The sequence below is a fragment of the Ruegeria sp. EL01 genome (assembly GCF_900313035.1).
GTDB lineage: Bacteria > Pseudomonadota > Alphaproteobacteria > Rhodobacterales > Rhodobacteraceae > Ruegeria.
The window spans coordinates 230686-285116 of the sequence record NZ_OMPS01000041.1 but is presented as its reverse complement, the minus strand read 5'-3'; the positions used below and the strand labels follow the sequence as shown (position 1 = coordinate 285116).

At 57.1% G+C, this 54431-nt stretch carries 65 protein-coding genes (2 of these 65 only partly in view); 43 read left to right on the top strand and 22 right to left on the bottom strand.

What is annotated here, in order from left to right:
• Positions 1 to 177 carry the 5' end (the start) of an NYN domain-containing protein gene (locus D9K61_RS17300; RefSeq protein WP_120634425.1) on the bottom strand. It extends 399 nt beyond the left edge of the window, so the window shows 177 of its 576 coding nt (coding positions 1-177); the start codon lies at positions 175 to 177; its stop codon lies beyond the left edge, outside the window.
• A gap of 136 nt (positions 178 to 313) precedes the next feature.
• On the opposite strand from D9K61_RS17300, the gene folK reads away from it, so the two are divergent.
• From folK to D9K61_RS17245, 11 genes are all read left to right on the top strand, one after another.
• Positions 314 to 883: a 2-amino-4-hydroxy-6-hydroxymethyldihydropteridine diphosphokinase gene (gene folK, locus D9K61_RS17295; RefSeq protein WP_120634424.1), complete on the top strand. Its 570-nt coding sequence runs from the start codon at positions 314 to 316 to the stop codon at positions 881 to 883.
• 94 nt (positions 884 to 977) lie between these two features.
• On the top strand, positions 978 to 1331 hold the full coding sequence (rpoZ, locus tag D9K61_RS17290; RefSeq protein ID WP_085824454.1) for a DNA-directed RNA polymerase subunit omega: 354 nt from the start codon (positions 978 to 980) through the stop codon (positions 1329 to 1331).
• 25 nt (positions 1332 to 1356) lie between these two features.
• Positions 1357 to 3489, top strand: coding sequence for a bifunctional (p)ppGpp synthetase/guanosine-3',5'-bis(diphosphate) 3'-pyrophosphohydrolase (locus tag D9K61_RS17285; protein ID WP_120634423.1), 2133 nt, complete (start codon positions 1357 to 1359; stop codon positions 3487 to 3489).
• Positions 3490 to 3505: 16 nt separating this feature from the next.
• The gene (locus tag D9K61_RS17280) at positions 3506 to 4204 is read left to right on the top strand and encodes a DUF2062 domain-containing protein (protein ID WP_120634422.1); all 699 of its coding nucleotides are present in this window, start codon (positions 3506 to 3508) and stop codon (positions 4202 to 4204) included.
• Positions 4197 to 4943, top strand: a complete 747-nt coding sequence (locus D9K61_RS17275) for a pyridoxine 5'-phosphate synthase (RefSeq protein ID WP_120634421.1) — start codon at positions 4197 to 4199, stop codon at positions 4941 to 4943. The genes D9K61_RS17280 and D9K61_RS17275 overlap by 8 nt, the downstream gene beginning before the upstream one ends.
• Positions 4940 to 5563, top strand: a complete 624-nt coding sequence (locus D9K61_RS17270; RefSeq protein WP_120634420.1) for a LysE family translocator — start codon at positions 4940 to 4942, stop codon at positions 5561 to 5563. Before D9K61_RS17275 ends, D9K61_RS17270 begins: the two co-directional genes overlap by 4 nt.
• A complete protein-coding gene (locus D9K61_RS17265) occupies positions 5563 to 6021 on the top strand; it encodes a hypothetical protein (RefSeq protein ID WP_120634419.1) in 459 nt (152 codons plus the stop codon). The genes D9K61_RS17270 and D9K61_RS17265 overlap by 1 nt, the downstream gene beginning before the upstream one ends.
• A gap of 12 nt (positions 6022 to 6033) precedes the next feature.
• Complete coding sequence (gene acpS / locus D9K61_RS17260) at positions 6034 to 6453, top strand: holo-ACP synthase (RefSeq protein ID WP_120634418.1); 420 nt, start codon at positions 6034 to 6036, stop codon at positions 6451 to 6453.
• 59 nt (positions 6454 to 6512) lie between these two features.
• Entirely contained in the window at positions 6513 to 7352 is an 840-nt protein-coding gene (lepB, locus tag D9K61_RS17255; RefSeq protein ID WP_120634417.1) for a signal peptidase I, read from the top strand.
• Entirely contained in the window at positions 7349 to 8026 is a 678-nt protein-coding gene (gene rnc, locus D9K61_RS17250) for a ribonuclease III (RefSeq protein ID WP_120634416.1), read from the top strand. Before lepB ends, rnc begins: the two co-directional genes overlap by 4 nt.
• A gap of 51 nt (positions 8027 to 8077) precedes the next feature.
• Complete coding sequence (locus D9K61_RS17245) at positions 8078 to 8587, top strand: GNAT family N-acetyltransferase (protein ID WP_120634415.1); 510 nt, start codon at positions 8078 to 8080, stop codon at positions 8585 to 8587.
• 18 nt (positions 8588 to 8605) lie between these two features.
• Here the strand turns inward: D9K61_RS17245 and D9K61_RS17240 are convergent, their stop codons facing one another.
• Positions 8606 to 9982: a multicopper oxidase family protein gene (locus D9K61_RS17240; protein WP_120634414.1), complete on the bottom strand. Its 1377-nt coding sequence runs from the start codon at positions 9980 to 9982 to the stop codon at positions 8606 to 8608.
• Positions 9983 to 10140: 158 nt separating this feature from the next.
• On the opposite strand from D9K61_RS17240, the gene era reads away from it, so the two are divergent.
• Positions 10141 to 11049 (top strand): GTPase Era, encoded by a 909-nt coding sequence (gene era, locus D9K61_RS17235; RefSeq protein WP_120634413.1) that lies wholly within the window; start codon positions 10141 to 10143, stop codon positions 11047 to 11049.
• Positions 11046 to 11375, top strand: a complete 330-nt coding sequence (locus D9K61_RS17230; RefSeq protein WP_120634412.1) for a DUF1491 family protein — start codon at positions 11046 to 11048, stop codon at positions 11373 to 11375. Before era ends, D9K61_RS17230 begins: the two co-directional genes overlap by 4 nt.
• A gap of 34 nt (positions 11376 to 11409) precedes the next feature.
• Here D9K61_RS17230 and D9K61_RS17225 read toward each other — a convergent pair whose 3' ends face one another.
• Both D9K61_RS17225 and D9K61_RS17220 read right to left on the bottom strand, forming a co-directional pair.
• The gene (locus tag D9K61_RS17225; RefSeq protein WP_120634411.1) at positions 11410 to 11799 is read right to left on the bottom strand and encodes a VOC family protein; all 390 of its coding nucleotides are present in this window, start codon (positions 11797 to 11799) and stop codon (positions 11410 to 11412) included.
• 210 nt (positions 11800 to 12009) lie between these two features.
• Positions 12010 to 12315 carry a hypothetical protein gene (locus D9K61_RS17220; protein ID WP_120634410.1) on the bottom strand — a complete coding sequence of 102 codons (306 nt, stop codon included), beginning with the start codon at positions 12313 to 12315 and terminating at the stop codon, positions 12010 to 12012.
• 193 nt (positions 12316 to 12508) lie between these two features.
• Between D9K61_RS17220 and D9K61_RS17215 the strand changes: the two genes are divergently transcribed.
• A complete protein-coding gene (locus tag D9K61_RS17215) occupies positions 12509 to 12832 on the top strand; it encodes a SemiSWEET transporter (RefSeq protein WP_120634409.1) in 324 nt (107 codons plus the stop codon).
• A gap of 86 nt (positions 12833 to 12918) precedes the next feature.
• Positions 12919 to 13644 (top strand): DNA repair protein RecO, encoded by a 726-nt coding sequence (recO, locus tag D9K61_RS17210; protein WP_120634408.1) that lies wholly within the window; start codon positions 12919 to 12921, stop codon positions 13642 to 13644.
• Here recO and D9K61_RS17205 read toward each other — a convergent pair.
• The gene (locus D9K61_RS17205) at positions 13628 to 14020 is read right to left on the bottom strand and encodes an META domain-containing protein (protein ID WP_120634407.1); all 393 of its coding nucleotides are present in this window, start codon (positions 14018 to 14020) and stop codon (positions 13628 to 13630) included. The genes recO and D9K61_RS17205 overlap by 17 nt on opposite strands.
• Positions 14021 to 14286: 266 nt before the next feature.
• On the opposite strand from D9K61_RS17205, the gene D9K61_RS17200 reads away from it, so the two are divergent.
• Positions 14287 to 15513, top strand: coding sequence for an SGNH/GDSL hydrolase family protein (locus tag D9K61_RS17200; RefSeq protein WP_162946944.1), 1227 nt, complete (start codon positions 14287 to 14289; stop codon positions 15511 to 15513).
• Between the two features lie 246 nt (positions 15514 to 15759).
• Here the strand turns inward: D9K61_RS17200 and D9K61_RS17195 are convergent, their stop codons facing one another.
• Positions 15760 to 17451 carry an acyl-CoA dehydrogenase family protein gene (locus D9K61_RS17195; protein WP_120634405.1) on the bottom strand — a complete coding sequence of 564 codons (1692 nt, stop codon included), beginning with the start codon at positions 17449 to 17451 and terminating at the stop codon, positions 15760 to 15762.
• Positions 17452 to 17594: 143 nt separating this feature from the next.
• Here D9K61_RS17195 and D9K61_RS17190 point away from each other — a divergent pair, with 143 nt between their 5' ends.
• Entirely contained in the window at positions 17595 to 18359 is a 765-nt protein-coding gene (locus tag D9K61_RS17190) for a sulfite exporter TauE/SafE family protein (protein WP_120634404.1), read from the top strand.
• Between the two features lie 4 nt (positions 18360 to 18363).
• On the opposite strand, the gene D9K61_RS17185 is transcribed toward D9K61_RS17190, so the two are convergent.
• From D9K61_RS17185 to D9K61_RS17175, 3 genes are all read right to left on the bottom strand, one after another.
• Positions 18364 to 18855: a hypothetical protein gene (locus tag D9K61_RS17185; RefSeq protein WP_254055809.1), complete on the bottom strand. Its 492-nt coding sequence runs from the start codon at positions 18853 to 18855 to the stop codon at positions 18364 to 18366.
• 84 nt (positions 18856 to 18939) lie between these two features.
• Positions 18940 to 19182 carry a hypothetical protein gene (locus D9K61_RS17180; RefSeq protein WP_254055808.1) on the bottom strand — a complete coding sequence of 81 codons (243 nt, stop codon included), beginning with the start codon at positions 19180 to 19182 and terminating at the stop codon, positions 18940 to 18942.
• Between the two features lie 413 nt (positions 19183 to 19595).
• Positions 19596 to 21194, bottom strand: a complete 1599-nt coding sequence (locus D9K61_RS17175; protein ID WP_120634526.1) for a phosphoenolpyruvate carboxykinase — start codon at positions 21192 to 21194, stop codon at positions 19596 to 19598.
• A gap of 50 nt (positions 21195 to 21244) precedes the next feature.
• On the opposite strand from D9K61_RS17175, the gene D9K61_RS27020 reads away from it, so the two are divergent.
• The 8 genes from D9K61_RS27020 to D9K61_RS17140 are packed head-to-tail and all read left to right on the top strand — an operon-like array spanning position 21245 to position 26964.
• Positions 21245 to 21520, top strand: coding sequence for a hypothetical protein (locus tag D9K61_RS27020; protein WP_162946943.1), 276 nt, complete (start codon positions 21245 to 21247; stop codon positions 21518 to 21520).
• A 21-nt stretch (positions 21521 to 21541) separates the two neighbouring features.
• Entirely contained in the window at positions 21542 to 22246 is a 705-nt protein-coding gene (locus D9K61_RS17170) for a response regulator transcription factor (protein WP_120634403.1), read from the top strand.
• A 32-nt stretch (positions 22247 to 22278) separates the two neighbouring features.
• Positions 22279 to 23997, top strand: a complete 1719-nt coding sequence (locus D9K61_RS17165) for a sensor histidine kinase (RefSeq protein ID WP_120634402.1) — start codon at positions 22279 to 22281, stop codon at positions 23995 to 23997.
• A gap of 4 nt (positions 23998 to 24001) precedes the next feature.
• Positions 24002 to 24472, top strand: coding sequence for an HPr kinase/phosphorylase (locus D9K61_RS17160; RefSeq protein WP_254055807.1), 471 nt, complete (start codon positions 24002 to 24004; stop codon positions 24470 to 24472).
• Positions 24469 to 25350, top strand: a complete 882-nt coding sequence (gene rapZ / locus D9K61_RS17155) for an RNase adapter RapZ (protein WP_120634525.1) — start codon at positions 24469 to 24471, stop codon at positions 25348 to 25350. Before D9K61_RS17160 ends, rapZ begins: the two co-directional genes overlap by 4 nt.
• Entirely contained in the window at positions 25347 to 25739 is a 393-nt protein-coding gene (locus D9K61_RS17150; RefSeq protein WP_120634400.1) for a PTS sugar transporter subunit IIA, read from the top strand. Before rapZ ends, D9K61_RS17150 begins: the two co-directional genes overlap by 4 nt.
• A gap of 16 nt (positions 25740 to 25755) precedes the next feature.
• Positions 25756 to 26025 carry an HPr family phosphocarrier protein gene (locus D9K61_RS17145; RefSeq protein WP_120634399.1) on the top strand — a complete coding sequence of 90 codons (270 nt, stop codon included), beginning with the start codon at positions 25756 to 25758 and terminating at the stop codon, positions 26023 to 26025.
• Between the two features lie 39 nt (positions 26026 to 26064).
• Entirely contained in the window at positions 26065 to 26964 is a 900-nt protein-coding gene (locus D9K61_RS17140) for a lysophospholipid acyltransferase family protein (RefSeq protein ID WP_120634524.1), read from the top strand.
• 51 nt (positions 26965 to 27015) lie between these two features.
• Here the strand turns inward: D9K61_RS17140 and D9K61_RS17135 are convergent, their stop codons facing one another.
• Complete coding sequence (locus tag D9K61_RS17135; protein WP_120634398.1) at positions 27016 to 27891, bottom strand: 3-hydroxybutyryl-CoA dehydrogenase; 876 nt, start codon at positions 27889 to 27891, stop codon at positions 27016 to 27018.
• Between the two features lie 163 nt (positions 27892 to 28054).
• Between D9K61_RS17135 and D9K61_RS17130 the strand changes: the two genes are divergently transcribed.
• Entirely contained in the window at positions 28055 to 28858 is an 804-nt protein-coding gene (locus D9K61_RS17130; protein ID WP_254055806.1) for a DUF6473 family protein, read from the top strand.
• Positions 28859 to 28908: 50 nt separating this feature from the next.
• Here D9K61_RS17130 and D9K61_RS17125 read toward each other — a convergent pair whose 3' ends face one another.
• The 6 genes from D9K61_RS17125 to D9K61_RS17100 form a co-directional block, all read right to left on the bottom strand.
• On the bottom strand, positions 28909 to 29838 hold the full coding sequence (locus tag D9K61_RS17125) for an electron transfer flavoprotein subunit alpha/FixB family protein (protein WP_120634397.1): 930 nt from the start codon (positions 29836 to 29838) through the stop codon (positions 28909 to 28911).
• Entirely contained in the window at positions 29838 to 30596 is a 759-nt protein-coding gene (locus tag D9K61_RS17120; protein WP_120634396.1) for an electron transfer flavoprotein subunit beta/FixA family protein, read from the bottom strand. The genes D9K61_RS17125 and D9K61_RS17120 overlap by 1 nt, the downstream gene beginning before the upstream one ends.
• A 200-nt stretch (positions 30597 to 30796) precedes the next feature.
• Positions 30797 to 31369: a cob(I)yrinic acid a,c-diamide adenosyltransferase gene (locus D9K61_RS17115; RefSeq protein ID WP_120634395.1), complete on the bottom strand. Its 573-nt coding sequence runs from the start codon at positions 31367 to 31369 to the stop codon at positions 30797 to 30799.
• 3 nt (positions 31370 to 31372) lie between these two features.
• Positions 31373 to 31573, bottom strand: coding sequence for a twin transmembrane helix small protein (locus D9K61_RS17110; protein ID WP_120634394.1), 201 nt, complete (start codon positions 31571 to 31573; stop codon positions 31373 to 31375).
• Between the two features lie 79 nt (positions 31574 to 31652).
• On the bottom strand, positions 31653 to 32480 hold the full coding sequence (locus tag D9K61_RS17105; RefSeq protein WP_120634522.1) for an SDR family NAD(P)-dependent oxidoreductase: 828 nt from the start codon (positions 32478 to 32480) through the stop codon (positions 31653 to 31655).
• A 69-nt stretch (positions 32481 to 32549) separates the two neighbouring features.
• A complete protein-coding gene (locus tag D9K61_RS17100; protein WP_254055805.1) occupies positions 32550 to 33179 on the bottom strand; it encodes an SH3 domain-containing protein in 630 nt (209 codons plus the stop codon).
• 203 nt (positions 33180 to 33382) lie between these two features.
• Here D9K61_RS17100 and parC point away from each other — a divergent pair, with 203 nt between their 5' ends.
• From parC to tuf, 3 genes are all read left to right on the top strand, one after another.
• Entirely contained in the window at positions 33383 to 35731 is a 2349-nt protein-coding gene (gene parC, locus D9K61_RS17095) for a DNA topoisomerase IV subunit A (protein ID WP_120634393.1), read from the top strand.
• 97 nt (positions 35732 to 35828) lie between these two features.
• On the top strand, positions 35829 to 36419 hold the full coding sequence (locus tag D9K61_RS17090; protein ID WP_120634392.1) for a hypothetical protein: 591 nt from the start codon (positions 35829 to 35831) through the stop codon (positions 36417 to 36419).
• A 117-nt stretch (positions 36420 to 36536) separates the two neighbouring features.
• On the top strand, positions 36537 to 37712 hold the full coding sequence (gene tuf / locus D9K61_RS17085) for an elongation factor Tu (protein ID WP_120634391.1): 1176 nt from the start codon (positions 36537 to 36539) through the stop codon (positions 37710 to 37712).
• A 1573-nt stretch (positions 37713 to 39285) separates the two neighbouring features.
• Here tuf and rpe read toward each other — a convergent pair.
• Positions 39286 to 39972: a ribulose-phosphate 3-epimerase gene (gene rpe / locus D9K61_RS17070; protein ID WP_120634520.1), complete on the bottom strand. Its 687-nt coding sequence runs from the start codon at positions 39970 to 39972 to the stop codon at positions 39286 to 39288.
• A gap of 197 nt (positions 39973 to 40169) precedes the next feature.
• Here rpe and phnC point away from each other — a divergent pair, with 197 nt between their 5' ends.
• The 5 genes from phnC to D9K61_RS17045 all read left to right on the top strand — a co-directional run bounded on the left by phnC (position 40170) and on the right by D9K61_RS17045 (position 44909).
• A complete protein-coding gene (gene phnC / locus D9K61_RS17065; RefSeq protein WP_120634519.1) occupies positions 40170 to 40991 on the top strand; it encodes a phosphonate ABC transporter ATP-binding protein in 822 nt (273 codons plus the stop codon).
• Positions 40992 to 41058: 67 nt separating this feature from the next.
• Positions 41059 to 41961, top strand: coding sequence for a phosphonate ABC transporter substrate-binding protein (gene phnD, locus D9K61_RS17060; RefSeq protein ID WP_120634388.1), 903 nt, complete (start codon positions 41059 to 41061; stop codon positions 41959 to 41961).
• Between the two features lie 66 nt (positions 41962 to 42027).
• Positions 42028 to 42909: a phosphonate ABC transporter, permease protein PhnE gene (gene phnE, locus D9K61_RS17055; RefSeq protein ID WP_120634387.1), complete on the top strand. Its 882-nt coding sequence runs from the start codon at positions 42028 to 42030 to the stop codon at positions 42907 to 42909.
• On the top strand, positions 42906 to 44273 hold the full coding sequence (gene phnE, locus D9K61_RS17050; RefSeq protein WP_120634386.1) for a phosphonate ABC transporter, permease protein PhnE: 1368 nt from the start codon (positions 42906 to 42908) through the stop codon (positions 44271 to 44273). The genes phnE (D9K61_RS17055) and phnE (D9K61_RS17050) overlap by 4 nt, the downstream gene beginning before the upstream one ends.
• Before the next feature lie 21 nt (positions 44274 to 44294).
• The gene (locus D9K61_RS17045; protein WP_120634385.1) at positions 44295 to 44909 is read left to right on the top strand and encodes a chloramphenicol acetyltransferase; all 615 of its coding nucleotides are present in this window, start codon (positions 44295 to 44297) and stop codon (positions 44907 to 44909) included.
• A 42-nt stretch (positions 44910 to 44951) separates the two neighbouring features.
• Here D9K61_RS17045 and phnF read toward each other — a convergent pair whose 3' ends face one another.
• Positions 44952 to 45668 (bottom strand): phosphonate metabolism transcriptional regulator PhnF, encoded by a 717-nt coding sequence (phnF, locus tag D9K61_RS17040; protein ID WP_120634384.1) that lies wholly within the window; start codon positions 45666 to 45668, stop codon positions 44952 to 44954.
• 103 nt (positions 45669 to 45771) lie between these two features.
• Here phnF and phnG point away from each other — a divergent pair, with 103 nt between their 5' ends.
• Genes phnG through D9K61_RS17000 form a run of 8 tightly spaced genes read left to right on the top strand, consistent with a single transcriptional unit; the run spans position 45772 to position 51091 of the window.
• Entirely contained in the window at positions 45772 to 46230 is a 459-nt protein-coding gene (phnG, locus tag D9K61_RS17035; RefSeq protein ID WP_120634383.1) for a phosphonate C-P lyase system protein PhnG, read from the top strand.
• Complete coding sequence (phnH, locus tag D9K61_RS17030) at positions 46230 to 46805, top strand: phosphonate C-P lyase system protein PhnH (RefSeq protein ID WP_120634382.1); 576 nt, start codon at positions 46230 to 46232, stop codon at positions 46803 to 46805. The genes phnG and phnH overlap by 1 nt, the downstream gene beginning before the upstream one ends.
• Before the next feature lie 3 nt (positions 46806 to 46808).
• Positions 46809 to 47900, top strand: a complete 1092-nt coding sequence (locus D9K61_RS17025) for a carbon-phosphorus lyase complex subunit PhnI (protein ID WP_120634381.1) — start codon at positions 46809 to 46811, stop codon at positions 47898 to 47900.
• A complete protein-coding gene (locus D9K61_RS27015) occupies positions 47897 to 48220 on the top strand; it encodes a hypothetical protein (protein ID WP_162946942.1) in 324 nt (107 codons plus the stop codon). Before D9K61_RS17025 ends, D9K61_RS27015 begins: the two co-directional genes overlap by 4 nt.
• Positions 48213 to 49073 carry an alpha-D-ribose 1-methylphosphonate 5-phosphate C-P-lyase PhnJ gene (locus D9K61_RS17015; protein ID WP_120634379.1) on the top strand — a complete coding sequence of 287 codons (861 nt, stop codon included), beginning with the start codon at positions 48213 to 48215 and terminating at the stop codon, positions 49071 to 49073. Before D9K61_RS27015 ends, D9K61_RS17015 begins: the two co-directional genes overlap by 8 nt.
• Positions 49070 to 49840: a phosphonate C-P lyase system protein PhnK gene (phnK, locus tag D9K61_RS17010; protein WP_120634378.1), complete on the top strand. Its 771-nt coding sequence runs from the start codon at positions 49070 to 49072 to the stop codon at positions 49838 to 49840. Before D9K61_RS17015 ends, phnK begins: the two co-directional genes overlap by 4 nt.
• Before the next feature lie 22 nt (positions 49841 to 49862).
• On the top strand, positions 49863 to 50546 hold the full coding sequence (gene phnL / locus D9K61_RS17005) for a phosphonate C-P lyase system protein PhnL (protein ID WP_120634518.1): 684 nt from the start codon (positions 49863 to 49865) through the stop codon (positions 50544 to 50546).
• Entirely contained in the window at positions 50543 to 51091 is a 549-nt protein-coding gene (locus tag D9K61_RS17000; RefSeq protein WP_120634377.1) for an AAA family ATPase, read from the top strand. The genes phnL and D9K61_RS17000 overlap by 4 nt, the downstream gene beginning before the upstream one ends.
• Here D9K61_RS17000 and D9K61_RS16995 read toward each other — a convergent pair.
• Positions 51073 to 51756, bottom strand: coding sequence for a DUF1045 domain-containing protein (locus tag D9K61_RS16995; RefSeq protein ID WP_120634517.1), 684 nt, complete (start codon positions 51754 to 51756; stop codon positions 51073 to 51075). The two genes, D9K61_RS17000 and D9K61_RS16995, sit on opposite strands and share 19 nt — an antisense overlap.
• 53 nt (positions 51757 to 51809) lie before the next feature.
• Here D9K61_RS16995 and D9K61_RS16990 point away from each other — a divergent pair, with 53 nt between their 5' ends.
• A complete protein-coding gene (locus tag D9K61_RS16990; protein ID WP_120634376.1) occupies positions 51810 to 52952 on the top strand; it encodes an alpha-D-ribose 1-methylphosphonate 5-triphosphate diphosphatase in 1143 nt (380 codons plus the stop codon).
• Between the two features lie 22 nt (positions 52953 to 52974).
• On the opposite strand, the gene D9K61_RS16985 is transcribed toward D9K61_RS16990, so the two are convergent.
• The 3 genes in view from D9K61_RS16985 to D9K61_RS16975 are tightly spaced (at most 15 nt apart) and all read right to left on the bottom strand, a layout consistent with a single transcriptional unit that may run on beyond the window.
• The gene (locus tag D9K61_RS16985; RefSeq protein WP_120634375.1) at positions 52975 to 53451 is read right to left on the bottom strand and encodes a class I SAM-dependent methyltransferase; all 477 of its coding nucleotides are present in this window, start codon (positions 53449 to 53451) and stop codon (positions 52975 to 52977) included.
• A gap of 15 nt (positions 53452 to 53466) precedes the next feature.
• A complete protein-coding gene (locus D9K61_RS16980; RefSeq protein WP_120634374.1) occupies positions 53467 to 54219 on the bottom strand; it encodes a polysaccharide deacetylase family protein in 753 nt (250 codons plus the stop codon).
• Positions 54216 to 54431, bottom strand: the end of a protein-coding gene (locus tag D9K61_RS16975; RefSeq protein ID WP_120634373.1) for a glycosyltransferase family protein. 927 nt of this gene lie beyond the right edge of the window; 216 of the gene's 1143 nt are visible here — the last part of the coding sequence; the start codon falls outside the window, past its right edge — the gene reads right to left on this strand; the stop codon is at positions 54216 to 54218. The genes D9K61_RS16980 and D9K61_RS16975 overlap by 4 nt, the downstream gene beginning before the upstream one ends.

Below are 54431 nucleotides of genomic sequence, written 5' to 3'. Positions count from 1 at the left end.
AGAATACTCGTCATTTTCTAGTAGCGCAGTATAGTAGAAGGCCCTCAACAACTTGCCGCGGCGCATGAATTCCTGCCGCAGAAGTTTGTAGTCTATATCAAAACCGAGTGCTTTTGCCGCAGCGTAAAGATTCGAGCCATCAATGAACAGCGCTAGCCGTTCGTCCTTATAAAACATAAATAGTCCCTTCCGGTATAATCCACCGCGCCGCGACTTTGGTGAGTGAGTGAAATTCCGGGCGCACTGGTAAGCCTATAATTAGGGCATTTGTTGTGTATCGCAAGTGTCCAATTCGGTTAACAAAGGAGGTTTAATGAGCGATTCGTTGCCCAACGCCGTGCTCGCTCTGGGAGCAAATCTCAATCTGAGTGGAAACGGGCCCAAAGTGACACTTCAGAAGGCTCTGGACGCGTTGCACACCAAAGGTGTGCTGATTCGAGCAATCAGCCGGTTTTATGCGACCCCATGCTTTCCGGCCGGTGCCGGGCCGGACTATGTCAATGCAGCGGCTCTGATCGCCTCGGACAAGACGCCTGTGGACCTGCTGCAGGTATTACATGAGATCGAACACCAATTCGGGCGCGAGCGGGTACAGCGATGGGGCATGCGCACGCTTGATCTGGACCTGGTCGCTTGGGGCGACACGGTGTTGCCCGATCATGCCGGATTTGATCGATGGTTGACCCTTTCACCGCAGGATCAGCGACAACAAGCGCCTGATCAGTTGGTCCTGCCGCATCCGCGCCTGCAGGATCGGGCTTTCGTTCTGGTTCCGATGGCTGACGTCGCGCCCGATTGGCACCATCCGGTGCTGGGTCGCACGGTGACCGAGATGATCGCTAAGCTGCCTGCCGAAGATGTTGCTGCAGTCACGCCTTTGTGATCCGCGCATTTGCAGCATTTCTTGCTTGTCAAGGCGCGCAATCGGCCTTAGATAAACCTCTTCCTGACATGGATTCAGTAACGGAGAGCGCCCGATGGCCCGCGTAACGGTTGAAGATTGCGTAGACAAGGTTCCAAACCGGTTCGAACTGGTGATGCTTGCCGCCCATCGCGCGCGCGAGATTTCGGCCGGTGGCCCGATCACCGTGGACCGTGACAACGACAAGAACCCCGTCGTGTCGCTGCGTGAAATCGCCGATGAGACCCAAAGCGCGGATGATCTGCGCGAACGCCTGATCGAGGCCAACCAGACTCAGATCGAGGTTGATGAGCCTGAAGAAGATCAGATGGCGCTGCTGATGGGTGCGGAATCGGACAAGCCTGCCGATGACGACATGTCCGAAGAAAAGCTCCTGCGCGCATTGATGGAGGCCCAGGGCCAGGGGTAAGCCCCAAGACGAAGGTGCGGACCGGATGATTTCTGCTGAAGACCTGATTGCGCTGGTCCGCAACTACAACCCCAAGACCAATGCTGATCGCATCGCCAAGGCCTATGAGTTTGGCCAGCAGATGCATGACGGGCAGTTCCGCCATTCAGGCGAGCCCTATTTTACCCATCCCGTTGCCGTTGCCGCAATCCTGACCGAACAGCGTCTGGATGATGCGACAATTATCACAGCGCTGCTGCACGACACGATCGAAGACACCAAGGCCAACTATGGCAAAGTGTCAGAACTGTTCGGCGAAGAGGTCGCCAAACTGGTCGATGGCGTTACCAAGTTGACCAACCTGCAACTTTCCAGCCGCGAAACCAAGCAAGCCGAAAACTTTCGCAAATTGTTCATGGCCATGTCCAAGGATTTGCGGGTCATTCTGGTCAAGCTGGCCGACCGTTTGCACAACATGCGAACGATCAAGGCGATGCGGCCGGAAAAGCAGGTAATCAAGGCGCGTGAAACCATGGATATCTATGCACCTCTTGCGGGTCGTATGGGTATGCAATGGATGCGGGAAGAGCTTGAGGATCTCGCTTTCCGCGTTCTTAACCCGGAAGGTCGGCAGTCGATCATCCGCCGTTTTATCACGCTGCAACGGGAAACCGGCGATGTGATCCATCGCATCACCGGCGACATGCGACATGAACTTGAAAAGGTCGGGATCGAAGCCGAGGTGTTCGGGCGTGCCAAAAAGCCCTATTCGATCTGGCGCAAGATGCAGGAAAAAGATCAGGGCTTCTCGCGCCTGTCCGACATCTACGGGTTCCGCATCATCACCCAGACTGAGGAAGACTGCTATCGTACTCTTGGCGCAATCCACCAACGCTGGCGCGCGGTACCGGGGCGGTTCAAGGATTACATCAGCCAACCGAAATCGAACGGATACCGCTCGATCCACACAACGGTCTCGGGGCGTGACGGTAAACGGGTCGAGGTTCAGATCCGCACTCGTCAGATGCATGACGTGGCCGAAACCGGGGTCGCGGCGCATTGGTCGTACCGCGACGGTGTGCGCTCGGAAAACCCGTTTGCCGTGGATCCGGCCAAGTGGATTTCCAACCTGACCGAGCAGTTTGACAACGAAGAAGATCACGAAGATTTCCTCGAGGCCGTCAAGCTTGAGATGTATTCGGATCAGGTGTTCTGCTTCACGCCCAAAGGGGACGTGGTCAAGCAGCCGCGTGGCGCTACACCCATTGACTTTGCCTATGCCATTCACACGCGCATCGGCCATGCCTGTGTCGGCGCCAAAGTCGACGGCATCCGCGTGCCCCTGTGGACCCGGCTCAAGAATGGTCAATCGGTTGATATCATTACCGCAGACGGGCAAACGCCGCAGGTCAGTTGGCTTGAGATTGCCGTGACCGGCAAGGCACGCACCGCTATCCGGCGCGCTCTGCGCGAAGTTGATCGCGAACGCTTTATCAAACTGGGTAAGGAACTGGCCCGCGCCGGGTTCGAAAACGTCGGACGCAAGGCAACCGACAAGGCGCTGGATACTGCCGCAAAACACCTGCGCCTTACGGATCGTCAGGAATTGCTGGCCCGGCTGGGCAGTGCCGAACTGACCGCCCATGAGGTGGTCGAGGCGGTGTATCCAGAGCTTGCCAAAGATGAAGGCGATGCCATACCGTTGCGCCGCGCCGTGATTGGTCTGGAGCCGGGGCAAAGCTTTGATCGCGCGCCCTGTTGTCAACCGGTGCCGGGCGAACGCATTGTAGGGATTACCTACCGTGGCAAAGGCGTGGTGGTGCACGCCATCGACTGCGACCGCCTGTCGGAATTCGAAAACGAACCTGAACGCTGGGTCGACCTGCACTGGCACTCAGGAACGCACCCAGCGGTCTACGGTGCCACGCTGGACCTGACCATTGGCAACGATGCCGGTGTATTGGGGCGAATTTGCACATTGATCGGCGAGAAAAAGGCCAATATCTCAAACCTCGAATTCGTGGACCGGAAACCGGATTTTTACCGACTGATGATCAACGTCGAACTGCGCGATCTGGAACAGCTGCATTCACTGATGCTGATGCTCGAGGCCGAAAGCGACGTTGCCGCGGTCGAACGGTATCGGGACCGCGCAAAAACCGCAGTTGCGGCTGGCTGAGAAGGGGTGATCAGGAGTGGTTTTCAAGCGCCGAGATCGACGCTCACCCGTCCAGGTCGCATCAGAATTTGTCTATCCGCGCGGTGGTTGGACCCGCGCCTTTCACTATGTCAAACACCGCGTTCGCCGATTGCCGGATTCACCTGACCGTATCGCACGTGGAATCGGGGCAGGGGTCTTTGCTGCGTTTACCCCGTTTTACGGGATTCATTTTGTGGTCGCCGTCGTGCTGGCGCGCCTGCTGAACGGCAATATTCTGGCGGCGCTCAGCGGTACGTTCTTCGGCAATCCGCTGACCTATGTCCCCATCGGCGTCGTCAGCCTGCAGACCGGGCATTTCCTTCTGGGCACCCGGTTTCGCAAGGGCGACACGCATGGGCTGATGGGAAAATTTGCCGATGCGATGGGCGATCTCAAAGACAATTGCATCGCCATGTTCACTGGACGCGAAGCGGATTGGCATGGACTCAGCCGGTTTTATGACGATGTATTTTTTCCCTATTTGGTGGGCGGCGTCATCCCGGGGATCATAGTGGGTTTAATCTGCGGCTACCTCAGCCTGCCGTTGATCCGCACGTATCAGAAACGCCGCCGCGCAAAGATCAAGGCAAAGTTCGAACAAATCAAACGCTTGGCCGAAGCTAAGACTGCCGTTCCCGACACAAACGCTCTAGGTTCGGGACAGAACCGGAAAAAGGAATCGCGTGATGTCTGACACTCAACTGCGTCTGGGCGTGAACATCGATCACGTGGCAACGGTGCGCAATGCGCGCGGTGGGGCTTACCCCGATCCGTTACGCGCGGCAAAACTGGCCGAAGAAGCAGGGGCAGACGGCATCACCGCCCATCTGCGCGAAGACCGCCGCCATATCTCGGACGCCGATATCGACGGGCTGATGGAGGTTTTGTCGGTGCCCCTGAACTTTGAAATGGCTGCAACGGACGAGATGCAGAAGATCGCCCTGCGCCACAAACCGCACGCCGTCTGTATCGTTCCCGAAAAGCGCGAGGAACGCACAACCGAGGGCGGGCTGGAGGTCGCGCGCGAGGAAAATAAGCTGGCGCATTTCATCGCCCCTCTGCGCGAGGTCGGTTGCCGCGTCTCGATCTTCATTGCCGCCGACAAGCGTCAAATCGAAGCCGCCCATCGCATTGGGGCAGAGGTGATCGAGCTGCACACCGGCGCCTATTGCGACGCTCATGCCGAGGGCCGCATGGAAGATGCCGCGCGCGAGCTCGAGTCGCTGCGCGAAATGTCGACATTTGGTCACGCGCTGGGGCTGGAGGTGCACGCAGGCCATGGCCTGACCTATGACACAGTCAAGCCCGTGGCGGCCTTTCCCGAAGTGCGAGAGTTGAATATCGGCCACTTCCTGATTGGCGAGGCGATCTTTCTGGGCCTCACCCCGGCCATGGCCGAAATGCGCCGCCTGATGGATGAGGCGCGGGCATGATCACCTCTGGGTTTGTCGCGATCTGGATCGCTTGGCTTTTGGCAGGCGGCTCCCCAGGTCCTGCAACCATGGGTATCGCCGGAACAGCCATGAACGAAGGCCGTACTGCTGGTTTGGCCTTTGCTCTGGGCATCTGTGCCGGGTCCGCCGCGTGGGGCATCGCCGCAGCTTTGGGCCTGTCGGCGATCATGTTGGCCAATGTCTGGGTGTTCGAAGTGATCCGTTACGTCGGCGTCGCCTATCTGGGCTGGCTGGCCCTCAAGGCGCTGCGCCGCGCTCTGACCTCGGATGAGGTGGCGCTGGGCAACCCTGTCACCGGGTCGCTGCCAACCATCTTTGCCAAAGGGGCGGCCATCCACCTGACCAACCCCAAGGCGATCCTCAGCTGGGGCTCGATCTACGCCATCGTTGCCCCGAACGACGCCAGCCTTGCGATGTTGCTGGGCTATTTTGGCCTACTCTACGCAGGATCGTTGCTGATCTTCATCGGCTACGCCTTCCTGTTCTCGTCCGCGCGTATGGTCCAAACCTACCGCCGCACCCGCCGCTGGTTCGATTTCGCTTTTGCCGGGTTCTTTGGGGTCGCGAGCTACAAGATCCTGACGGTGCGGTTGTCGTGATGGACATGCCTAAGAAAGACGAGCGGGTTTTGTTGTTCAATCGATTCCGTTTTTTGGCTTTCTTCGTGTTGTTCCAGTTTGTTTGGGCTTCCAACGAAAGCACAACGATTTTTGGTCTCGATACTGCCTTCTTGTTTCCGGTGAAGTTCTTTGTCCTACCGATTGTTTTGGCGACCGTTCTTGAAACCTCCCGGGTCTTGAAGCGATACCCCGAACGCGTATCTGGTTCTACGCTATGGTACAACGCTGCGTACATGGTGTGCTTAGCGGTTGTTTTTTGGTGGTGTATTCAGGCTTTAGTTCTAATCTACGGAATGATCCACTGGGGTCGGCTAGATGTCTCAGAAGTTTTGAAGAAGAACGGATTCCTCCTCATTTGGGCAATGATCTCCATTGGCGTCTGCCGCTATTTGCTGTGGCTGGGAACAACGCTTTTTCGGGCGCGAAATGCGCAATAGAGAACAAATGCAATGATCCTCGGCATCGGCACGGACCTCGCAAATATCGACCGCATTCAGGGCACGCTCGATCGCTTCGGCGACCGGTTTCGCAACCGTGTCTTCACCGATACCGAACAGAGCAAGGCCGAACGTCGTGCCGACACGGCTGGCACCTACGCCAAGCGCTGGGCCGCGAAAGAAGCGTGCTCCAAGGCGCTGGGCACGGGCCTTGCCATGGGCATTGCCTGGAAGGACATGTCGGTCACCAACCTGCGCACCGGCCAGCCCATCATGCATGTGACTGGCTGGGCAGCCGAGCGCTTGAAGGAAATGACCCCGGACGGGTATGAGGCGATCATACACGTCACTCTGACCGATGATCACCCCTGGGCGCAGGCCTTTGTCGTGATCGAGGCGCGGCCACTGCAAGATGGGGTCGCGCGGCCTTGACTTGCCCCCACCCGACCCGCATGTAGCACCCCAACCAAGCAAAGACTGGAGAGAGCAGTATGGCCGAGGAAGCCAAATCCGGAAATGCCGTCTGGGAGACGATCAAAACCATCGTCTACGCCCTGCTGATCGCGGGTGTTTTCCGCACTCTGTTCTTCCAGCCATTCTGGATTCCCTCCGGGTCGATGAAGCAAACTCTGTTGATCGGGGATTTCCTGTTTGTGAACAAAATGGCTTATGGCTATTCCTATGCATCCTGCCCCAGCCTGGTCATGCCCAGCATCGGCCTCAACATTGATGCCGAGGGTATCTGCGGCTGGCTGCCTGGCGAGGACAACACCCGCATATGGGCTGGCGATCCCGAACGCGGCGATGTGATCGTGTTCCGTCACCCGGTCACCGGGCGGGACTATATCAAACGGCTGATCGGCCTGCCGGGGGATCGCATTCAGGTGCGCGAGGGGCAGATCATTCTGAATGGAACACCGGTTCCACAGCAACCCGACGGCGTCTTTACCGAGGTTGCCGCTCCGCAGGGACCCCAAGGTCTACGGCCACGATGCGAAAACGGCCCGGTGGGGAATGGGGGAGTCTGTGAAAAATCCCGCATGATCGAAACACTGCCCAATGGCGTTTCCTACGATGTTCTCAACATCCACAATCAGGGGTCGGATAATACCGGCATCTACACTGTGCCTGAAGGCAACTACTTTTTCATGGGCGACAACCGCGACAACTCTGCCGACAGCCGCCTGCCGCAATCCGCCGGAGGGGTTGGCTACGTCCCATACGAAAACCTGATCGGTCGCGCCGACCGGATCATGTTCTCATCCGCCGGCCGCTCGATGCTGTTCTTCTGGACCTGGCGCTCAGATCGGTTCTTCAAGGCGGTCAATTGAAGTTATCGGCAGAGATAAAAGCGTTTCAGCAGCGGCTCGGGTATGAGTTTTCCAACCCCGAGCTGCTTTTGCGTGCATTGACCCACGGCTCTGTCTCCTCGTCCACCCGGCCCGACAATCAGCGGTTGGAGTTTCTGGGCGACCGGGTGCTTGGCCTTGTGATGGCGACCGCCTTGCTTGAGGCGGACAGACAGGCGTCCGAAGGCCAATTGGCCCCGCGCTTCAATGCGTTGGTCCGCAAGGAAGCCTGTGCTGATGTGGCTCTGCAGATCGATCTGGGTGCGGTGCTGAAACTGGGCCGGTCCGAGATGCTGTCGGGTGGGCGCCGCAAACAGGCCCTGTTGGGCGATGCGATGGAGGCGGTGATCGCCGCCATCTACCGAGACGCAGATTTCGAGGCCGCCCGCGACGTGATCCTCGCGCTTTGGGGCGACCGGGTGCACACAGTGGAATCCGACGCCCGTGACGCCAAAACCTCGTTGCAGGAATGGGCGCAGGCCCGGGGCCAGAAGCCCCCCAACTATGTTGAAGTCAAGCGCAGCGGCCCCGACCACGCCCCGGTGTTCACCATCGCGGCCCGCCTGCAGGACGGCACCGAGGCGCAGGCCACAGCTGGTTCCAAACGACAGGCGGAACAGGCGGCGGCCAAGGCCTTGTTGGAACGTTTGGGCTGACACCGCGATCCTTCGCAGACGATCACCTTTGGTCGAAACGGGCAGATCAGTATGAATATCAGGGACGCCATCAAATCCGACGCCGCAAGCCTTGCCGCCCTGTCGATCGAGGTCTGGTTGGGCACCTATTTGCGTCACGGGATCAGTGCGTTCTTTGCCGATTATGCCCTGACTGAATTCACCAAACCCAATTTGGAAGCCCGTATCGCGGATCCCAACGAATTCCTTGCAGTGACCCAGGGTGATGAGGGCATTACCGGCTTTATAGCTGTCTCAACTGCCAGCATACCGCCCTTGCCTGATCTCTCGGGGCCGGAAATCTCGACCCTTTATGTCCAGCCCCGACATCACGGCAAAGGTCAGGGTAACGCATTGCTGGATGTGGGGTTGCAATATTGTCAGAGCGTCGGCGGTGACGCCGTCTGGCTCACCACAAACTCTGAGAACACCCCCGCGATTGGGTTTTATCTGTCGCAGGGATTCGCCCATGTGGGAACCACCCATTTCCGCATTCAAGACCAAGCCTATCCAAATCATGTTCTTGCGCGCGATTTGATCTGATGTCGGGCGCTTTAGGCGCTACGCGACCCGAATAAACCCGGTCAGGCCGGTTTTCTGATGCTCGATGACATGGCAATGAAATGCCCAATCGCCCGGATTGTCGGCAACCAGGGCGATCTCGACCACCTCGTCTTTTAGCAGCAACATCGTATCCGTCATTAGGGGCGGCAATTGGCGTTGATTTGATTTCAGCGGCACAAAGGCCAGCCCGTGCAGGTGGATCGGATGCAGGTTCGGCGATTCATTCCGTAACCTCAGAACATAGGTTTTGCCCAGTTCCAGCGTCGCCAAAGGGCCGACGCCCTGTGCTGCATCCCCCGGCCACGGTTTGCGATTGATCGACCAGAAATTGTATCCGAGTGAGCCACAGAAGCCATTGTTCGGCTCACCACCCTCGGGCGTCCAGCCAAAGACGAACTCGTGCAATTCGGCGGCGTTCAGATCGGGTTTTGCCACCGGATTGACGGGCAGGGCACGTAATTCACGCAGATCTCGCGCCTGCGATTGCCCCATGGCACGCAATCTGGCCATGGCAATTGGCGGTTGTCCCGGTAGCTTGGCCATGAGGTCGACGGTCTGATCTTCGCCTTTGGGCATTGTTACCGCGAAGTCCACGCGTTGACCTGGCCCAACCAACAAGGGTGCATCATTGCCGGGCATTGGCACATCGGTCTCGACCGGGTGGCCGTCCCACGCGATGATACGCGCGCGGGCCTCAGACAGATGCAGTTTGTAGATCCGGGTGGTGTCAGTGTTGACCACTCGCAGCCGGACTAGACCACCTGCTGCATGGTCATAGATCGGGGTTTCCAACCAGTTGGCGGTATGAACATTGCCAAATGTGCCCGACCGCGCCGCGCCGCGCTTGGTGAATGCGGGTAAGAACTGATCTTCCTCATTCAGCCGAAAATCCCGCAGGTTGATGACCTGTTCACTGTCAAAACCGGGGTCGTCGGGTTCGGTAATCACCATCACGCCGGTCAGGCCATGGGCCATCTGCTCCATCGTCATGCAATGGGGGTGATACCAGTAGGTACCCGCATCCGGCGGCGTGAATTCATAGTTGAACAGCTCACCTTCACCCATCGGCATCTGGGTCAGATACGGCACCCCGTCCATCGCGTTGGGGATCCGCAGCCCGTGCCAGTGCATCGCCGTATAGTCAGGCAGGGTGTTGTGTACGGGCAGGCGCATGACCTCCCCCTGACGCCCATATAAAACCGGTGGGGGCGCATCCGCCGACAGGCTGACCATTCCAGTGGTCACCTGATCGCGCAGGGCAAAGCTGGCAGGCTGTATCACCAGCTCTTGCGTGTTTTCTGCCAATCCAAACCCACCCAGAGCCAGTGTTCCCGCAGCGGCTCCGCTGCCCAAAAGAAACTCTCGACGTCTCATATCTCGCCTCACGGATTGGATGGTCGCCTGGCTGGTTTTGGCGTGGCGCCTCTTTGTCCTGCCACCTTGTATGCATGGCTGCAATGCGACAAATCCCTCTGGCCCGCAGCCCCTTTCTGCTATAGGGGTGCGCACTTGCAAACAGGATCGCACGACACATGACCACACGCGCCGGATTTATCGCCCTGATCGGAGAGCCCAACGCAGGCAAATCCACCCTTCTGAACCGCATGGTCGGGGCCAAGGTTTCGATCGTGACTCACAAGGTGCAAACCACCCGGACGCGGATCCGCGGCGTGGCAATGGAAGGCGATGCGCAGCTGGTTTTTGTCGACACGCCGGGCCTGTTCAAACCCCGCCGCCGTCTGGATCGCGCCATGGTCGCTGCAGCCTGGGGTGGGGCCGCCGACGCCGATGTTGTTGTCCTGATGGTCGAGGCGCATCGTGGCATCACCGAAGGCGTTGAACGCATCTTGGAAGGGTTGGAAGAGATCGGGCAGGGCCGCAAAGTGGCGCTGGCGATCAACAAAATCGACAGGGTGCAGTCCGAAGTGCTGTTGGCCCTGACCAGCGACCTGAACACGCGCTATCCGTTTGCCGAGACTTTCATGATCTCAGCCGAAAAAGGCCACGGCGTTGACGATCTGCGCAAATGGCTGGCCTCGGAATTGCCCGAAGGCCCATGGCTTTACCCTGAAGATCAGATTGCCGACCTGCCCCTGCGCATGATTGCCGCGGAAATGACGCGCGAGAAACTGACCCTGCGCCTGCATCAGGAACTGCCCTACCAGCTGACGGTCGAAACCGAGAACTGGGAAGAACGCAAGGACGGCTCGGCCAAGATCGATCAGATCATCTATGTCATGCGCGACGGCCACAAGGGCATCGTGCTGGGCAAAAAAGGCGAGACGATCAAAGCCGTTAGCCAAGCGGCACGTGCCGAGTTGGAAGAATTTCTCGACCGCAAAATCCACCTGTTCCTGCAGGTCAAAGTCCGGCCCAACTGGTTGGAGGAGTCCGAGCGCTATTCGGAAATGGGTCTGGATTTCAAAGACGGAAACGCATGACGCGGCTGACGGCGGATTTCTGGGTCCATGCCTATCTCGCGCGGCTGCGATTTCAGGAAATCCCGGCCTTTGTCGTGACCCATGGCGACGACACAGCAGGCGCAGTGTTGGTCAAACTCAATACGCTGGATGGGCAGGCGATAGCGTTTCAACGCAGTTTCGACCTGATGAGCGGTGATCGTAAATGGGTCGAACTCTCCTCGGGGCACGATGCGGATGTAGACGCCGCCATCGAACGCCAACGCAGCTTTGACCCCGACCTCTGGGTGATTGAGGTCGAGGACCGGCAGGGGCGGCATCTGCTGGGTGAGGAAGGGTTGGACTAGAGGGTTTCGCCAACTTGCTTCGCGGCTGACGGGATCAAGTAGCGTCACCAAAATAAACAAAGCTCATTTTGTTTCCGTCAAGGTCGCGGGCATATGCGCCAAAAAAACCTGGACCATACTGCGGACGCGCGCCCGGATCGCCCTCGTTTGTTCCGCCGTTGGCAAGCGCGGCTGAATGTGCCTCTCGGGCCTCGTCTTCGCTTTGGCACAACAAACCGACCATGTTTCCGTTTCCTGCTGTCGCAGCTTTTTGATCGAATGGCGTAGAAAGCCACAAGCGCCCTCCGTCGCGCAACTCGTAGCACACAGCGTGGGGCAGGTACTCGGCTACAACTTTGCCGCCAATTTTGGCCAGAACAGCGTCGTAGTAGGCGCGCGCCTTAGCAACATCATTTGATCCTAGCATTACATAGTTAAGGGACATTTTTCGAATTCCGTGAATTAGAACATAATGGGAACATTAACGTTCCGAACCTTTTCGCGCAACGCGAATTTCGCCCTCGCAGCAGAAGCTTCATTCATCCGAAATGGCCGTCGCCCACCCGAAGTGCCTTGCGGGTTCAACTGCGCTCGTAGGATCTGCGGACATGTCTGCCTACATAACCTAGTCAGTTCTGGGTTGGCGGGGTTGGCCTCACCAACCCCTTGATTTTGCTTTTATGTCATGCCCGGTTGCGTTTGGCGCGCCGTTGGCAAAGTCCCGAACCTTCGCGGCGAACTCTTTGAAATAAGGCTGCGCCTGCACATGCGCCAGCGTCTCGGCACTGTCCCAGCGACCCCAGTGAAACCGGGACTTGCCGTCATCGGCGACCGCGACCTGATAATTGAATTTCCCCGCAACTTCTGCGTCGGTTTCAATGGCCGAGATGAACGCGTCCATGGTTTTTTTCCATTCAACTTCGTCGCCATCATAGGCGTAGGTTATAGTTACTCCACGCATTGTGACCTCTTATTTAACATATTAGTTAATCAATAGTGTTGGTCGAGGGCTTGTCAACACTGCCGCCCTGCGCGAGCCGTCAGCTCCAACTGAATTGGCTCACTCGCAGGTGCTTGGTTCGAACGGGTAAACCAACTAAGTTGAGCGCTAGAAATCGACAACCGCATTACCTGCGATATCAGGAGGTCCGCCTTTGGCTGACACACTTAGTCAAAAGATCATCAAATCCAGCCTTGGCGGTGCCTTAAAGCATTTCGAAGGCTTCATGGTGTTCATCGGCGTTGTCGGCCCCTTTGCGACGCTGCAGCAACTTGCGAAGCTCTACTTGACCCACCCACAGCACGCCAGTGGCCAGTCGTTGGTAACGTGGTCGCTCTATGCTGCGTTGTCGCTGTTGTGGTTTGCCTACGGGTTGATGGTCAAGAAGCTTCCGATTTACGTCGGCAACGGGATTTCGATGGTGCTGAATCTGCTGATGGTGATTGGTATCCTGATCCATGCGGGTGTGACCTTCTGAGCCTCACTGTACCGGCCTCCCTTGCAGTGGCGCGGGCTTTGCGCTCTGTTGCCGGGCAAGACTGACCCAATAGGACTGGACACGCCTTGGACTGGCGCGATCACGGCATACTTCTGACCTCTCGCCGCCACGGCGAAACAGCGGCGATCATCGAGGTCTTTACCGAAGGCCACGGTCGCCACGCCGGTGTCGTGCGCGGGGGCACCAGCCGCAAGATTGCGCCCATCCTGCAGCCGGGGGCGCAGTTGGATGTGCTATGGCGCGCGCGGCTCGAGGAACATATTGGCACGTTTCAGGTGGAACCGCTCAGGTCCCGCGCTGCTGCGGCGTTTTCGGGGCGGTTGGCGTTGGCGGGGCTCAACGCGGTAGTGGCGCTGCTGGCGTTTTGCCTGCCCGAACGCGAACCGCATCCTGCCATCTACAAAAAGACCGAACAGCTGATGGACCTTCTGGGTCAGGATGAGATCTGGCCATTGGCCTACCTGCGCTGGGAACTGGCGCTGCTGGAAGACCTCGGGTTTGGTCTGGATCTGCAGACATGTGCGGTGACCGGGGTGACCGAGGGGTTGATTTATGTCTCACCCAAATCCGGTCGCGCCGTCAGCGCGCAAGGGGCCGGCGAATGGGTAGAAAAGCTGCTTGCGCTGCCGCCCTGCATGCGCGGCGAAGGCGCCGCCCCAGATGCCGAGATTGTCGAGGCGTTGCGAACAACGGGCTATTTCCTGACCCATCGCGTTGCAACCTCGCTGGGCCATAACCCGCTGCCGGAGGCCCGCGCCCGCTTTGTGGATCAACTCACTCGACGGCTTTGAACACCATTTCGTGCCCATCCTCATTGCGCAGGATCAGCACATCCCCTGACACTTCGGACTGGGTCATCGCGATCAACGCAGCAAAATAGAACCCTTCAGCCTCAAGCCCGGCACAGGCCGTGCGAGTGGCGCTTAGGTTCTGCAGTTCGAACCAGGGATAAGGTGCGTTCAATGTCGCGCTATACGTATTGCATGGCGCGTTCCCTTCGATACGGCCCTCTTCCGGGAACCGTATCAGCGCAGTTGCGTCATAAGGCTGGCCATCGATTTCCTGCAACGCCCATGTTTGATTTGCGGCCCCATATGCAGCGACGCTTTCATCCCGGTCGCATTGCGCGAACCCCAGAAAAGGCAGCAAAAAAGCAAAGCGAAACATCGTGATAAACCTTGCGGATCAGACATAATGGGTGATTGCGTTTAGGCCTGCTTGTCGCGCCCGGTCAAGGCATAGATCGAAACAACGAACCCGGGTGCGGCCCATAGTTGACGTGAGGTCGCAAATCGACATAGTGAACCGGCATTACAACCGGCTTTTTCTCTGAGTTGATTTACCCCAATTAGGGTGGCTTGTACTCTGTATCTACGCAGAATTGCATTTTTTTGTGAGTGGAGATTGTTTTGTCCCTGCCAAAGAGTGATGACGTGAGCAAACCTGGCCAGACCCGACCTATCGTCAAGGCCCTCATGATCCTGATCTACGTGGTCTTTCTGGCCCTATTGATCGAGCTGTTGTCTTACGTTGCAGTGGTCCATGTTTTTGACAATGCGCTGGGTGGCCGGGCAGAACGGCATCTCTATTCCTCAATCCGGGGACATGAACTGAACCCTGACTATCGTCGCGAATTTGACACGGGCGGTGAACGGATTCACTCGGATCAAGGGTTTCGCCGGGACACGGCGGTGCTGCTGCCCAAGCCGCAGGACACATACCGCATTTTCCTGATGGGAGGGTCGACCGCCTATGCGATCGGCTCGCAAGGCAGCGTGTACCCCGAGCATCCAACCCTGACAAATCAGGAAACGGTTTCGCATTTCCTGGAACAGGATCTGCGTGCAGAGCTGCAGGATGAGATGCCCGGCGTAAATATCGAAGTGATCAACGCCGGCGTTGCGGCCTACCACAGCTTTCAACACGTTTTGTACTTCTATGAAACGCTGTATGAGTACGAGCCTGACATGATCGTGTTCCTGGACGGGCACAATGATTTCTACAATGTCGGGATCAAGAACCCCATCCAGAGTTACGGGTATTCGTCGGCCCGAATGGTGGATGCGCTGAACGAACGCAAGCCTTTTTTTGCGACATATGCGTTCCTGCGCGCGCCAGCCGACTATTCCTATACCTTCAAGCTGGCCTCGAAGCTTACGCAAGGTCTCTATGACCGGTACGAAGCACCCAGCTACAACACCGAAGGCGACGCCACCGCATTGGAGCGGGATTTTTCGGCCGAACTGGCAGAAACCGCGCGGGTTGGTTTTCTGCGCAATTACAAGCTGATCGAAACCCTCGGTGACTACCACGGATTCTGTTATCAGGTGTTTTTGCAGCCCGAAGTTGTTTTTGAAGATACGGCAAATCTTGGAGCAGTTGATCGTGAGATCGCCCAGATCACACGTGACAGGTACAGCCCCGGTCGGGAAGAAATTATGAAACGCGCCCGCCCCGCGTTTCCTGCACTGTTCGAACAAGCCGGTGTGCCCTTCACGGATATCGGTGAGATCGCAGACCCCGCACATCAGGACAAGGTTCTATATGTCGATTACACTCATCTGACGCCCGAGGGATCAAAGCTGGTGGCCGATAGGATGCTGCCTGTGGTGGTCGAGGCGATCGCCGGATGTGGTAACGCTGTTGAGGTCAGTCAGTAAGGACCTGAACATCCCCGCGATTTGCGCGTACGGGCGGGTCATGTTGTTTAACCCTTTGCCTTTGATCTCGCACCTTTTTGCAGGTGCCGCATAACCTGAATTGCGCTGCTAGCAGCTCAGAATCGACCCGGAAAAGTTGTACAACACGAAAGATCCACCATTCAGCGCATGTACAACTTGGACAATTCAAGAAAATGACCCGGCACGTGGCCGGGTCCAGTCGGGGAAACAGGAAGCCGTTTCAGATCAGCTCAGCAAACGTCTTGCGATGACCTGAGCCTGAATTTCGGCAGCCCCTTCGAAAATGTTCAGAATGCGCGCGTCACACAAAACGCGGCTGATTTTGTATTCCAGCGCAAAGCCGTTGCCGCCGTGAATCTGCAACCCATTGTCCGCTGCGGCCCATGCAACGCGTGCACCCAGAAGTTTGGCCATCCCTGCCTCAAGGTCACAGCGGTGCCCGTTGTCCTTTTCCCAGGCCGAGAAATAGGTCAGTTGCCGTGCGATCATGATTTCGACCGCCATCATCGCCAGCTTGCCTGACACGCGCGGAAAGTTGATCAGAGACTTACCGAACTGCTTGCGATCCTGAGCGTACTGCATGGCGATATCCAGCGCGCTTTGCGCCACGCCAATAGCGCGGGCGGCAGTCTGGATGCGGGCAGCCTCGAAGGTTTCCATCAATTGCTTGAAACCTTTACCTTCTTCGCCGCCCAGCAGGTTCTCACCTTTGACTTTGAAGCCATCGAAACCCAGCTCATATTCCTTCATGCCGCGATATCCCAGCACTTCGATTTCGCCGCCGGTCATGCCGGGGGTCGGGAAGGGGTCTTCATTGGTTCCGGGCGTTTTCTCGGCCAGAAACATCGACAATCCACGATGGTCCGCACTGTCCGGATTGGTTCGCGCCAACAGCGTCATCACATGGGTGCGTGCAGCGTGGGTGATCCAGGTCTTGTTGCCGGTGATCTGGTAATCACCGTTCTCATCCTTGACCGCGCGGGTGCGCAGACTGCCAAGGTCCGATCCCGTATTAGGTTCGGTAAAGACTGCTGTGGGCAGGATTTCTGCGCTGGCCAGTTTCGGCAGCCAGCTTGCCTTTTGCTCGTCTGTGCCGCCCGCGATGATCAGTTCCGCTGCAATCTCGGACCGGGTGCCCAGTGAACCCACGCCGATATAGCCGCGCGACAGTTCTTCGGACACAACACACATCGAGACTTTGGACAAGCCAAAGCCGCCGAATTCTTCGGGGATGGTCAGGCCGAACACGCCCATCTCGGCCAGTTCTTCGATAACCTCGATCGGGATCAGCTCATCCTTGAGGTGCCAGTCATGCGCATAGGGCTCAACTTTTTCAACGACATAGCGGCGGAACTGGTCGCGGATCATCTCCAGTTCTTCGTCCAGACCGGACGCGCCGAACATGGTGGCAGCGGATTGATCCTGCATCAGCTCGACCAGACGGGTGCGTGCGGCCTGAGAGTTGGCCTGCGCCATCAAGGTTTGCACTTCGGAACACTGGAAGCCGGACAGGGCGTCCCAGCCCAGCCCCAGATCCTGGAGCCGAACAACCTCACCCTGGTTCATCGGAATGCCACCGGCGACCTGGTGCAGATACTCACCAAACGCAATCTGATGCAGCAATTGCTCGATCTCGCCGAACTTGCCTTCACTGTCCAAAGCCTCGGCCCAGCGTTGCATCTGAGTTAGCGATTGAGCGTAAGTGGCCAGCCAGGCAAGCCCGTGCGCGGCAGTCTGATTGGCTTCAATCAAGGCACCGGACACACGGCCATCAGCAGTGACCATGTCACGCACAGAATCGCGCGCGCGTTCAAACACCGCTTCGACCGCAGGCACGGCTGTCCGTGTCAAATCCAGAAGATTGGGCAAAATCGCTACTGTCGTCATCTGGGTCATATCCTGTCCGTCATGGGCCATGAATCACGTCCTTTTCTGGGTCGTCTGGTCATATCATGCTGCACGTGCAGCGCAACAAAAATACGTATTAAGATGTGAAAAAGTTCAAAAATTTCTTGGCCATTTTTGCGCTGCAGAAATCCTGTGGGGTGCTATCTAGGGGCATGACGTTGTTTTCCATACTCTCTCCGCTGGACCTAGCGCTGTCTTTGGTGGTCGCTTTTGCTGCGGGTTGGATCAAGGGCATAGTTGGGTTCGCTATGCCAATGGTCATGATATCTGGGCTCAGCATGTTTTTACCCCCAGAGCTTGCGCTGGCAGGGTTGATCTTGCCAACTTTGGTGACCAACGGTTTTCAGGCGCTTCGCGAAGGGACCAAAGCAGCCTACGCGTCGATCCACCGATTCCAGGTCTTTCTTGTCGTCGGACTGATTTTCCTTTTGGCGGGGGCGCAACTGGTTGCATTTGTGCCAGCGTCCACTTTTCTGTTGATGATTGGCGTCCCAGTTTCGTTCTTTGCATTGATTCAGGTCTTGGGCATGAAGCTGACACTGAAGTCGCAGTCGACGCGGATTGAAGCTGTGATAGGTGCTGTAGCTGGTTTTGTCGGAGGCATGTCTGGCGTTTGGGGACCTCCGACCGTTGCCTACCTCACGGCCTTGGGGACCCCCAAGTTGGAACAGCTGCGCACACAGGGCGTCATCTACGGATTGGGTTCTATCGCTTTGGCGATCGCGCATCTGGGATCAGGGGTGTTGCGTGTAGAAACGGCACCGTTCTCTGCCGTACTTGTAGTACCGGCATTGGCAGGTATGTGGGTTGGTTTGCGGCTGCAGGATCGGATCGATCAGGCCATATTTCGGAAGGCCACTTTGCTTGTTTTGCTTGTCGCGGGGCTAAACCTATTGCGGCGGGGCCTGATGGGATAGCGCTTTAGGCGTGACGGTCTGCAAAGCGGAATGCGAAGTACAGACCCAGCATCAGGAAGAAGAGCCCCGAGATATCGCCAATCAGAAAGGCGACGTATTCGGCGGTTGCACTGCCAAACGCCAGATTGGTCAGTCCCGACATAAGGATCGATGTTACGACCCCGACACCCATAACACAGGACCAACAAGGTTGCCGATCCGAGCGTGGAAACAGGTCCCATCCGATCCACTTGAGAAGATAAAAGATGGCCGGAGCTGTCGTGACGGCGATGGCAATGGCCATCAGGCGGCTTGGTAGAAAGACATCCGATCCGCCCAGATACGCAAACACCAGGAATACACCGGGCAGCAACGCAAAGATTGCCCGCCATCCCAATAGCCACGCCGACAGAACCCGGACGCCATGAGGCAGAAACAGCAGGCTTGCCCGGCTTGGATATTCGGGAAAGAAGACGTTCTGAAGTGGCATCAGAACCTCGAACGTGAGGATCGACACAACAACATACGCCAACGAGGCAAAAAAGGTTTCAGAGGCCCACTTGCGCACAGGGATCAGCCGCCGTTGCGCCGGGGCACAACGTCACTGGGGGGCATTTACGACGTAGCGCCCCCGGTTCGCGTTGCCGCTTTGAGACAGATACCCCTGCTGGACCAGCGATTTTAAAGCTCGAAAGAATGTCGGGCGAGAGACGCTTTGGACCAGAGTGTGTTCGATCAGACCAAATGTGCGCACTTCCTGGTCGGATTTCGACAGTTCTTCAGCTGCGTAATAAATATCACGCTCAACCGGAGAGAGTTTTTCCAGGCCGAGCGTACGCTCCATGCTTTGCATCAGTTTACGTAGTTCGGTGAGTTTCGAGATTTCTGACATATACATAACCGTTGTTTTTAGTGTCTTGCATCGCACCCCTGCGATCATTTGAAACGCGCTGAACCTGTAAATGTTCTGCTAATCTCATATTGACACTTATCCCCATCCTAATAGACTAGTCTTCTGATTAGGTTGCTCAAAACGCGGTTGTGAGTGAATGCGCATGAGCTGCCCAAAGGTCTTTTTAGTTTTGGCCCGGCGCGATTGCGCCGGGCTTTTTAGTTTCAATGTTAATAGAAATACCTGATTGGATCATTCACGACAACGAATTTGTATGTGCAAACGCCATTTAGCAACCTAAAGGAGATTTTTTGATCGGGGAACGCGTAGCAAGGGAAAAGGGGCGCCAGCGCCCCTTCTTTGTTCTAGCCGATTGCGACGGCTTTGATGTCCTCGTCAATGAACGGGATGTATTGTTCGAAGTTCTCGGCAAACATCTGAACCAGTTTTTCGGCCTGTTTGTCGAATGCTGCTTGATCATCCCAGGTACGGCGAGGATCCAGTAGTACTTCGGGAACGCCGGGAACCGATACAGGTACGTCAAATCCGAAATTTGAATCCTTGCGGAATTCGGCATCTGCCAGTGACCCTTCCAGCGCGGCCGTCAGCAAGGCGCGGGTGGCCTTGATTGGCATCCGGCTGCCGACTCCATAGGCACCACCGGTCCAACCGGTATTGACCAGCCAGCAGGTTGCACCGTGCTGGGCGATCTTGCCGCGCAGCAGGTTACCATAAGCTTCGGGCCGACGCGGCATGAAGGGCGCGCCAAAGCAGGTTGAGAAGGTTGGCTGTGGTTCGGTCACGCCACGCTCGGTGCCCGCTACTTTCGAGGTAAAGCCCGACAGGAAGTGGTACATCGCCTGCGCCGGGGTCAGCCGCGCGATCGGAGGCAGCACACCAAAGGCGTCGCAGGTCAGCATGATGATGTTCTTGGGATGACCACCAAGCGCACTGCTTGAGGCGTTCGAGATGTACTCTAACGGATAAGCGCAACGCATGTTTGCCGTCAGCGAGTCGTCGTCGAAATCCAGCTCTTTTGTTTCGGGATCGAATACCATGTTTTCGATCACCGTGCCGAATTTCGATGTGGTCGCGTAAATCTCAGGCTCAGCCTCAGCATTCAGATTGATGGTCTTGGCATAACAGCCGCCTTCAAAATTGAAGGTACCGCGATCCGACCAACCATGTTCATCATCACCAATCAAAGTGCGCGCCGGGTCGGCAGACAGAGTGGTCTTGCCAGTGCCGGACAGACCAAAGAACACGGCCGTGTCGACCGGGTTGCCAACCGCATGGTTGGCCGAGCAATGCATCGGCATCACGCCTTTTTCGGGCAACATGTAGTTCAGCAGGGTGAAAACGGATTTCTTGTTCTCGCCCGCATACTCGGTTCCGCCGATCAGGATCAGCTTGCGATCAAAGTTCATCGCAATCACTGTCTCGCTGCGACACCCATGCTTTTTGGGGTCCGCCTGAAAGCTGGGACAGTTGATGACGGTGAAATCTGCAGTGAAGTCGTCCAGATCAACGCGATCCGGGCGACGCAGCAGGTGGCGGATGAACAGATTGTGCCAGGCCAGTTCTGTGACCATGCGCACGTTTATTGAGTAGGCCGGGTCGGCCCCGCCCACGAGATCCTGCACGAAATAGTCGCGACCCTTCATATGCTCGACCATGTCAGCATAAAGAGCGTCGAACCCTTCCGGGGTCATCGCGGAGTTGTTTTCCCACCAGATGCTGTCTGCAACGCTGTCGGTTTTGACCACGTGCTTATCTTTAGGGGATCGGCCAGTGAACTTGCCGGTCGAGACCAGAAAAGCCCCGCCATTGCCAAGCGTTCCTTCGCCCCGCTTCAGAGCTTGTTCGATCAGCGCCGGTTCCATGAAGTTGTAATAGACATTGCCCAGACCCTCGATGCCCTGATCCTCGAGGCGGAATTGCGGGTTAACCCGTCCAGATGTCATGCGTTTCTTCTCCTGTGGCGGCGCGGCGGCGATTGGGGCCGGCTGCGCTCTTGGGGCAGTTTGCCGGGGAAAACCGGCGGATAGGCGCGTCTTATCACGGTCTTTTGGGGCATGAACAGGACGGTTTGGCGCAGTTAGCGCAACCAAGTACAGGTTTAGCGCCATCAAGAATTTCCTGCCGGAAAACCGGGCGTATTTTTGCGGGAAGCAAGGCAATTTTGCCGCATCCCTGCCGCAACAAAGGCACGATTCGCAGTTACGGATTGATTCGCTGGCGCAAAATCGCCAACAATACCTTACAAATAATCGAATTATTGCGTGAGTGAGCAGGAATAGGGGTGAACCCGATGTCAAAGATTGCACTGGTGGACGACGATAGAAACATTCTGACGTCTGTTTCCATGACGCTTGAGGCCGAGGGTTTCGAGGTCGAGACGTATAACGACGGACAGGCGGCGTTGGATGCATTCAACAAGAAGCTGCCGGATATGGCCGTTCTCGATATCAAGATGCCGCGCATGGACGGCATGGACCTGTTACAGCGCCTGCGTCAGAAAACGCAGATGCCAGTGATCTTTCTGACATCGAAGGATGATGAGATCGACGAGGTCTTGGGTCTGCGCATGGGCGCGGATGACTATGTCAAAAAGCCATTCTCGCAGCGTCTGTTGGTTGAGCGTATTCGCGCCCTTCTCCGTCGGCAAGAAGCCACAAGCGGGGATGCAACGGTGGCCACGACCGGCGATACCAAGGTGATGGAGCGCGGCGAACTGCGGATGGACCCCTTGCGCCACGCTGTCAGCTGGAAAGGCGCAGACGTGTCATTGACGGTCACCGAGTTCCTGTTGCTGCAAGCGCTGGCGCAGCGTCCGGGCTTTGTCAAAAGCCGTGACCAATTGATGGATGTCGCGTATGATGATCAGGTCTATGTGGATGACCGTACCATCGACAGCCACATCAAACGCCTGCGCAAGAAGATGCGCGCTGCTGACTCAGAGTTTTCGGCGATCGAAACTCTGTACGGCATCGGATACAGGTACAACGAAGAATAGGCGCGGCCGCCTGCAAGAGGTAATGGGGTCCCGTGCGCGACACCGAACAAGCCAGAGAACCACGCGACGGTGACGTCGTTCTGGGGGATGACTGGGTTATCCCTCAAGACCCCGAGTCAGCAGAGCTTCGTGAGAAACGATCCCGCAGGAACCTGTTTTCTCTGCGTGGGTCTCCTTTGGCGCGCAAAATTATCACCTTCAACCTGATTGCCCTCGTGATCCTGGTGACGGGGCTGTTGTATCTGGATGACTCCCGGAAAGAACAGGTCCAGCAAACGGCGCGCAACCTGATCGGTGATGCACAGTTGGTCAGCAACGTGTTTGAAACTCAGATGCGTCAGGGCGCGCTGCAAGGCCAGCAAAATGCCGGAGATCTGGATGTCAAAGACACTCTGTCCGGCCTGAGCCTGCCTGAAGGCGGTGAAGTTTTCGTCTACGATGCCGACGGCACGTTGATTGGTTGGACACGCGGCGCGCCACAGGCATCGGAGATGCCGGTTCTGTTGCGATCAGATTCCGATGTGCAAACCGGTAGTACCGTAATCAGCGATGGGTTGAACGCTGTCTGGACCGGGATATCACAGATTTTCAACTGGTCTTCGACCGGAGAGGCGCCGACCCTGGCACAACGTGTTCAGGCCATTGTCCCTCATGCATTGTTGGGCCAAAATCAAGTGCAGGCGGTGCAGGACGATGCAGGCGATACCGTGATCGTCGCCGCTGCCCCCATCTTGTACGAAGGTATTCCTGCGGGTGCCGTCGCCATCTCTGGTCCTGCCGGAGAGATCGATGCGCTGGCCCGGCGGGAACAGGAACGCATTCTGCAGATGTTTGTTGTCGCCTTGCTTGTGTCTATCGGTCTCAGCTTGGTTCTTGCCTCGACGATTGCCAACCCGTTGGCGGATCTGGCCTCTGCCGCTGAAATGGGCAAAGACCGGGGCACCGGCGTCAATCCGGGTCGCATCCGGATCCCGGACCTTAGCGGCAGGCCCGACGAAATTGGCCGTCTCAGCCGCGCGCTGCGTGGCATGGTGACGGCGCTTTACAATCGCATTGATGCCAACGAGCAGTTTGCGGCTGACGTTGCGCATGAGATCAAGAACCCGCTTGCCAGCCTGCAATCTGCTGTCGGCACAATGCGTATGGTCAAGCGCGACGATCAGCGTGAAAAGCTGCTGAGCGTGATTGAACATGATGTGCGTCGTCTGGACCGACTGGTCAGTGACATCTCTAATGCGTCTCGTCTGGATGCCGAACTGGTCAAGGAAGAAGAAGAACCCTTCGACCTGCTTAAACTGCTTGGAAACCTCGGCCAGTATCTGGGTGAAGAGGCCCGGACACAAGGAATTGACTATATCACTGACTTGCCGTCCGAGCCGATTGTCGTTCAGGGGCTGGAAGCGCGACTGGCGCAGGTCTTTGTCAACCTGATCACCAACGCGATTTCCTTCTGCGAAGAAAGCGATGCAATCCGGGTTTGGGTGCGTCAGCGCGACAACCGTGTTCTGATTGTGGTCGAAGATACCGGCCCGGGTATCCCTGAACAGGCTTTGACCAAAGTGTTCAAGCGGTTTTATTCGGAACGCCCGGAAGAGCATTTCGGAAACAACTCGGGACTGGGACTGGCGATTTCGAAACAGATTGTCGAAGCGCACGGCGGTGTGATCTGGGCCGAAAACATCCGCCCGACCGAGGCTGATATTACCTCGGACCCGCTGGGTGCCCGCTTCGTGGTGGGGTTGCCAGTCTAAGCTCATGAAAACCTCTAGCTTGTCAGACGCGATGAACCAGGACTGTGCCCGCGTTCATGCAAGCTGTGTCGTCGTCAAAGGCAGGGGGCTTCTTATTGTTGGAACCTCGGGGACTGGTAAGTCGGCGTTGGCGCTGCAAATGATGGCCTTAGGGGCGGACTTAGTAGCCGACGACCGTGTTGATCTGCGTCTGGAGCGCGGGAAGGTCATTGCAATGGCAATACAGAACATCAGCGGTTTGGTTGAAGCGCGCGGAATTGGGCTTTTGCGCGCGATTGCTGCCGGACCTGCTGCTGTTCATTATGTCGTCGATCTGGATCAAAACGAAGATGCGCGCCTGCCAGAGCCGATCACCATCCAGTTACTGAGGCAAACAGTGCTCTTGCTTCGCGGGGCAGGTGTCCCCAATTTGCCCGCAGCCTTGATCCAACTATTGAAAATGGGACGCGTGGACCCGGAATGGCCGAGCAAATGACACCACAAAGTCAGATCGTTCTGGTGACAGGCCCATCCGGCGCGGGCCGTTCCACTGCAATCCATGTATTGGAGGACCTTGGGTTCGAGGCAATTGACAACCTGCCTATGGGTCTGTTGTCACGACTGTTGGATGGCGCAGAAAGCGACCGGCCCATGGCGCTGGGGATCGACGCGCGTAATCGGGATTTCTCGACAGTAGGGTTCATAGAGCTGGCGGAAAAGCTGGGTCGCATGAAGCAGTACGACCTGACTGTTTTGTATCTGGATTGCAGTGACGAGGTTCTGTTGCGCCGATTCTCGGAAACCCGCAGGCGGCATCCGGTGGCAAAAGACGCGGGCCTTGAAACCGGCGTGCGAACAGAAAAGGAATTATTGGCACCTATTCGCGAGATCGCGGATACGTTGATCGACAGCTCCGCCTTGAACGTTCACCAATTGCGTGAAGAGGTTGAGCGTTGGTTTGCACCAAAAGGCGGCCGTCATCTGGCGATATCCGTCGAATCCTTTTCGTATAAACGCGGCCTTCCGCGCAGTCTTGATATGGTTTTTGACTGCCGGTTCCTTGCAAATCCGTATTGGCGCCCTGAATTACGTGCGGCAGATGGTCGAAACCCGGACGTAGCGCACTATGTGCAGTCCGATGCAAACTATGAACCGTTTTTTGACCGTGTCGTAGATTTGGTGAACCTCTTGTTGCCGGCCTTTCGTGCGGAAGGTAAGGCACATCTGTCAGTGGCGTTCGGTTGCACTGGCGGTCAGCACCGATCTGTTGCTATGGCCGAAGCGGTTGCGAAGGCCCTTGCAGAAGGGGGACAGCAGGTGGCAATTAGACACCGCGAGATGGAACGTCGATCGTTGAATGTGAGGCCGGATTGATCGGGATTGTGATCGTAGCGCATGGGGGGCTGGCTCAGGAGTATCTGGCCGCCATGCAACATGTGGTGGGGCAGCAGCCCGGCCTTTTGGCAATTGCGATCGAGGCAGATCACGACCGCGATGAAAAACAGACTGAAATCTGCCGCGCGGCCGATCAGGTGGATATCGGCGATGGTGTCGTCATCGTAACCGATCTTTTTGGTGGCAGCCCGTCGAACCTCAGCTTGCGCGCATGTGCCCCACAAGATCGGCGAATCCTTTATGGTGCAAACCTGCCAATGCTGATCAAATTGGCCAAAAGCCGCCACCTTCCGGTCGCAGAAGCCGTTCGGCAGGCGATGGAGGCTGGACGGAAATACATCAATGCGCAAAATGTGACATTGGACTAAAATCGGATTCACTGAAATGATCAACCGAAGCTTGAAAATCGTAAACGAAAAAGGCTTGCACGCGCGGGCCTCGGCCAAGTTGGTCGAAGTGGTCGAGGGCTTTGACGCGCATGCTGAGGTATCGAAAGACGGACTTTCTGCGTCTGGCGACAGTATCATGGGCCTTTTGATGTTGGCAGCATCACGCGGAACCACTATTGACGTCGAGACGTCCGGACCGGATGCTGAGGCATTGGCGGAAGCACTGGAGACCCTTGTGAGCGACAAGTTCGGAGAGGGGTTCTAAGCCGCCCCGTCGGGACAGGAAGAATTGGAAGACCAGGAATTGGCGGAAACAACGCACGAGACCAAGACAAGCCCGGTGGTGGATGGGACCGCAGATCAGGGTGAGATCTACGATCGTAGGACTCTGACCTATGCGAACTCGTTTGACGATGTCTGGACCTCAACCGCCATTCGCGCCATCGAGTGGTGTACGGGCAAGCTGACCATTCTGCGGATGGTCAACAAGTTTGAGAAAAAGAACGAATACTACCGGGGTCAAAGGTTCTGGGGTGGTGCGCTTAAGATCATGGGCATCGACCTGACCACGCCGCAGGAACAAATTGCCCGCATCCCGAAGGAAGGGCCCGTTGTCGTTGTTGCCAACCACCCGCATGGGATGGTTGACGGAATGATCCTGGCAGAATTGATCGGACAGGTTCGCAACGACTACCGAATTTTGACCCGCTCGGTTCTGACCGGGCTGGACGAAGCAGCAACCTCGTTCATGATCCCGGTTCCGTTTCCACATGACCCTGAAGCGCAGGCAAAGATGCTGGAAATGCGCGGCAAGGCGATGGAGCACCTGAAACAGGGTGGCGTTGTTGCGCTGTTCCCGTCTGGGGTGGTGATGTCTTCGGAAGATTGGTTCGGTCCAGCGATCGAACAGGAATGGAACGTTTTTACCGGCAAGATGATCCGTCGATCCGGCGCTCAGGTGGTTCCGATTTTCTTCCCCGGAAGAAACTCTCGCTGGTACCAGATCGCAAACCGGGTGTCCCCGATCCTGAGACAGGGCCTTTTGCTGCACGAGATCGTTCGCTCGTGCAACAAACCGCAATCACCGGTTATCGGAGAGCCTGTTTCGGACGGTGATATGGAGTTGCTGGAACGTGATCCTCGTGGCTTTATGACCTGGCTCAGGCAGCACACGTTGTCTTTGGGAAAATCGCTTAAGCCGTAATCCCTACCCTTGTCTTGCTGAAAGCGTCGCGCTTCTGGCGCCGCTTTTGCGTTAGCGCGTCGGAACAGGATGCTCGCCGCGATAATCATAAAACCCGCGCTCGGTCTTGCGACCTAGCCAACCGGCCTCGACATATTTGGTCAAAAGCGGGCAGGGGCGATATTTGGTATCCGCAAGACCTTCGTGCAGGACGTTCATGATCGCCAGACAGGTGTCCAGGCCAATGAAATCGGCCAGCTCAAGTGGTCCCATGGGATGATTTGCGCCAAGCTTCATCGATTGATCGATCGACTGCACGTTTCCGACGCCTTCATAGAGTGTGTAGACCGCTTCGTTGATCATTGGCATCAATATGCGGTTCACGATGAAGGCAGGGAAGTCTTCGGCACTTGCGGCCGTTTTGCCCAGGCGATCCACCACGGCTTTGCAAGCCTTAAACGTTTCTTCATCTGTTGCGATGCCGCGGATCAGTTCGACCAGTTGCATGATGGGGACGGGGTTCATGAAGTGGAACCCCATGAAACGCTCGGGCCGATCCGTGCGACTGGCAAGGCGTGTGATTGAAATAGATGATGTATTCGATGTCAGAATCGTATGTGGCAACAAATGCGGCTGGATGTCTTCGAATATCGCCTGTTTGATTGCCTCACGTTCAGTGGCTGCCTCGATCACCAGGTCGGTTTGACCCAGTTGTGGCAGCTCTAGCGTTGTGTTGATCCGTTTCAGGGCCGCTTGCATGGCGTCGTCAGAGATCTTGCCCCGTGACGCCTGACGCGCCAGGTTGCCCTCGATCGTGGCCACGGCGGCGTCCAGCGCATCCTGACTGACGTCGTTCAGCAAAACGTCATAATCCGCCAGCGCCAGAACATGGGCGATACCGTTGCCCATCTGGCCTGCGCCAATCACTCCGACCGATTTTACTTCCATGTTCAGCTGCCTTTGCCCTGCGCGTTAGGGCGACACTATCGGCAGACTGGGGCAGGCGGCAAGGGGATCAGGCCTGTGGAATTTGCTTCAAATGCGCACATTAGGAATTTCTCAATACCTGAGACCGCAATATGGCAACCGGGTGAACACTTGGGTGAGTGATATGAGCTATCATCAGGCGGGTCCTTGTGGGGCCGAAGATGCGGTGTGTCAGTATGCTGGATCAAAGCGGTGGTTTCGTGGCCCGGTATCTTCGTTGGATAAACCATTCGTGGCATGTGTGGGTGGGGACGAAACCTTCGGGCGTTTTGTGGAAACCCCGTTTCCAGCAGTTCTTGGGGCGCAACTGGGCGAGACATGTGCAAACTTTGGCAGTCTGTTTTGTGGTGTCGAGGCGATGTCGCGGGATCAGGGGCTGCTGGATTTGATCAACCGGTCGCGGCTTTGTGTGTTGCAAGCGCCCTGTGTGTCCTATCAGTCGAACCGGTTCTATCGCGTTCATTCTCGGCGGAATGACCGCTTTCTTGAGCCGATGCAGGATCTGGTTGATCTGTATCCTGAGGAGGATTTCACCGAAGTTCATTTTGTGCGCCACCTGTTAAGCAAGTTGCACGCCAAATCGGACGCTCGGTTTGATCTCGTGGCGCAGGAGTTGCGCGCGGGATGGGTTCAGAACCTTCATTCGTTGCTGGGGCGCATCGTTCCTCCGGTTGTTTTGCTGTGTCTGCGCGTACAGCGTGATCACACGCAAGACCCGATACCTGTGGATGGCGCCATGACAGATCAACTCAGACCTCAATGTGCCAGTGTCGTCCAGCGATCTGTCTGCGTGTCAGGAGAGTCAGATGAGCTTGAAGATATGCTGTTTGGAACACTGCAAGTGCCCATGGCTGCGCACATGATTGGCCCGGCTGCCCATAGGGCGATTGCCGGTGCCGTGTTGTCAGCTTTGCGGGACCTGAACTGAAGAAGGCCCACCAATTGGCGGGCCCTTCAAATTCAGTTCGACGCTGTAGTTTAGCCGAGCTTTTCTGTCAGTTCCGGCACGGCCTGGAACAAGTCGGCGACCAGTCCGAAATCGGCGACCTGGAAAATCGGTGCTTCTTCGTCCTTGTTAATAGCGACGATGACTTTCGAGTCTTTCATACCAGCAAGGTGCTGGATCGCGCCCGAGATGCCGACAGCGACATACAGATCAGGAGCTACCACCTTACCGGTCTGACCTACCTGCCAGTCGTTCGGGGCATAGCCCGAGTCGACCGCCGCGCGCGATGCGCCAACCGCAGCGCCCAGCTTGTCAGCCAGACCTTCGATCAGTTTGAAGTCCTCTTCCGAACCGACACCACGGCCGCCCGAGACAACTACGCCAGCCGAAGTCAGTTCGGGACGGTCGCTTTCGGCCACCTTATCCTCGACCCATTCGGAGAGTCCGGGGTTGTCGCCAACCGAGATGGCCTCAACTGCGGCCGAGCCACCTTCGCCTGCAGCGTCAAAGCTGGCGGTCCGGATGGTGATGACTTTCTTGGCGTCGTTTGACTTCACGGTCTGGATTGCGTTGCCCGCATAGATCGGACGCTCGAAAGTCGAGCCGTCAACCACGCCGGAAGCATCCGAGACGATCATGACGTCCAACAACGCGGCAACGCGCGGCATGACGTTCTTGGCGTCGGTGGTGGCGGGGGCAACGATGTGTTCGTAGCCGTCGGCCAAGCCAACAATCAGCGCAGCCGTCGATTCCGCCAGGCGGTGACCCAGCGATGCATCTTCGGCAACCAGCACTTTGGACACGCCATCGATCTTGGCAGCGGACTCACCAGCTGCCGCGGCGGAACCGCCTGCGGCCAGCACAGTCACGTCACCCAGCGCCTTTGCGGCGTTGACGGCCTTGGCGGTGGCGTCCATCGCCAGTTCGCCATTGTTAACCTCTGCGAGAAGAAGAACAGCCATTACACAGCCCCCGCTTCTTTGAGTTTCCCGACCAGCTCATCGACCGAGCCCACGATGATACCGGCGGCGCGTGCCGGCGGCTCTTCGGTCTTGACGACTTCCAGACGCGGCGTGACGTCGACGCCGTAGTCGGCGGCGGTTTTCTCGTCCAGCGGCTTTTTCTTCGCCTTCATGATGTTGGGCAGCGACGCATAGCGCGGCTCGTTCAGACGCAGGTCAACGGTCACGATGGATGGCATCTTGACGCTGATGGTCTGCAGACCGCCGTCCACTTCACGGGTGATCTTGGCGCTGTCGCCTTCGATGTCCAATTCAGACGCGAAGGTGCCTTGCGACCAGCCCAGTAGGGCCGATAGCATCTGACCGGTGGCGTTCATGTCGTTGTCGATCGCCTGCTTGCCCGCAAGAACGATGCCCGGCTGCTCTTCCTCGACCACTTTGGCAAGGATCTTGGCAACGGCCAGCGGTTCGATATCCTGATGGACGTCATCGGCGGCAATCACCAGAATGGCGCGGTCGGCGCCCATAGCCAACGCGGTGCGCAGCGTTTCCTGCGACTGCTTCACGCCGATCGAAACAGCAATGACCTCGTCGGCTTTGCCAGCTTCTTTCAGGCGGATCGCCTCTTCGACCGCGATTTCGTCGAACGGGTTCATCGACATTTTGACATTGGCGAGATCAACACCGCTACCGTCCGCTTTGACGCGAACCTTCACATTATAGTCAATCACGCGTTTGACAGGCACGAGTACCTTCATTTTAGCGCTTTCTCCTCAAAAAACGGTAAGCCGCGCAGCGACTCCACCAATGCTCTCGCCGGTCTCAATAGCGTTTCTGCCGCGTTCACAACAGAGCAAAATCGTCACGTCATGGCTTTGAGACGTCGCGTTTTGTCGTTTTTGACACGAGGTCTTTTTAATCGATTGGGCAATCATGTCTTTTGGACGCAATACCTCCGTCAGCGGTTGGCCCCTGGCACCCACAAGACATCTGCGGTCCCATTCTCATTGGCACACCGTGCGGCCACAAAGAACCAGTCGCTCAGACGGTTGAGGTATTTGACCGCCACCGGATTGACTGGTTCCATGTTCGACAATTCCACAACCAGCCTCTCGGCCCGGCGGGATACGGTTCGACATACATGTAAATGTGCAGCCAAACGCGTCCCGCCCGGCAGAATGAAGCTGCGCAGCGGCTCGAGGATCTCGTTCATCACATCTATCTCGGATTCGAGTCGATCAATCTGCGCCGGGGCGATGCGGAGAGGCGGATAGTCGGCCTCGGCATCCTTGTCCATGTCTGGACGGCACAGATCCGCACCAAGGTCGAAAAGGTCGTTCTGTATCAGGGCAAGCGCGGCCTCGACGTCCCCGTCCGCTTCGGACCGGGCTACGCCAACAAAGGCGTTCAGCTCATCCACGGTGCCATAGCCTGCAACACGACCGGAATACTTCGCAACCCGCTCACCATTGCCCAAAGCCGTTTTGCCGTCATCGCCAGTCCGCGTGTAAATCTTGTTGAGAACGACCATCGGTTAGCCCCCTTGTCCGCGCAAATAGACGAAGATCACGATCAAAATCACGGCAATGAACTGAAAGAGGATGCGCAGGCGCATCATCTTGTTGCTTTTCTTCGCGGCGTCCATACCGCTTTTGCCGAAATTCGCGATGCCCATGGTCAACACGACAACAACCGCTGCCATGGCCAGAAGCAAAACGACCATCAATAGGTCCATACCAAGTCACCGTCCGCATTTTATTGCATTGCGCCTCATCTAGCGTCACGCGGTGAAAAAGCGAACCGGTAAAATCGTCTCAGACGTCCGAAAGGATACGGTCGATGGCCTTGGTGGGCAGGATTCGGCGTAAATACCCGGCGATATAGGTCGGGGTAGTGACATAGTAGCGGGATTTTGGGTTACGCGCTTCGACGGCATGGGCCAATTTGTCGGTCACAGCCGCAGGGGGGAGTTCAAATCGATCGGGACCCGAGTCTTCGTACAAACGATTGAGCAATGAGGTTTGATATTTTTCTTTCAGGGCCGAGCTTTCCCAATCTATGAACCTTTCGAACAACGGAATTGCCTTTTCCCGAAGTTTCGACGTGATTGGACCAGGCTCGATAAGTACGACCTTGATGCCGGTATCGCGCAGTTCCAGCCGCATGGTATCGGTCAGACCCTCTATGGCGTATTTGGTGGCGACATAGGCCCCTCGCCATGGGAAAGCCACCAACCCCAGAACTGATGAACACTGCACAATGCGCCCATAGCCCTGTGCCCGCATAACGGGAATGACCTGACGTGTCAGCTCGTGCCAGCCAAAGACATTGGATTCGAAAATATACCTCAGCCCCTCGGTCGGCACGTCCTCGACAGCGCCGGGCAATCCATGTGCGCCGTTGTTGAACAGCGCGTCCAAAGTTCCCCCGGTCGCGGTGAGGACCTCGGTAAAACCTGAGGAAATGCTGTCAGCGTCTGCGTAGTCGATCCTGGGACTTTCGAATCCTTGAGCCCGAAGCCGATCACAATCGCGTTGCTGGCGGCAGGACGCAAACACGCGCCACCCACGTGCACGCATGCCGTGTGCTGCGTCCAGACCGATACCAGATGAGCAGCCAGTAATTAGAATCGATTTCTGCATGTTTTCCCCGAGCGTCATCCCCACCAAAAGCTATGGCGAGCTTAGACGCAGGGCAATGACACCCAGACGTTAGTTTGCGGTTTTTTGGATAAGTGAGGCGGAAATCCATCCAACCTGTTGCCCGGGCAACACGCGAAGCCGTAACCAGCCGGTGCCCGATTCGCCAAGAACCTCGACCTGCTGGCCGATTCTGGCTTTGCCTACGATGGGGTAAATCGTTCCCGGCCCGTCACGCATGTTCACCCGCGTCCCTGAAACCTCGCGGATGTCTTTCGTCACCTCGCTCGGTTCCGGCAAGACGGGCGTCTGGGGGTCGGCATCCGTTGCGACCTGCTGCATTGCACTCACGCCCTGTTCCAACGAGGCCAGCGTCAGCGTGACATTCTCGTCGTTGAACAAGGAGGGATTGGCTTTCAAGCCCGCAGCGACTTGAGACAACAGGGCTTTCGTCTCGGTTTCGTCCAGAGCCGGTTCAGGTTCGGCGAGCGGCGGGATTATGTCGGCCGTTTTTAATGCGGTCCGTGTCACCAATTCATCAACAGGCGCTGCAACGACTTTCTTCGAAGCCGCTCTGGCCACCGATGCCACCCGATCAGGTTGAGTAGTGCGTATTCCACGTGGTTCAAAATCGGGACCACCGCTCATCACGTAAAAGGTCCAGCCGAGCATGGCAAAGGTAACAAGTATAAGGCGCGTCATGGCGCTCCCCCCAAAGGCAATCGTAACATCAACAAAAAAGCAGCAATTCAATTGATGAAAGCCTAGCATATTTTGTTCAACGAGTCGAAAAACCGGGGAAATCCGGAACTTGCCTCCCCCTGTTGCAAAAAGCGCGACTTGTCCCCAGTAAAATGCGCGCTGCTTGCTTTACCCAGGCGGCCTAGCGTCGTATCACATCATCTATGAATGACACGATCGACGACCCCAACATGGAGGCTCCCGACAACGGGGGTGAGGTGGCTGAACCGCTGCGCCGTGCAATTGGCGAGCGGTATCTGACCTATGCGCTGTCCACGATTATGCACCGCGCGCTGCCCGATGCCCGGGACGGCCTGAAACCGGTTCATCGGCGAATCCTTTATGCGATGCGTGAATTGCGACTCAGCGCTGCGGGCGGATTCCGTAAATCGGCCAAAATTTCGGGCGACGTGATGGGCAACTATCACCCGCATGGGGACGCGGCGATTTATGATGCGATGGCCCGTCTGGCGCAGGACTTCAACGTCCGCTACCCATTGGTCGACGGGCAAGGGAACTTCGGCAATATCGATGGCGATAACCCGGCGGCCTCGCGTTACACCGAGGCGCGGATGACCATCGTGGCCGAGGCGTTGCTTGAGGGCCTCAACGAAGACGCGGTTGATTTTCGGGACAATTATGATGGCACGCTGACAGAACCGGTTGTACTGCCCGCGCAGTTCCCGAACCTGCTGGCCAATGGATCAAGTGGGATCGCTGTCGGTATGGCGACCAATATTCCACCGCACAATATTGCCGAGCTGTGCGATGCCTGCCTGCATCTGATCAAGGTCCCGGACGCGCGCGACGACACCTTGTTGAATTACGTTCCCGGTCCGGATTTTCCGACCGGGGGTATCATTGTCGAGCCACCCGAAAATATTGCTCAGGCTTACCGCACCGGGCGCGGGTCGTTCCGCCTGCGTTGTAAGTTTGAGGTGGAGGACCTTGGTCGTGGGCAGTGGCAGATTATTGTCACCGAGATTCCCTATCAGGTTCAGAAGTCCAAGCTGATCGAAAAGATCGCCGAGCTGATTCAGACTAAGAAAATTCCGATCCTCGCCGATGTCCGCGACGAATCTGCTGATGACATTCGTCTGATCATTGAGCCGCGGTCCAAGAACGTTGATCCCGAGGTCCTGATGGGCATGCTCTATCGCAACTCGGATCTTGAGGTGCGGTTCAGCCTGAACATGAATGTGTTGATCGACGGCGTCACGCCGAAGGTCTGCTCGATGAAGGAGGTGTTACGCGCCTTCCTTGATCACCGGCAAGAAGTACTGTTGCGTCGGTCTCGTCACCGGATGGCGAAGATCGATCATCGGTTAGAGGTTTTGGAAGGCTTTATTGTCGCATTCCTGAACCTGGACCGCGTGATTGACATCATCCGTTACGATGATGACCCCAAGGACGCGCTGATGCGCGAAAACTGGGGCATCGACCACGTCCGCGCCACCAATGAGGCCGACTATGTCTCACCCGCGCTGGGTGAAGGTGAGCTGTCCGAAGTTCAGGTCGACGCGATCCTCAACATGCGCCTGCGCAGCCTACGCCGTCTGGAAGAGATGGAGTTGATCCGCGAGCGTGATGCACTGATGGAAGAGCGTGCCAATCTCGAAGACCTGCTGGCCGATGACAGCCTGCAATGGGCCAGGATCGCAGAGCAGTTGAAAGAGACCAAGAAAACCTTTGGCAAAGACTACGAAGGCGGTGCGCGCCGCACCCGATTTGCCGAGGCGGGCGAGGTTGAAGAGGTGCCGCTGGAGGCGATGATTGACCGGGAACCGATTACTGTCGTCTGTTCTCAGATGGGTTGGATTCGCGCCATGACGGGTCATATAGACCTGACCCGGGAGTTGAAATTCAAGGATGGCGACGGACCGCGGTTCATCTTCCATGCCGAAACGACGGATCGTTTGCTGGTCTTTGCCTCGAACGGGCGGTTCTATACCCTGAGTGCATCCAATCTGCCCGGCGGGCGGGGCATGGGTGAGCCGCTGCGTCTAATGGTCGATCTGCCCAACGAAGCGCAGATCATCGATATCCTGATCCATAAACCGGGGCGTAAGCTGCTGGTAGCTTCAGATGCGGGTAACGGGTTCATGGTGCCCGAGGATGACGTCCTCGCCCAGACCCGTAACGGCAAGCAGGTGCTGAATGTCAAAGACAGTGAAACAGCCATGATCTGCAAGCCCGTTGATGGTGATCACGTGGCTGTCGTGTCAGAAAACGGGAAATTCCTGGTCTTCCCGATCGAGGATCTGCCCGAGATGACCCGCGGCAAAGGCGTGCGCTTGCAAAAGTACAATATGGCACGCGGACGTCAGGGCACGCTGGAATTGGATGGCGGCCTGTCAGACCTGACGACCTTTAGCTGGGAAGATGGCCTGAAATGGTCCATGGGCGGAGACAAAACGCGTCACGAAGCGGACTTGAGCCCATGGCTGGCCAAACGTGCAAGTGTCGGGAAAAAGGCACCGTATGGGTTCCCGCGAGACTATAAATTCACCTGATCGTGTTTCAGAAGATGTGTATTTCCGCCGATACGGCTTGGCACAAACCGTATCAGTGGGCTACACCCAATAAAAACAGGCCTATCGAGAAGAGAAAATGTTACGCATTCTGACTCTGATTACCGGATTGGCCCTGATGGGCGCATGTACCCAGACGCAGGTTTATGAAGAACCTGAATCGCTGGGTGAATTCAAACTCCGCGTGAACTACGCCTTCGCCGAGAAGGCGAAAAAGGGGCCTGTATCCCGTGACGCGACGCCCGAAGAATGGCAAGACGCCATCCAAAACGCAGTGAATATTCGCATGGGCCGCTATGAAGGGGCGCAGGATTATGACATCGGTATCAGCCTTGAAGGCTACATGCTGGCACCGCCCGGAATACCAATAATCTACAATCCCAAAAGCACGGCTATCGTTCTGGTGAACGTCTATGATGTGAACAAGAAGGAATTTCTGGCCAAGCGCAAACAATTCCAGGTTCTGGAAGATACCACCGGTGGCAGTGCCTTCAAAGGATCCGGACATGAACGGACCAAAGAAGAACAGATGAGCGGTCTGGCGCTGAAAGTTGCGGACCGGGTCGAGGAATGGCTTGCCGAGGAGCACCTGGAAAATGGCTGGTTTGACAAGCGTCCGGACCTGATCCAGCCGCTGGAGTCCGCTGAGGTCACGCAAAATCCGGCGTAAGCTACGGCTTTTCACTCAGGATGTGCTTGATTTTCCCCTGTGAACCAAATATCTCGCGCGCGCAGATGTAACTTACGGGACCACGGGTCCCCCAAATCGCAAAAGGGCGCCTGAGGAATGGCAAAGGAAAAGTTTGAGCGTAATAAGCCGCACGTCAACATCGGTACGATTGGCCACGTTGACCACGGCAAGACCACGCTGACCGCAGCGATCACCAAATATTTTGGTGACTTCAAAGCGTATGACCAGATTGACGGCGCGCCGGAAGAAAAAGCGCGTGGCATCACCATCTCGACCGCCCACGTGGAATACGAGACGGACAACCGCCACTATGCGCACGTTGACTGCCCCGGCCACGCCGACTACGTCAAGAACATGATCACCGGTGCTGCCCAGATGGACGGCGCGATCCTTGTTGTGAACGCTGCTGACGGCCCGATGCCTCAGACCCGCGAGCACATCCTGCTGGGCCGCCAGGTTGGCATCCCGACCATGGTTGTTTTCATGAACAAAGTGGATCAGGTTGACGACGAAGAGCTGCTGGAACTGGTGGAAATGGAAATCCGCGAGCTGCTGTCTTCGTATGAATACCCTGGCGACGACATTCCGGTCATTGCTGGTTCGGCTCTGGCCGCGATGGAAGGCAACAACCCGGAAATCGGCGAAGAATCGATCCGCAAGCTGATGGCGGCTGTGGACGAATACATCCCAACGCCCGAGCGTGCTGTAGACCAGCCGTTCCTGATGCCGGTCGAAGACGTGTTCTCGATCTCGGGTCGGGGTACTGTTGTGACCGGCCGTGTTGAGCGTGGCGTGATCAATGTTGGCGACGAGATCGAAATCGTCGGCATCCGCGACACCGCCAAGACCACCTGTACCGGCGTTGAAATGTTCCGCAAGCTGCTGGATCGCGGCGAGGCGGGCGACAACATCGGCGCGCTGCTGCGCGGCATCGACCGTGAAGGCGTTGAGCGTGGCCAGGTTCTGTGTAAGCCGGGTTCGGTTACACCGCACACCAAGTTCGAAGCCGAAGCCTATATCCTGACCAAGGAAGAGGGCGGTCGTCACACGCCGTTCTTCGCGAACTACCGTCCGCAGTTCTACTTCCGTACAACTGACGTGACCGGCACCGTGACCCTGGCAGCTGGCACCGAGATGGTTATGCCTGGCGACAACGTGTCGTTCGAAGTTGAGCTGATCGCACCGATCGCGATGGAAAACGGCCTGCGCTTTGCCATCCGCGAAGGCGGCCGCACCGTCGGCGCCGGTGTCGTGTCGAAAATCGTAGAATAATCGGTAGGCCGGGCGTCAGCCCGCCACATTGGTGAACTAAAGAAGGCCGCCCAACAACGGGCGGCCTTTTTCTCATCGGAGTGCATTTGTGCTTTGTTCTTCGCGTCAATCAACCGCGGGTAGTTGCACATTCGGAGGGGCTGACTTGCACTCAGCCTGATCTTCCAGACCAAACGGGTCCGAAGTGCAAGAGGATCGCCCACATGCGCGTAAAAACTCGACTTTAGGTGATCTACTCAGGGCAGCTCCTAAGTGGCGGGTCGTTACCTTTCTCAGTTCAGAGCCCGCAATGTCCCACTGAGTGCATGATAGTCGCAGCACTTCCCAACTGACATTTGGATTCGCCAACCCCTCTATCAGAAAGCCGTCGCTAAGCGGCACTTCGCGGCGCACGTCATCTTCCCATTCGCTCCTGTGTTTAAACAAATCCGCGATGTTTTCGGATCGTTCTCTGCCTGAGAGCCAGTATCGAAGGGCGACAATTGGACCATCGTCGAATTCGGTGATACTCCTCGAGAGTGCATTCCGCTTTGCCGGTAAGAAGAATTCATTTGCGTCTCTTAGATTTGACGTTGTGGTTATGCGATCAATCAACTGGCCATCGGAGGTCTCTAAGCGCCATTCATTCAACCAATGCCAATCGTCAATTCTGCGAGATTTTTTAGTCGTGAACTGATAATGGATTGAAGCCGTAGGTTCCGAGATCGGGGTCGCCAACATGCAGATGCCACGCGCTGCGAAATCTCGCGGTATCTGTTCTACCACCGAAACCAGATTGGGATCATCTGAGAAGCAAACTGTATCTCCGACCAACAACCGAGCAATGCGAACGGGGCTACGATCTATTTCCAATTGCACTCCACTCGTAGGATGAGCAAGCATTGGAACTCGTCCGCAACTAGAATTGGTTCCGGGGCAGGTAAACTGCACTTTCCCGCGCATTTTCCTTAAGGGCCAATCAAGATGAATGGACGAAATGTCTTGAGGGTCGAATTCTCACAGTTCGCTTCCGCGCAATGCAGCCCGATCAGCATCCCCTTGGCGAATCAAGCTGCGGAGTTCACCATATTTGTAGAAATTTGCAGCGACAAACAGAACGTAGACGCCACTAGCAACATAGCAGGTATCGAAAAAGGGTCCTCGTCTTCTCCGAAGCAAGCCAATGACAACCACTGACGCCAAAGCAAAAGCCGCGAGATACCAGAGTACGTAAATGAGCGTAACAAATGAATCTAGTCTTACCAAAACCTTCGCAGTCCTTTAGGCACCGAACATCTTTAAATTGCTTCCCGGCAATTCGCGTTCAAAAGGATGAAGAAGTCACCGGATAAATCAACGGTGCTTGCAATATTAGATTAGAATTTTGGGAGAGCATGAGGCACTTGTTCTTTTTGGCAGGCATGTTTCTATTGTTTTCGCTTTGCCAAACCCAACATACCCCGACGGTACGTGCGTTCTCAAGAAAAGGGTCAAGGCGGCGTGATTTCAACCTTCTGTGATCGATGAGTGTTGGCGATGCGCGTCCGCCTAGTCCATCAACACTTGTTCATACTGAAGTGGGCCTGTCGACTAACTAAATGGCTGAATTGGCCGCTGCGCGCACTGCTTTGATGTTCTCACCATACACCTCCGGGTTCTGCACCGATCCGCCTTTGAACACTGCAGACCCGGCCACCAGCACGTTCGCTCCGGCTGCGGTCACCAGCGACGCGGTTTTTGAATCGACCCCGCCGTCGATCTCGATATGGACCGGGCGGTCTCCGATCATTTGACGCAGCTTGCGGACTTTGTCCGTCATGTCGATGAACTTCTGACCGCCAAAACCCGGGTTCACTGTCATGACACAAACCAGGTCTGCCAGATCCAATAGATGCTCAACTGTCTCGGCCGGAGTGCCGGGATTCAGGGCAACGCCCGCTTTCATACCAGCGGCACGGATGGCTTGCAGGGTGCGGTGCGTGTGGGGGCCGGCCTCGACATGGGCCGTCAGGATGTCCGCTCCCGCATCCGCGTAGGCCTGAATGTATGGATCGACCGGGGTGATCATCAGGTGAACGTCCATCACCGTTTTGACATGTGGCCGGAAGGCTTTCACCGCTGGGGGGCCAAATGTGAGGTTTGGAACAAAGTGACCATCCATCACGTCAACATGGACCCAGTCCGCGCCCTGCGCTTCGATGGCCTGAATCTCTTGTCCGAAGTTGGCGAAATCGGCGGACAGGATCGACGGAGCAATCTTGATGGTGCGGTCAAAGCTCATTGCAGCCTCGTATGAGTTGAAGTGTCGCTGATGCATATACCTGCAGCGAGGTCCGAGTGGTAGACCTGCAATCCGTCTTTCTGGGCAAACAAATCGCTAAACCTCTGTCTGGCGCCGTTACAAAACTTTCACCCAAACGACACACCTCCGTTGAACGGCGTCTGTAGCTGACCGCCAAGATGAATTGGGGGTGGCACGTGCTGCGGATCAAAAAACTGACCAAGCGCTTCGGCGACAATATTGCCGTTGATGCAGCGACGCTGGATGTAGACAAGCCTTGTATGATCGGGATCATCGGACGGTCGGGCGCGGGAAAATCGACCCTGTTGCGTATGGTCAACCGACTGACGGATTCCAGTGAAGGCCAGATCCTGTTTGAAGGTCGCGATGTGACCCAGTTGAAAGGCCGTGAGAAACGCGCCTGGCAGGCTGAGTGCGCCATGATTTTCCAGCAATTCAATCTGGTGCCGCGCATGGATGTGGTCTCGAACGTTTTGCACGGGACGCTGAACCGCCATTCGACACTGGCGGCCATGTTTAATCTGTTTCCGATGGAAGATATCCATTGCGCCATCGATATTCTGGATCGTTTGGGCATTGCCGAACACGCACCTAAACGGGCTGAGGCCTTGTCGGGGGGCCAGCAACAGCGGGTGGCGATTGCGCGTGCCCTGATGCAGGACCCCAAGATCATTCTGGCGGATGAACCCATCGCTTCGCTGGACCCAATGAACGCACAAGTCGTGATGCAGGCGCTGCGCCGCATCCACGAAGAAGACGGGCGCACCGTCATCGCCAACCTGCACACGCTGGACACAGCGCGCCGCTATTGCGACCGCGTTGTTGGCATGCGCGACGGGCGCATCGTGTTCGACGGTCTGCCGGAACAACTGACCACCGGTGTCGCGCGCGAGATTTACGGGGCCGATGCCAGCTTCTCGGAAGCGGCGACATCGACCGAGATCGAAACGCTCGACGCCACTCAGAAGGTGCTGATGGAAGCCGAGGCCATCATCTGAGCCACCCAAACCCCTTTCATCACCCGACCCGGTGAGAGGTCGGGGACATAAACCTGGAGAGAGACAGATGAAAAACCTAATTGCTGCCCTTGTTGCGACCACTGCCATGGCCACACCTGCAATGGCTCAGGAGATCAGCGAATTTCGCATAGGCATTTTGGGCGGCGAAAACGCTCAGGACCGTATGAACAACAACGAATGTCTGCGCGAGTACACGGAAGAGGCGCTGGGTGTTGAGACCAAACTGTTCGCGCCTGCCGACTATAACGGTGTGATCCAGGGCCTCTTGGGTGGCACCATCGACATGGCCTGGCTGGGCGCATCGGGCTATGCCAAAACTTATCTGAGCGATCCTGAGGCTGTTGAGCCGGTGCTGGTCAAGGTCAACACCGATGGTGGCTATGGCTACTATTCGATCGGTTTTGCGCGCAAGGACAGCGGCATCACCTCGCTGGAAGACATGCAGGGTAAAACCTTTGGTTTCGGTGACCCGAACTCGACCTCGGGCTATCTGGTCCCGTCGATCGAAATCCCGCAGACCACTGGTGCGACCATGGACTCGGGCGACTATTTTGGCGAAGTGAAATTCACCGGCGGTCACGAACAGACCATTGTTGCTGTGAACAACGGTGACGTTGATGGTGGTGTAACCTGGGCCGATGGTTTGGGCGATTGGGAAGATGGTTTCCAGTCGGGTGCCCTTCGTCGCGCGGTCGATGCCGGTCTGGTGGACATGAATGATCTGGTCATGATCTGGCAGTCCGAGCCGATCCCAGAAGGCCCGGTTGTTATCCGCAAATCTCTGCCAACCGAAGTGAAGGCCAAGATGACCGACCTGTGGGACAATCTGAGCGAAAAGGATCGCGAGTGCTTTTACGGTGTGGCCGCTGGCGAAGCCAAAAGCTTCGACCCGATCACCCATGACGCCTATGAGATCATCATCGAAGCACGCAAGCTGAAGTCCAACTAAGCCTGCACTTTCAATGATCGGGGTCCGGGTCTGCGCCTGACCCCGTTTTCCTACCAGGAGCATTCCATGACAGACCTAACAGCAGGGTCCTCAAGCGTCGATCAGATCCGCGACGAATACACGGCGATGACGCAACGCAAGCGTGTCTATGGTGGCATCCTTCTGATCCTGTTTGTGGCCTTGATGGCTGCAGGGTTCCGCACGGCTGACAGCCGAAACGCCGGTGGTTTTGTTGATGGGTGGCAACGGGTTCTTGACTACCCAACCGAGGTGTTGTCCGAGGCCTGGGAAAAGATTGCTCAGATGCTAGCGCATCTGGTCACTTTCTTTCCGGCCCTTGTTGAGACGCTGAACATTGCGGCTGCGGCGACTTTGGTTGGCACATTGGGCGGCACATTTCTGGCCCTGATGTCGACACGGGGCATGGCCGTTTGGCCGTCACTGATCCCGCTGTTCCGCCGCATCGCCGATATCTGCCGTGCAATCCCCGAAATCGTGATCGCGCTTGTCCTGATTTTTGTGCTGGGCGGTGGTCCGGTGCCCGCGATGATTGCCATCGCCCTTCACACCGCTGGCGCTTTGGGCAAGCTGTTCTCAGAGGTGAATGAAAACGCCTCACTGAAGCCGGTCGAGGGGTTGCATTCTGCCGGGGCCAACTGGTCCCAACGCATGTATTTGGGTGTGATCCCGCAGGTCGGTCCGAACTATGTCAGCTACGCGTTGCTTCGGTTTGAAATCAACATACGTGCCTCGGCCATTATGGGTTTTGTTGGCGCCGGCGGCCTAGGGTATGAGCTGCGCAACGCAATGTCATGGGGGCAGGGGCGTTATGATGAAGCGGCGGCCATTTTCGTCCTGCTATTTGTCACAATCGTCATCGTGGACCAGCTGTCCGGCTTCCTTCGTGATTGTCTGACCCACGGGTCGGAAAAAGGAGCTTCGGTATGAGTACCTTTGCTACCGATCTGTCGATGGATGACCTGAAGGCCAAAGCGGATCGTCTGTTCATCCGCAAACGGCTGGTGAATTTCGGTCTGCCTGCGCTGGTGCTGGCTTACCTGACCTATGTGTTCTTTGCCTTTGATATCTCGGGCCTTGCAGGACGCGCGAATTGGGAAAACGGAAAGACACTGGTGTCGGACAGCTACAGCTATAAGACCCATGTCGCTAGGGACAATCGCAGCGGTGAGGTGTCCATCGCCATCGAAGGCGAACGCAAAGGGGCGTACCCAGATGGCCAATCGCCGGGCTGGGTCGAGTTGGGCGAGACGACCGTCATCGATTTGGAAGACGGTCATGTCGTGCGGTTTGGTCCCGAGACCATTGAATATGACATCCCCGGTTATGGGGTGGTTCGTGCAAGGCCAAGCCGCGCGGCAGGTGTTCAGGCCGAACTGCCTGCCGGAGATGTGCCGGACTGGATCAACGCCTCAAAGAACCGTTTGGCGATCACCACGGATGCGGGGCGCTTGACGATCACTCGCAACCGGTCGGAGGTGTTCCGCTATTTCACCGGGTGGGAACTGTTTTGGTTCACGCTGGACAGCCCCTATTACGGCAAGTCCTTCGGAGAGTTGGTAGGGCGCGTGGCCACGGGCGAAGCCGGTGCCATCTTTGACGATTTTTGGACCAACAAGATGTGGCGGCATCAGGATGTGGCATGGGCCATCTTTGAAACGATCTTGATGGCGTTCTTGGGTACTTTTGGTGCCGCGATGCTGGCATTGCCCCTGGCCTTTCTGGCGACAAGGAATTTCAACCCGCTAAAGTCGATCCGCTTTGCCACGCGTCGGGTATTCGACTTTGTTCGCGGTGTGGATGCCCTGATCTGGACGGTGGTGCTGGCCCGCGCCTTTGGCCCCGGGCCATTGACCGGCGCGCTGGCTATTCTGGTGACCGATACCGGCACTTTCGGTAAGGTCTTTTCGGAAGCCTTGGAGAACGTGGATCAGAAACAGATCGAGGGCGTGCAGTCGACAGGGGCCAACGCGCCACAGCGTTATCGCTTTGGGGTGATCCCGCAGGTGACGCCGGTTTTGCTGAGCCAGTTGTTGTATTTCCTCGAATCCAACACGCGCAGTGCGACAGTCATCGGCGCAATCACCGGCGGCGGAATTGGATTGTTGCTGACGCAGGCGATCATCACGCAGAAAGATTGGGAAGAGGTGGCTTATTACATCGTCCTGATTATCCTGATGGTGATGCTGATGGATTGGTTCTCGGGCTGGTTGCGCCGTCGGTTGATACAGGATGAGACCGGCAAGAAGCGCAAAGTGCGGGACCCAAAAGGCAAAACATTTGTGTTGCCCTGACGTCTGACGAAGGAAAACCACATGTCACGACTACGCGCCGACCAGGCGTTCATACATCCCGATTGTCAAATTACCGCCAGTACGTTCGGCGCATATGTCGAAATCGGCGCAGGCAGTCGTGTCGCAAACACCAGTTGGGGCGATTATTCCTATTGCGACCGGACATGTGACATCGCGAATGCCGAAATCGGAAAATTCGCCAACATTGCCAGCTTTGCGCGCATTGGGGCGACCGATCATCCGATGGACAAAGCCTCATTACACCATTTTCTATACCGATCAGCGGATTACTGGGAGGGTGAGCAAGATGATGCGGACTGGTTCGCCCATCGGGCTCGCCGCACATCCAGGATTGGACACGACACCTGGATCGGCCATGTGGCAATAATCAAACCCGACGTAACCATTGGACATGGGGCCGTCGTGGCCGCAGGTGCAGTCGTCACCAAAGACGTGCCACCCTACACAATTGTTGGCGGTGTTACGGCACAACCAATTCGTCGCCGTTTCTCAGAAAGTACTGGAGAACGGATGCAGTCACTGGCCTGGTGGGATTGGGACAATCAACGATTGCGCGCCGCGTTACCTGATTTCCGCGCGCTGAGCGCAGAAGCATTTCTGGAGAAATACGAGTAAGTCTTCTCTGTCGCATCAGACAGGAAAAGGCTCCTGCGCCGATCAATTGTCGCCGTCATTCAGTGTCAAAGTGACTCGCTCTCCGGCAAATACCGTTCTCCCGTATTCCACTGGCTGCCCATCGGGATCTGCGTTGATGCCAACCGAATACAGGACCGGGGCGCCCTCGGACAGGTGAAGGTGCAAGGCTTGCGTGGCTGTCGCCGCTCTCGCAGTTAAACGGGTTGAGATGCGGGTATAATCCGCAATACCGCAGATTTGCAGGGCCTTGGTGACAGAATGTGTATCGGCAAGCGCGGTCAGAATGTCTGGGAATCGTTCTGCGGGAAAAACGCTTTGAAACAGACCTATGGGTTGCCCATCAGCCAGGGACAGCCCGTCATAGACATGCACGGTGTTGCCGACGTTCAATCCCAACGCCTCCGCCTCGACCTCATCCGCCGCGCGTGTGGTCAGAGCGAGGATTGTCTTGCCGGGGATTTTGCCGCTGGCTGAAATGCTCCTGTGGTATCTGACACGCTTGCCGATTGGATAGTCCGTGGGACGCGCGGCAACAAACACACCCGCCCCACGCCTTGCGTGCACTAAACCCTGATCGGCCAGATCTGACAGGGCCCGGCGAACGGTGTGGCGGTTGACCCCATGTTTGGCCGCCAATTGCGCCTCGGTCGGCAGTCGGTCACCGGTGCCGTAACGCCCTTCGGCGATGTCCGAGGTCAGGCTCAGGGCGATGCTCTTCCAAACAGGTGTTTTGCTCATGTCACCAAATCTTCACAGAGTTGCGGATTGCGAGTCGCGATTGGTAGGTGTAATATTTGTCTAGTTGTATAGTTGATGTAGACAACCTGGCCAAGAGGCTTTGATGACAGATCAGACAGAATTCGCGACCGCGGCACGCAAGGAATGGATGGGGCTGTTGGCCCGTGCACCTGAAGATGCGGTGATGGAGCTTTGGGACATGGTCCCGGATCATCCGGCCTTTGATTGGCTGCGCAGCCCTGAAATCGGGGGCGTGATGGTGCGAGGACGCACAGGCGGAACGGGCGCGCCGTTCAACCTGGGCGAAATGACCGTGACGCGCTGCTCGGTGGTGCTGAAGGACGGCACTGTGGGGCATGGCTATGTGCAGGGCCGGTCCAAGCCCAAAGCGCAGGCGGCCGCCTTGTTAGATGCAATGATGCAGACATCGGCGGCCGGGCGTATTCGCGCGAAAGTTATCGATCCACTGAAACAACAGATATCGGCCACCAAAACTACCCGCGCGGCCAAAGCCGCCGCGACAAAGGTTGAGTTTTTCACGATGGTGCGGGGGGAAGATTGATGGCCGCGCAGATACAGTTTTCCGGTGGCTTTCAAAACGCCCCCGTTGATGCCGCACACGCCTTTCGCGCCGCCATGACGGTGATGGCGCGCCCCGGTGAAATCCGCAGGCTGACAGGCAGCGAACCCCCGGCACCCTTGTCGGTTGCTGCAGGTACGCTGTTGCTGACACTTTGCGACCCAGAAACCAAAGTGCATCTGGCTGGCGCGACAGATACGTACACCGTGCGCAAATGGCTGACCTTTCACACCGGTGCCCCGTTTGTCCCGGCATCCGAGGCGGATTTTGCTGTTGGAACTTGGGATGCGCTGGGCCCGCTCAACGCGTATCGCATTGGCACTCCTGAATATCCGGACCGTTCGGCTACTTTGATTGTGGAAGGTGACAGGCTGCACCAAAGAAATGCGGTTCTTAAAGGGCCCGGAATCAAGGACGTGGCGCATCTTTCCCTGCCTGATATCGGCGCGATGCAGGCCAATGCGGCGCTTTATCCCTTGGGGTGCGATTTCTTCTTTACTAGCGGTGATCAGATCGCGGCCCTGCCGCGCAGCACACACATCAGAGCGGAGGGCTAGCAGATGTATGTAGCCGTCAAAGGGGGCGAGAAAGCCATCGAGAATGCCCATGCCTGGCTGGCTGAGGAACGGCGCGGGTCAACGGATGTCGCTGAATTGAGCCTCGCGCAAATCCGTGAACAGCTGAGCCTGGCGGTGAACCGGGTCATGGCCGAAGGGTCGCTGTTCGATCCCGACCTCGCGGCGCTTGCAATCAAGCAGGCGCGGGGCGATCTGATCGAGGCGATCTTTCTGATCCGGGCCTACCGCACAACACTGCCGCGTTTTGGTTATTCAGAACCGGTTGAAACGGGCGAGATGGCTTGCGACCGGCGCATTTCGGCCACCTTCAAGGATGCGCCGGGTGGTCAGGTCCTGGGGCCGACATTCGACTACACGCACCGTCTGTTGGATTTCAAACTGGCGGCGGATGGCGGGGTGCCCGCCGCACCAGAAGGGGCGGCACTGGAAGAGCGAACACCGCATATCACGGGGTTCCTGAAAGGCGAAGATATCATTCAGGATGAAGCGGCGAGTGACACAACTCCGGGCGACCTGACACGGGAGCCGATGGAGTTTCCCGCCAACCGCCCCCTGCGCTTGCAATCATTGACCCGCGGGGATGAGGGTTTTGTCCTTGGCATGGCCTATTCAACCCAGCGCGGCTACGCCCGCAACCACGCCTTTGTTGGCGAACTGCGGATCGGCAAGGTTGCCGTTGAAATGGAGATCCCTGAATTGGGCTTTGCCATTGAAATTGGCGAGGTCGATCTGACCGAATGCGAGACAGTCAATCAGTTCAAAGGCTCTAAGACCGAACCTCCTCAGTTCTCGCGCGGTTATGGTCTGGTCTTCGGCCAGTCCGAACGTAAGTCCATTGCGATGGCTCTGGTCGATCGCGCCTTGCGTTGGGAAGAACTGGGCGAGGACAACCTCGGCGCGCCTGCGCAGGACGAGGAGTTTGTTCTAAGCCATTCCGACAATATTCAGGCCACCGGGTTTCTCGAACACATCAAGCTGCCACATTACGTGGATTTCCAGTCCGAGTTGGAATTGGTCCGCAAATTGCGGCGTGAGGCCGAAGAACGGATCACACCAAAGGAGGCTGCGGAATGAGTTTAGTCACCCCCATCACCGCCTCCACAGCCGCCGGCTCCGCCATCGCCCCCAGAGAAGTCAGAATGTCCGGACCCAGCAAGTTTATCTTCCTTCCACCACGCGCCGCCGGGTTCATCAGGGTGGATGGTGCTGCTCTTCTCACTTCCGTCGAAATCGCGCCAAACCCACATACCGTTCGGCTCGCGTCGAAGTGTCATCCGGCGGCGATTTTTTCGTCGGACATCCCAAAAGCAAATTGTGGCGATCAACAGGGCAAAGCCCAGAAAAACGAATATCGCGAATCCCTCGAACAAATGAGTGGTGCTGGCAATGTCTGAATACAACTTTGCATATCTGGATGAACAGACCAAGCGGATGATCCGTCGGGCGATCCTCAAGGGACTTGCTGTACCCGGCTATCAGGTGCCCTTTGCCAGCCGGGAAATGCCGATGCCTTATGGTTGGGGCACTGGTGGGGTGCAGGTCTCGGCCGCGACGCTGACGCCTGAGGATACGCTCAAAGTGATCGATCAGGGTGCGGATGATACGACCAACGCCGTCTCGATCCGCAAGTTCTTTGAAAACACGGCAGGTGTTGAAACAACCGAAGAGACAGCCAAGGCGACGGTTATCCAGACGCGCCACCGCATCCCTGAGGCCAAGCTGCGAGATGATCAGATCATCGTCTATCAGGTGCCGATCCCTGAGCCTCTGCGGTTTCTGGAGCCACGCGAGACGGAGACACGCAAGATGCACAGTCTTGAGGAGTATGGGCTGATGCATGTGAAACTGTATGAAGATATTAGCCAGCACGGCGCGATCTCGACCGCTTATGCCTATCCGGTGAAGGTTTCGGGGCGCTATGTGATGGATCCGTCTCCGATCCCGAAATTCGACAATCCCAAACTGGAAATGGATGCGATCCAGCTGTTTGGCGCCGGGCGCGAGCAGCGGATCTATGCGGTGCCACCGCATACCAAGGTGGTGAGCCTGGATTTCGAAGACTACCCGTTCGAAGCCACCAAGGCCGAGCATCCTTGCGATTTGTGCGGGGCCGAAGACAGCTATCTGGACGAGGTGATCATGGATGACGCAGGCAACCGGATGTTTGTCTGCTCGGATACAGATTATTGCCGGTCGCGCCGCGCCGCAGGCCATGTGGGTCGATTGGCCGAGGAGGACGCGGCATGACCCCCCTGTTGCAGGTCAAAGGCATCGAGAAACGCTATGGTGCGCGGATCGGATGCATGGATGTAAGTTTCTACCTCTACCCCGGAGAGGTGATGGGGATTGTCGGTGAAAGTGGCTCGGGCAAGTCGACGCTGCTCAATTGCATGGCAGGTCATCTGGAGCCGGACGCAGGGCAGGTGATCTTTGACACAAGGGCGGATGGCCCCGTGGACACAGTCACAATGTCCGAACCTGAACGCCGGATGCTGAGCCGAACCGATTGGGCCTTTGTACACCAACACGCACGCGATGGGCTGCGCATGTCCGTGAGTGCGGGCGGCAATATCGGCGAACGGTTGATGGCTGTCGGTGATCGACATTATGGCGATATTCGCCACAAGGCGATCGACTGGCTGGGGCGGGTTGAGATTGACGAAGCACGCGTGGATGACCGCCCGACTGCATTCTCTGGCGGGATGCAGCAGCGTTTGCAGATCGCGCGCAACCTCGTGACCGGGCCTCGTTTGGTGTTCATGGATGAACCAACGGGCGGCTTGGACGTCTCGGTTCAGGCGCGCCTGTTGGACCTGTTGCGCGGATTGGTACGCGAGATGGGCCTGAGCGCCATCATTGTTACCCATGATCTGGCTGTGGTGCGCCTGCTGGCGGACCGGCTGATGGTGATGAAAGGCGGTCATGTGGTCGAGGCCGGGCTGACCGATCAGGTTTTGGACGATCCGCAGCATGCCTACACGCAGTTGCTGGTGTCCAGCGTGCTGCAGGTTTGAGTATTTGGAAAAAGATGAAGCGATGATTGAACTGATCAATGTGAGTAAAAGCTTTACCCTGCACAATCAGGGCAGCGCCGTGATCCCGGTGATGAAGGGCGCGTCGCTGCGGGTGAAGCCCGGCGAATGCGTTGCACTGACCGGGGCATCCGGCGCGGGGAAATCCACGCTGATGCGTGTGATCTACGGCAACTATCTGGCTGCATCCGGTCAGGTCTTGGTTGGTGAGCTTGATGTCGCACGGGCCGAACCACGCGAAATTCTGACGCTGCGGCGTGAAACGCTGGGTTATGTCAGCCAGTTCCTGCGAGTTGTACCTCGGGTACCAACGCTTGAGGTGGTGGCGGAACCTCTGCTGGCGGTCGGTGCTGACAAACAAGCCGCTTTGGCCAAGGCGTCAGGGCTGCTGAGGCGGTTGAATATTCCTGAGCGCCTCTGGACCCTTAGCCCCACGACCTTCTCGGGGGGTGAGCAACAAAGGGTCAACATCGCGCGCGGGTTTGCGCGTGACTATCCGGCGATACTGCTGGACGAACCCACCGCGAGTCTGGACGCTCGGAACCGTGAAACGGTGTTGTCGCTGATCGAAGAGGCCAAGGGGCGCGGTGCTGCCATCGTAGGCATCTTCCACGATGTGGAGGCGCGTGAGCGTGTGTGCGACCGTGAAATCAATGTCTCGGAGTTCACGCCGGGGATGGCCGCATGAGCTTGGCTCCGGTGATAGCGGTTGTTGGCCCTTCCGGGGTCGGCAAGGACAGCGTGATGGACAGCCTGGTCGCAAACGCACAGGGTATCCACCGGATCCGGAGGGTGATCACACGACCGGACGGTGAAGACGGTGAGCACTCCAAACGCGTGTCGGTTGATGTCTTTGAGAAAATGGTGCTGGATGGTGCGTTTGCTTTGCACTGGCCCGCGCATGGGCTGCTTTACGGTGTACTCGCTGAGATTGCCCAGCAGCGGCGTAATTCCAAGGCCGTTCTGGTCAACTTGTCCCGTGCCGTGCTGTTACAGGCGCAAGACGTGTTCGGGGATCTGATTGTGATTTCCTTGACCGCCGACGCAGAGATCCTGGCGCAGCGCTTGTCCACCCGCGGCAGAGAAAGCGCGAACGAGCAGGTACGGCGTCTGGGTCGGGCCAAAGCACCTTTGCCTGACGGGTTGAGTCGCGTCATCGAAATCGACAATTCCGGATCATTGGATGAAACCGTCAGCGAAATCCTGAAGCGACTTCAACCGGAAAGGGCATAGCGATGGATCAGGTGAAACCGGCCATCTTCAGCCTCTCCCATCAAGGCCAGATCGGTGATCTGGAAGGGTGTGGGCAGCAGCGGGCCGAGATGTGTGTTCAGAGCGGATTGCGCGGTAACCAAGGTGGGTTTGTCCAACTTGCCGCTGAGCGTGATATGGAACCGGAAGGATGCCAGCACGTAGGGATAGCCCCATTGAAGCAGATTGGCCTCTTGGTTCGGGGTCAGGTTAGCCGCGCGCCTGCGCGCCAACTCAGCCTCGGATGCAGGGGCGCGAAAGCCATCCAGTTCCTGAACGCAAGCGGCTGCCAGTGCGCTCAGCCGGTCAGCATCTCCCAGCGGGCACAGGGCAAGGAAACGGCCCAGGCGCGCGATTTCAAGACCATCCATGATCACAGGCGCGCGGCTTGCCGCAAGCGTCGCGCAAGCGCTTTTCAGTTCGCAAAGCGATTGGCCGTCCCGCAGGCGAAATGGCGGTTTCATTGTGGCATGCAGCCCGTATTTGCGTGGTACCTCCGAGACAGCTGCAACGTCGATGCTATCCACGACTGGGTGCGCGACGTTGGTCCCGGTTTCCATGTCCCAGCCCAACCAGCCGGTTGCAAACCTCGCCCAGTCCGCGGCGCCGGGTGGCGCAAAATAGATCGCGTATCGCGTGAATGTCACATTGGCCTCCTGCCTGCGTGGCCGATCCATAACTCAAACTGTGTGAAGTTCAGATGACAGAAGACTTGATCCTTGCCAATGCCACGATTGTGCTGCCTGACGAGACTGTCACCGGCAGCGTTCGGATCGTGGGCGATAACATTGCCGACATCGACACAGGAGTCTCGGTTCCAAAAGGCGCAATCGATTGTGAGGGCGACTATATCAGCCCGGGATTGGTCGAGCTGCACACCGATAACCTGGAGCGTCATATCCAACCTCGCCCCAAGGTCGATTGGCCCCACGCGGCGGCGATCCTGGCCCATGATGCGGAACTGGCCAGCACGGGGATCACGACAGTGTTTGACGCCATGCGGGTCGGATCGATCCCGTCAGGTGCGGCGCGATACAGGCAATACGCGCGCGGCCTTTCCCAAGAGCTCTGGCAGTTGCGCGAACAGGATGCGCTGAAAATCAGTCATTTCCTGCATTTGCGGGCCGAGGTCTGTTCGGAAACACTCGTTGAAGAGTTGGATCAGTTTGATCGCGGGGACAGGGTGGGTATTGTCTCGATCATGGATCACACGCCGGGACAGCGACAGTTTCGGGATATGGCCAAGCTTGAGGCTTACCTGAAAGGTAAGCATGCCATGGATGATGACACGTTCATGCAGCATGTCGCCCAGTTAAAAGGGTTGAGGGATCGCAACGGCGATCGACATGAGATTGAAACAGTCAAAGCCGCGCGACGTTTTGGGGCTGTCTTGGCCAGCCACGATGACACGACCGAGGATCAGGTACGGGTGTCGGCAGATCACGGTATTCGCCTTGCCGAATTTCCAACGACGGTCGAGGCCGCGCGGTCCTGCCATGATCACGACATCAAGGTCATGATGGGCGCACCGAATATTATCCGTGGGGGCTCTCATTCCGGCAACGTCGCGGCGCAGGAACTGGCCGAGCTTGGACATCTGGATATCATGTCTTCGGATTATGTACCGGCGGCTCTGTTGTTGTCCGCTGCCAGGCTGGGAGAGCTTTGGGGTGATATGGCGCGCGGTATCAGAACCGTAACGCTTGCACCCGCTCGGGCTGCGGGATTGGAGGATCGTGGCGATCTACGGACCGGCGCACGTGCTGATCTGATCCGGTTTCGCATGCGGGCGGGAGTTCCGGCTTTGAACGCGGTCTGGTCGCGCGGGCGGCGCGTTGCCTGACAGGGCGCGACAAAAACTCAGATCAGGCGCGGTAAAACAAATAGCGGTCCGGGGCGATGGTTTCGGGCCCTTTGATCTGCTCGAAGCCCACAAGCGGTTGTCCTGAGATCAACAGACCTCCGGGTTGCATCACGCGCGCGATCAGCGGGCTGAGGCGGGCAGCCTCGTCCACATCTTCATCCTTGATGCCACGTCCGAAATCATAATGCGCCATTGCAACTTTGTGGCCGGCATCCGCCAGTTTGCACAACATGGGCCCGGCTTCGCCCTGCAGAAAATCTTTGGACGGTGGGGTGCTGTCAGGGTGGCATTGCAAAACCCGATCCATCACCCAGATCCTGCGATCAGGCATGATTTCACGTAAGTGGTCATAGGTGCGGCCATTACCTAGCCCCATGTCCAGAATGTCACCGGGCGTGTCGCCAATCTGGGCCGCGGCCCAATTCAACCCGTCGCGCTGGGCAGTCAGGCGGCGCAGCATGGAATCCAGTCGGCTCATCGGGGAACGTCCTTATCAGGTTCTTGGGGCAGTCCAGATTTTCGCGGGACCATCCACGAGTTTGCGCAGCAACGCCTTGGTAAAGTCCCAAATGTCTTGATCATGGACCAGATGGTGGGTCAATACGCCAAAGGGTTCGGTGTTGTCGGCACGCCCTTCGCGACGATCCCGCAACAGATCAGCCGTTCGGATGATTAACGTATCAGCGGGGATCAATCCACGACCTCCGTGCCAGTCAATCGGGTCGATGTGTGTGTTGATCTGGTCCAAACCCGGTGCAGCCTGCGCTTGTTTGCGGGGCGTTGCGGTTGAGAGGATGCGAAAGCCAACCTCTGGCAACCGGGCTACCGCTTCTGCATCGATGCGGTTCCAGGGGGGCACGAACATGGGGCGGAGGTCGTCGCCGAATAGGTCTTTGAGCTTTGAATAGCCCGCCCGCGCATCAGCAACAATGTCCTCCAGCGGGCGATACAATCCGAACTCAGATTTTTTTTCGCCCTTTGGCGCATGGTTCATATGCGCCCAGCCGTGAACAACGGGAACCAGAGTTGGTCGTTGCGAGGTGTAGGCTACCAAATCGGGATCAACGTCGCGCGGTATGATTGCCAGATGAACCGGAAGACCCAACTGCTCCGACATGTCGGACAGCCTGTCCAACTGAGGGGTCCGACTGACCGTATCATCGTCTCGCCACCACAGTGGCAGAGAGATCCCCTGATCAAGCCAAAGCTTTAGCTCGGCATCAAGCGGCTGCCAGCCCGGGATCATTGGAGTTTCTCCAGAAGACGCTTTGTGATTTCGACTGTCTGCTGCGCACCATCAAATCCCTGATCCCGCGGAAGACGAGGCCCATCGGAAATGACACGCTCGACAGCGCTGGCCAAGGTCGCACCGGTCAGGTTTTGACTGGCCAGAACTTCAATCGCTGGCAGCTCGGACAAACTGTGGGCTCTCAGCCCCTGTTCAACTTCTTTGCCGTC

Bases quoted from the DNA above. Each gene is read 5' to 3' on its own strand.
- phnH (WP_120634382.1), top strand. From the start codon at position 46,230: ATGGCCGCGCAGATACAGTTTTCCGGTGGCTTTCAAAACGCCCCCGTT.
- rpoZ (WP_085824454.1), top strand. From the start codon at position 978: ATGGCCCGCGTAACGGTTGAAGATTGCGTAGACAAGGTTCCAAACCGG.
- D9K61_RS17130 (WP_254055806.1), top strand. From the start codon at position 28,055: ATGAGCTATCATCAGGCGGGTCCTTGTGGGGCCGAAGATGCGGTGTGT.
- D9K61_RS17115 (WP_120634395.1), bottom strand. From the start codon at position 31,369: ATGGTCGTTCTCAACAAGATTTACACGCGGACTGGCGATGACGGCAAA.
- phnG (WP_120634383.1), top strand. From the start codon at position 45,772: ATGACAGATCAGACAGAATTCGCGACCGCGGCACGCAAGGAATGGATG.
- D9K61_RS17135 (WP_120634398.1), bottom strand. From the start codon at position 27,891: ATGGAAGTAAAATCGGTCGGAGTGATTGGCGCAGGCCAGATGGGCAAC.
- D9K61_RS17270 (WP_120634420.1), top strand. From the start codon at position 4,940: ATGATCACCTCTGGGTTTGTCGCGATCTGGATCGCTTGGCTTTTGGCA.
- phnK (WP_120634378.1), top strand. From the start codon at position 49,070: ATGACCCCCCTGTTGCAGGTCAAAGGCATCGAGAAACGCTATGGTGCG.
- folK (WP_120634424.1), top strand. From the start codon at position 314: ATGAGCGATTCGTTGCCCAACGCCGTGCTCGCTCTGGGAGCAAATCTC.
- phnL (WP_120634518.1), top strand. From the start codon at position 49,863: ATGATTGAACTGATCAATGTGAGTAAAAGCTTTACCCTGCACAATCAG.
- D9K61_RS17000 (WP_120634377.1), top strand. From the start codon at position 50,543: ATGAGCTTGGCTCCGGTGATAGCGGTTGTTGGCCCTTCCGGGGTCGGC.
- D9K61_RS17025 (WP_120634381.1), top strand. From the start codon at position 46,809: ATGTATGTAGCCGTCAAAGGGGGCGAGAAAGCCATCGAGAATGCCCAT.
- D9K61_RS17285 (WP_120634423.1), top strand. From the start codon at position 1,357: ATGATTTCTGCTGAAGACCTGATTGCGCTGGTCCGCAACTACAACCCC.
- D9K61_RS17265 (WP_120634419.1), top strand. From the start codon at position 5,563: ATGGACATGCCTAAGAAAGACGAGCGGGTTTTGTTGTTCAATCGATTC.
- D9K61_RS17225 (WP_120634411.1), bottom strand. From the start codon at position 11,799: ATGTCCCTTAACTATGTAATGCTAGGATCAAATGATGTTGCTAAGGCG.
- D9K61_RS17120 (WP_120634396.1), bottom strand. From the start codon at position 30,596: ATGAAGGTACTCGTGCCTGTCAAACGCGTGATTGACTATAATGTGAAG.
- rapZ (WP_120634525.1), top strand. From the start codon at position 24,469: ATGACACCACAAAGTCAGATCGTTCTGGTGACAGGCCCATCCGGCGCG.
- D9K61_RS16990 (WP_120634376.1), top strand. From the start codon at position 51,810: ATGACAGAAGACTTGATCCTTGCCAATGCCACGATTGTGCTGCCTGAC.
- D9K61_RS27015 (WP_162946942.1), top strand. From the start codon at position 47,897: ATGAGTTTAGTCACCCCCATCACCGCCTCCACAGCCGCCGGCTCCGCC.
- D9K61_RS17245 (WP_120634415.1), top strand. From the start codon at position 8,078: ATGAATATCAGGGACGCCATCAAATCCGACGCCGCAAGCCTTGCCGCC.
- D9K61_RS16980 (WP_120634374.1), bottom strand. From the start codon at position 54,219: ATGATCCCGGGCTGGCAGCCGCTTGATGCCGAGCTAAAGCTTTGGCTT.
- D9K61_RS17190 (WP_120634404.1), top strand. From the start codon at position 17,595: ATGACGTTGTTTTCCATACTCTCTCCGCTGGACCTAGCGCTGTCTTTG.
- D9K61_RS17180 (WP_254055808.1), bottom strand. From the start codon at position 19,182: ATGGAGCGTACGCTCGGCCTGGAAAAACTCTCTCCGGTTGAGCGTGAT.
- D9K61_RS17205 (WP_120634407.1), bottom strand. From the start codon at position 14,020: ATGTTTCGCTTTGCTTTTTTGCTGCCTTTTCTGGGGTTCGCGCAATGC.
- D9K61_RS17175 (WP_120634526.1), bottom strand. From the start codon at position 21,194: ATGACATCTGGACGGGTTAACCCGCAATTCCGCCTCGAGGATCAGGGC.
- D9K61_RS17015 (WP_120634379.1), top strand. From the start codon at position 48,213: ATGTCTGAATACAACTTTGCATATCTGGATGAACAGACCAAGCGGATG.
- rpe (WP_120634520.1), bottom strand. From the start codon at position 39,972: ATGAGCTTTGACCGCACCATCAAGATTGCTCCGTCGATCCTGTCCGCC.
- D9K61_RS17275 (WP_120634421.1), top strand. From the start codon at position 4,197: ATGTCTGACACTCAACTGCGTCTGGGCGTGAACATCGATCACGTGGCA.
- tuf (WP_120634391.1), top strand. From the start codon at position 36,537: ATGGCAAAGGAAAAGTTTGAGCGTAATAAGCCGCACGTCAACATCGGT.
- D9K61_RS17100 (WP_254055805.1), bottom strand. From the start codon at position 33,179: ATGACGCGCCTTATACTTGTTACCTTTGCCATGCTCGGCTGGACCTTT.
- D9K61_RS17090 (WP_120634392.1), top strand. From the start codon at position 35,829: ATGTTACGCATTCTGACTCTGATTACCGGATTGGCCCTGATGGGCGCA.
- D9K61_RS17145 (WP_120634399.1), top strand. From the start codon at position 25,756: ATGATCAACCGAAGCTTGAAAATCGTAAACGAAAAAGGCTTGCACGCG.
- D9K61_RS17230 (WP_120634412.1), top strand. From the start codon at position 11,046: ATGACGCGGCTGACGGCGGATTTCTGGGTCCATGCCTATCTCGCGCGG.
- phnD (WP_120634388.1), top strand. From the start codon at position 41,059: ATGAAAAACCTAATTGCTGCCCTTGTTGCGACCACTGCCATGGCCACA.
- parC (WP_120634393.1), top strand. From the start codon at position 33,383: ATGAATGACACGATCGACGACCCCAACATGGAGGCTCCCGACAACGGG.
- D9K61_RS17125 (WP_120634397.1), bottom strand. From the start codon at position 29,838: ATGGCTGTTCTTCTTCTCGCAGAGGTTAACAATGGCGAACTGGCGATG.
- D9K61_RS17045 (WP_120634385.1), top strand. From the start codon at position 44,295: ATGTCACGACTACGCGCCGACCAGGCGTTCATACATCCCGATTGTCAA.
- D9K61_RS17195 (WP_120634405.1), bottom strand. From the start codon at position 17,451: ATGGCCCATGACGGACAGGATATGACCCAGATGACGACAGTAGCGATT.
- phnE (WP_120634386.1), top strand. From the start codon at position 42,906: ATGAGTACCTTTGCTACCGATCTGTCGATGGATGACCTGAAGGCCAAA.
- D9K61_RS17220 (WP_120634410.1), bottom strand. From the start codon at position 12,315: ATGCGTGGAGTAACTATAACCTACGCCTATGATGGCGACGAAGTTGAA.
- lepB (WP_120634417.1), top strand. From the start codon at position 6,513: ATGGCCGAGGAAGCCAAATCCGGAAATGCCGTCTGGGAGACGATCAAA.
- D9K61_RS17170 (WP_120634403.1), top strand. From the start codon at position 21,542: ATGTCAAAGATTGCACTGGTGGACGACGATAGAAACATTCTGACGTCT.
- D9K61_RS17240 (WP_120634414.1), bottom strand. From the start codon at position 9,982: ATGAGACGTCGAGAGTTTCTTTTGGGCAGCGGAGCCGCTGCGGGAACA.
- phnE (WP_120634387.1), top strand. From the start codon at position 42,028: ATGACAGACCTAACAGCAGGGTCCTCAAGCGTCGATCAGATCCGCGAC.
- D9K61_RS16985 (WP_120634375.1), bottom strand. From the start codon at position 53,451: ATGAGCCGACTGGATTCCATGCTGCGCCGCCTGACTGCCCAGCGCGAC.
- D9K61_RS17160 (WP_254055807.1), top strand. From the start codon at position 24,002: ATGAAAACCTCTAGCTTGTCAGACGCGATGAACCAGGACTGTGCCCGC.
- era (WP_120634413.1), top strand. From the start codon at position 10,141: ATGACCACACGCGCCGGATTTATCGCCCTGATCGGAGAGCCCAACGCA.
- D9K61_RS17105 (WP_120634522.1), bottom strand. From the start codon at position 32,480: ATGCAGAAATCGATTCTAATTACTGGCTGCTCATCTGGTATCGGTCTG.
- D9K61_RS17110 (WP_120634394.1), bottom strand. From the start codon at position 31,573: ATGGACCTATTGATGGTCGTTTTGCTTCTGGCCATGGCAGCGGTTGTT.
- phnF (WP_120634384.1), bottom strand. From the start codon at position 45,668: ATGAGCAAAACACCTGTTTGGAAGAGCATCGCCCTGAGCCTGACCTCG.
- acpS (WP_120634418.1), top strand. From the start codon at position 6,034: ATGATCCTCGGCATCGGCACGGACCTCGCAAATATCGACCGCATTCAG.